The sequence below is a fragment of the Paenibacillus sp. FW126-R14 genome (assembly GCF_058789495.1).
In genome coordinates, this window is record NZ_JBYTBS010000019.1 from 57,672 (window position 1) to 113,347 (window position 55,676).

General features: G+C 48.3%; 27 protein-coding genes (1 of these 27 only partly in view). 8 read left to right on the forward strand and 19 right to left on the reverse strand.

Annotated elements, in window-relative coordinates:
• Positions 1-8,006 carry the 5' portion of an immunoglobulin-like domain-containing protein gene (locus AC3WRW_RS14455; protein WP_492547008.1) on the reverse strand. It extends 658 nt beyond the left edge of the window, so the window shows 8,006 of its 8,664 coding nt (coding positions 1-8,006); the start codon lies at positions 8,004-8,006; its stop codon lies beyond the left edge, outside the window.
• Between the two features lie 760 nt (positions 8,007-8,766).
• On the opposite strand from AC3WRW_RS14455, the gene AC3WRW_RS14460 reads away from it, so the two are divergent.
• Together AC3WRW_RS14460 and AC3WRW_RS14465 are read left to right on the forward strand one after the other, a co-directional pair.
• On the forward strand, positions 8,767-11,934 hold the full coding sequence (locus AC3WRW_RS14460; protein WP_492547009.1) for a S8 family serine peptidase: 3,168 nt from the start codon (positions 8,767-8,769) through the stop codon (positions 11,932-11,934).
• A 125-nt stretch (positions 11,935-12,059) separates the two neighbouring features.
• Positions 12,060-13,844, forward strand: a complete 1,785-nt coding sequence (locus AC3WRW_RS14465) for an S-layer homology domain-containing protein (protein WP_492547010.1) — start codon at positions 12,060-12,062, stop codon at positions 13,842-13,844.
• Between the two features lie 343 nt (positions 13,845-14,187).
• Here the strand turns inward: AC3WRW_RS14465 and AC3WRW_RS14470 are convergent, their stop codons facing one another.
• Positions 14,188-15,927 (reverse strand): methyl-accepting chemotaxis protein, encoded by a 1,740-nt coding sequence (locus AC3WRW_RS14470; protein WP_492547011.1) that lies wholly within the window; start codon positions 15,925-15,927, stop codon positions 14,188-14,190.
• Positions 15,928-16,241: 314 nt separating this feature from the next.
• On the opposite strand from AC3WRW_RS14470, the gene AC3WRW_RS14475 reads away from it, so the two are divergent.
• Complete coding sequence (locus AC3WRW_RS14475) at positions 16,242-18,065, forward strand: ABC transporter substrate-binding protein (protein ID WP_492547012.1); 1,824 nt, start codon at positions 16,242-16,244, stop codon at positions 18,063-18,065.
• A gap of 98 nt (positions 18,066-18,163) precedes the next feature.
• Positions 18,164-19,363 carry an MFS transporter gene (locus AC3WRW_RS14480; RefSeq protein WP_492547013.1) on the forward strand — a complete coding sequence of 400 codons (1,200 nt, stop codon included), beginning with the start codon at positions 18,164-18,166 and terminating at the stop codon, positions 19,361-19,363.
• A gap of 53 nt (positions 19,364-19,416) precedes the next feature.
• Here AC3WRW_RS14480 and AC3WRW_RS14485 read toward each other — a convergent pair whose 3' ends face one another.
• From AC3WRW_RS14485 to AC3WRW_RS14500, 4 genes are all read right to left on the reverse strand, one after another.
• The gene (locus AC3WRW_RS14485) at positions 19,417-20,775 is read right to left on the reverse strand and encodes a polysaccharide deacetylase family protein (protein ID WP_492547014.1); all 1,359 of its coding nucleotides are present in this window, start codon (positions 20,773-20,775) and stop codon (positions 19,417-19,419) included.
• Positions 20,776-20,802: 27 nt separating this feature from the next.
• Entirely contained in the window at positions 20,803-21,978 is a 1,176-nt protein-coding gene (locus tag AC3WRW_RS14490; RefSeq protein ID WP_492547015.1) for an MFS transporter, read from the reverse strand.
• 63 nt (positions 21,979-22,041) lie between these two features.
• Entirely contained in the window at positions 22,042-23,178 is a 1,137-nt protein-coding gene (locus AC3WRW_RS14495; RefSeq protein WP_492547016.1) for an MGDG synthase family glycosyltransferase, read from the reverse strand.
• Positions 23,179-23,515: 337 nt separating this feature from the next.
• Positions 23,516-25,006, reverse strand: a complete 1,491-nt coding sequence (locus AC3WRW_RS14500; protein ID WP_492547017.1) for a DHA2 family efflux MFS transporter permease subunit — start codon at positions 25,004-25,006, stop codon at positions 23,516-23,518.
• A 226-nt stretch (positions 25,007-25,232) separates the two neighbouring features.
• Here AC3WRW_RS14500 and AC3WRW_RS14505 point away from each other — a divergent pair, with 226 nt between their 5' ends.
• Together AC3WRW_RS14505 and AC3WRW_RS14510 are read left to right on the forward strand one after the other, a co-directional pair.
• The gene (locus tag AC3WRW_RS14505) at positions 25,233-25,823 is read left to right on the forward strand and encodes a TetR/AcrR family transcriptional regulator (protein WP_492547018.1); all 591 of its coding nucleotides are present in this window, start codon (positions 25,233-25,235) and stop codon (positions 25,821-25,823) included.
• Between the two features lie 189 nt (positions 25,824-26,012).
• Complete coding sequence (locus AC3WRW_RS14510) at positions 26,013-26,579, forward strand: phospholipase D-like domain-containing protein (RefSeq protein ID WP_492547019.1); 567 nt, start codon at positions 26,013-26,015, stop codon at positions 26,577-26,579.
• Between the two features lie 20 nt (positions 26,580-26,599).
• Here AC3WRW_RS14510 and AC3WRW_RS14515 read toward each other — a convergent pair whose 3' ends face one another.
• The 13 genes from AC3WRW_RS14515 to AC3WRW_RS14575 form a co-directional block, all read right to left on the reverse strand.
• Positions 26,600-27,262 carry a P-loop nucleotide/nucleoside kinase family protein gene (locus AC3WRW_RS14515; protein WP_492547020.1) on the reverse strand — a complete coding sequence of 221 codons (663 nt, stop codon included), beginning with the start codon at positions 27,260-27,262 and terminating at the stop codon, positions 26,600-26,602.
• 3 nt (positions 27,263-27,265) lie between these two features.
• The gene (locus AC3WRW_RS14520) at positions 27,266-28,897 is read right to left on the reverse strand and encodes a hypothetical protein (RefSeq protein WP_492547021.1); all 1,632 of its coding nucleotides are present in this window, start codon (positions 28,895-28,897) and stop codon (positions 27,266-27,268) included.
• Positions 28,894-29,241 carry an MmcQ/YjbR family DNA-binding protein gene (locus AC3WRW_RS14525; protein ID WP_492547022.1) on the reverse strand — a complete coding sequence of 116 codons (348 nt, stop codon included), beginning with the start codon at positions 29,239-29,241 and terminating at the stop codon, positions 28,894-28,896. Before AC3WRW_RS14525 ends, AC3WRW_RS14520 begins: the two co-directional genes overlap by 4 nt.
• Before the next feature lie 103 nt (positions 29,242-29,344).
• Entirely contained in the window at positions 29,345-30,550 is a 1,206-nt protein-coding gene (locus AC3WRW_RS14530) for a multidrug effflux MFS transporter (protein WP_492547023.1), read from the reverse strand.
• A gap of 193 nt (positions 30,551-30,743) precedes the next feature.
• A complete protein-coding gene (locus AC3WRW_RS14535; RefSeq protein ID WP_492547024.1) occupies positions 30,744-36,476 on the reverse strand; it encodes a beta-galactosidase in 5,733 nt (1,910 codons plus the stop codon).
• A 78-nt stretch (positions 36,477-36,554) separates the two neighbouring features.
• Positions 36,555-41,738, reverse strand: coding sequence for an Ig-like domain-containing protein (locus AC3WRW_RS14540; RefSeq protein ID WP_492547025.1), 5,184 nt, complete (start codon positions 41,736-41,738; stop codon positions 36,555-36,557).
• A gap of 492 nt (positions 41,739-42,230) precedes the next feature.
• Entirely contained in the window at positions 42,231-44,459 is a 2,229-nt protein-coding gene (locus AC3WRW_RS14545) for a glycosyl hydrolase family 95 catalytic domain-containing protein (RefSeq protein WP_492547026.1), read from the reverse strand.
• A 13-nt stretch (positions 44,460-44,472) separates the two neighbouring features.
• Positions 44,473-45,351 (reverse strand): carbohydrate ABC transporter permease, encoded by an 879-nt coding sequence (locus AC3WRW_RS14550; protein ID WP_492547027.1) that lies wholly within the window; start codon positions 45,349-45,351, stop codon positions 44,473-44,475.
• A 16-nt stretch (positions 45,352-45,367) separates the two neighbouring features.
• Positions 45,368-46,321 (reverse strand): ABC transporter permease, encoded by a 954-nt coding sequence (locus AC3WRW_RS14555; protein ID WP_492547028.1) that lies wholly within the window; start codon positions 46,319-46,321, stop codon positions 45,368-45,370.
• Positions 46,322-46,442: 121 nt separating this feature from the next.
• Complete coding sequence (locus AC3WRW_RS14560) at positions 46,443-48,086, reverse strand: type 2 periplasmic-binding domain-containing protein (protein WP_492547029.1); 1,644 nt, start codon at positions 48,084-48,086, stop codon at positions 46,443-46,445.
• Between the two features lie 212 nt (positions 48,087-48,298).
• Positions 48,299-50,614, reverse strand: coding sequence for a helix-turn-helix domain-containing protein (locus tag AC3WRW_RS14565; RefSeq protein ID WP_492547030.1), 2,316 nt, complete (start codon positions 50,612-50,614; stop codon positions 48,299-48,301).
• A gap of 86 nt (positions 50,615-50,700) precedes the next feature.
• A complete protein-coding gene (locus AC3WRW_RS14570) occupies positions 50,701-51,828 on the reverse strand; it encodes an alginate lyase family protein (RefSeq protein ID WP_492547031.1) in 1,128 nt (375 codons plus the stop codon).
• A gap of 132 nt (positions 51,829-51,960) precedes the next feature.
• Complete coding sequence (locus AC3WRW_RS14575) at positions 51,961-53,337, reverse strand: aminotransferase-like domain-containing protein (RefSeq protein ID WP_492547032.1); 1,377 nt, start codon at positions 53,335-53,337, stop codon at positions 51,961-51,963.
• 133 nt (positions 53,338-53,470) lie between these two features.
• Here AC3WRW_RS14575 and AC3WRW_RS14580 point away from each other — a divergent pair, with 133 nt between their 5' ends.
• Both AC3WRW_RS14580 and AC3WRW_RS14585 read left to right on the forward strand, forming a co-directional pair.
• A complete protein-coding gene (locus AC3WRW_RS14580; protein ID WP_492547033.1) occupies positions 53,471-54,331 on the forward strand; it encodes a DMT family transporter in 861 nt (286 codons plus the stop codon).
• A 127-nt stretch (positions 54,332-54,458) separates the two neighbouring features.
• Positions 54,459-55,436, forward strand: a complete 978-nt coding sequence (locus tag AC3WRW_RS14585) for a phosphate/phosphite/phosphonate ABC transporter substrate-binding protein (protein ID WP_492547034.1) — start codon at positions 54,459-54,461, stop codon at positions 55,434-55,436.
• The last annotated feature ends 240 nt before the right edge of the window (positions 55,437-55,676 follow it).

Consider the following 55,676-nt stretch of genomic DNA (forward strand, 5'->3'; position numbering starts at 1 on the left):
GTATAAGTGACGGTAACTGTTGTCGTACCGATTGCGTTAAGCTGCGCACCACCCGCAGGCGTAACCGCGTAACCGCTCACGCTGGCTTTTGTTCCATCGCTGTAAGCTGCTTCAATCTCTAAGCCAGTGAGGTCAAGCGTATCGCCAACTGTGTAGTTAGTTTTGGCAGGCATCGTTTTTACCGTAATGCCGGTTAGGCTGACGGTTGTCACGTTGTTCGTAATCGTGTAACGCTGAACCGTTTTTCCGTCTTCTGCTAGCACGGTTAGGACATTATCAATGGAGACATTTGTCGAAATCTCCCTTGCACTATTAAACGATGCCGTGTCCTTCACTGTTGCAGATACAACAGCGTTTGCAACTACTTTCCAAACTGCCTTGCTGTTTTTTAGAAGCGTTGCTTTCAGCGCCTCCTTTGTCGTGCCTGCCGGCACATTGCGTATTGTGAAGTTCGGTGCCTTGCCGCTTACAATGACGCCAGGAATATAGCCGGGACCACTTGTTGCGGCTGTTACAAAAGCATTATTGCTGAGAGTTCCAGCTGCGTTATTCACATACGAACCCAAAATAATAAAGTTTTGCGCATCGGACGGCGAATTTGTTGTTGTTCCGCCAGTTCTGACGTGCATATTTCCAAGATCAGCGGGAACTTCAATATTGTCGATCGCCGTTTCGCCTATGCCTGTTTTCGTTCTAATAACGATACCCTCGCCCCAAGTCGTGTTTTTTGGCGAAGAGAGGGCATCGGTAACGACGAATTCATACGCGGTTTCAGGCAGTAATCCCGTTAATTTCATCGTACTGCCAGCTGTCCCCGGCTCGGCCGATGCAGTAGGAACAATACCTTGCGGCAAGCTTTTAACGCCTCCAGCTCCTACTAAATAATTCTGTGGAAGCGAATTGGCATTACTGCTAGTTTCAACGGACATTAGATGCATGTAAAGCTCTGGGGACGAGACAATATTGTCATATTGGGTTTGGCCATTCCCTGTTGTAATCGATTGCCCTTTATGATCCCACGCATCAGTCGCCGGGTTGTCAGCGTTCGTATTGATAATATACAGATACGTTGTATTCGGCAATAAACCTGTCAGCTTCGTTGTGCCTCCCAGGGTACCTGACATAGCACTGGACTGTGGCGTTGCATTCGCAGGTTTTACTTTTACCAGATCTGCCGTTACATAGATATTTTTTTCAGAGGACGCTTCTTTGATGTCAGTAGCTGAAAATCTGATATGAAGGTATTGACCTGTAAGTACAGGAATATTGTCCTTCATCGTGTCGCCGGAGGCTGTAGTGAACAGTAAAGCGGCATCCCAGTTTACGAGTTCCTGCGCACTTGTATTAACGATATACTCATATGCTGTTCCGGGAAGCAAGCCTGTTAGTTTTGTAGTCAAGTGATTAGAACCCGGCTGAAGCGTAACAGTTGGGGCCGAAGCATCCACTGTTTTGTTGATTTGACTTATATCTATAAGGATATACATGGGATTTGAAGATGACATCGTTGCTGTTTCCGCTGCCCGAATGTACAAATAGCTGCCTTGGGTAACGAACAGATTATCTTTTTCTGTTTCACCTGCGCCTGTCGTAAACTGTACGGAGGAGGATGCCCAAGTCGACGCCGAAGGCATGCCTACAGCAGTTCTAATCACATACTCAAACGTAGTTCCGGCCACTAATCCCGTTAGTTTTGTCGTATTGTACTTTTTACCGGGTACGGCTGCGGCTGATGGCGTTGGTGCAGTTGGTTTTAACGTTATTGTGTATTTATTTAACGTTATACCATCCTCCGCCAAAACGATTAACAAATTGCCGTTCGCCACGTTTTTAGTGGTTTCTACTGCGCTTGCGAATGTATCCGCCGTTACAGTGCTTCCGACCGCACTTGTGACTACTTTCCAGCTTGCAGCCGGAGCAAGGATCAGGCCATTCTTAAACGCATCAACACTGGTTGAAGCCGCTAGTCCCGTGATCGACTTCCCGGCATTATCAACCGCTAATCCCCAAAGGTAGCCCGTCTCTGTGCTTCCTTTTGCCGTAACGGTTGCGATATTGCTTGGGAGCTCCTCCGCACTTTTTTTCAATATCGTAAGGTTAAATATGACCGTGTCGGTGACGGTTCCGCTTGTAATCGTTGCTGTTAACGTTACTCTCATATCGCCAGCCGCAAACAGCGGTCTTTTCACGACTCCGGATGTTGATAAGTATGAATTATTATCGACCTTCCACGTGATTGATGCGCCGTAGCTCGAAGCGGAAGGCAAACTGAGATCTCCAATGATACCATCCTGTGCTGTATTTTGACCCTTAATCCGGTCAAATGTAAGGACAGACTTCTCTGCGTTCACCACGGTTGCGTCATCCATTTTGGCATAATTGATAATGTATCTCTCAACGCCGGTTCCAGTTGGGTTAATGATGAGCAGATGATCTCCGTCTCTAATTTGTTCCCCGGTTTTTCGAATATAGCTCTTTTTAGTGTCCCTTAGACTATCATCATCCGGAGGCCAGTATGTTGACATGGCGTCTGTGAATGCAGCCACAGACTCCGTCTTAGGCGATATATTGGATGGAATAATAAATACCGTGGAACCTACCGGTTTAATATCGAGATACCCTAATAAACCGTATACAAAGGTGGTGTTCCTAATGGTAGCCGTTCTGCTGTAGATGACATTGTCAAAAACAGAAACACTTGTACCAACAGGCGTTACGATGATACCCGTATCTTGCTTGACGGTTAGCAATGCAGCATTTGAGTAGGCAGTTTGAGGGCTGCTGGTTTCGGCGTCAGTTATCTTGGATCTAAATTGAAGCCCATCCATATCTGCCGTTATGGCTCCAGTCGTGTAGGTTGCGGTATTCGCACCAGTGCCGGATGTCACATTATTCCATGTCGCACCGGCGTCCTTTGACATTTGCCACTGATAATTGTAAGGCCTTGTGCCACCTGACATCGTTACCGTGTATGACGCAGTGGAACCTGCTCGTTTGGCTGCGTTTTGAGGCTGTTTGGAGACAGTGAGCGGTCCTCCGCTGATTGCTGCTCCAACATCAATCGCCCAATATTTATTGGAGTTAGTTGTGCCCGTACCCGTACCTGCTCTCGCACCAAACATAGCTACTCGCAGCAATCTTCCGGAAATATCCGCTGGGAAGATAAAGGTTTCATAATCTGACGCAGAATCTCCGTCCGATCCAGGCAAAACTTCCTTCCCCATGATATGCCCGTTACCGAGATTATCCTGCTGCCAGTTATTCGCCATCACCTTGGTCCACGTATACCCATCGTTCGAAACCTGAAACTCAAAGTAATAAGACCTTCTGATTTGCGTGTCTCTGGAATATCCAAGGGATACACTGTTAATAATTGCAGGTTTGTCGCCAAGGTAGAACTGAACCCAAGGAGTGCCTGACGCCGACCACGATGTCGATAAAAGGCCATCAATCAGATTATTGACGTTTGACCCGCCTACGCTTGAAGTGACAGGAACACTCTTGTTAATAATTCCATAATTAACGATATAAACGCTATCCTTTTTACCCGGCATAGTAGCTGTAAGAATTACTGCATTACTGCCTACGGAAGTTGTGACGGTTACACCTGTTCCAGCCGTGTAAGTTATGACCGGCAACACCGTATAGTCTAATGGTACAGGGACCGTATACGAAAGAACTTCATTATTGAAGTTTGCTATCGGCACGCCATCAACGAAGATTCCTGTAAGCGTGGCGAACTGGGACGCAAAATCGCCGGACTGATCAATATAGGCAGGAATCACGCTGTTATTTGTCGCATCTACCGCCCCTTGCCCCATCCTATCCTTCAACTGTTGAATGAATAAGCTGGCAGGTGTCATTTTGCTTCCGTTACTGTACTCGTAAGCACGGAAATTCGGGACATTTCCTGGATCCACTGCATCCATAACAAACGGTAATCGCTCTCCTGTTTGACCGAAGAGGTAATTGGCAGCAATCTGGTTCTGGCTGATGATATAGGGACCTGTATTGTTATAGAGCGTATAGTTCGCTCCGGACCAACCATGCGCCGTTCCGTTGTTCCATCGGTCTTGCAAATAAATTCGACCGTTGATATTGTCATACAATCCGCCAGTGGACCATCGCAAGTGGGGCTCATTGGCGTCAAATTGATAATCCGTCCTATCATTGTAAAACACGTTTTGCCCGACAACATTGCCCATAACGATGAATCCATGACGGGTGTATCGCGAATAGTTACGTTGATTAAGTACTAATGTGCCGCCAGCGTTTGAGAAATTGTATCTGCGCTCTCCGCCTGTGCCGCTGACAGGTTCAAGGCAGTTGACATCTTGGATTGTAATCTTGCTAACACCCGTCGCAATTGCCACCGCACTATCAATGTGGTAGGTGGTTATCGTTCTTGCCCACGCGTTTTGTGCATTTCCGAAACGAATGGCCAGCTCAGCATGAAGCTCGTCATCAAAAGACTGATAGCTCACACCAAATGCAGTATTGATGGCTGTCGACGATGAATCAAACCTGGACATAATCAGCATGTTCTCTATACCGACATTGTTAATTCTGCCAGTAGGGTTATACTTTGTAACCGTTGAAACGCCATACCTCATATCCAACACATCAGCCAAGGGCTCTACAAGCGTAATTTCATTCGTAACAGGGTTGATGGACTGGATCGTGCGCTCCTCGTCCGTCGTAACGTAACTGCTGTCTACTACGCCATTTACCGCCCATTGATTGGCTGAAGGTATGCCAGGCGCATCTGTAATGACATCCATTCTAAGATCCTGCGCCCAAGCAGCGTTAACAGCTTTGCGAATATTTACGGTATCTCCAACGCTAAGCCCGTTAACACTCTCAAGTCTAACCGTATGTCCTCCTGCCGGGACATACTGATCGACAACTTTAATTGCGCTTCCGCTTGTGGACGCTGCTGAGCCGGCAAAATTGAATATCGCGGTATTTTTGTCATATGAACTGGCGATCCATGTTGCAACAACCTTGGTAACGTTAGGTTGCGGTGCCTCAGAATGCGTATAATCCTTCCAGTTGGTCGGGCTAAGAGGCGTACTATGCGTTTCAATGCCTTCGTGATCATCGCCCTCGCCTTTTATGACGATTCCGCTAGTAGCAATTTTAATGCTGGAGCTAACCCTGTACGTCCCTGCCTTTAACAAGATTGAGCCTCTAAATCCACTCGAATCAGGGTCAATACGTCCAAGCATGTTGATAGCGTTTTGAATTCGCTCGGTATCGTCAGAGTTACTGTCCTGTGAGGGCTCAAGAATAATTTTCACGGGGACGTTCGGAATTTCCACTCCACCGCCTTTATAGCCGACATTGGAATAATCCATCACAGTATTGCCGCGATAATCAGGGACATAGACAAGTTTACCGGCGCTAACGTAAAGCGCAGGATACGGCTTGGTATAGCTATATTTAGTAATATCATCATCTACAGCCGTAAAATAGATCTTATCATAGATCGTTTTGCTTCCCGCAATGGTGAATTCAAAGATATACGTTCCAAGCTTAGAAGCTGTTACATTTGGCGTGATCACACTTGTGGCGCCGCTTGCCATATTCTGACTTGAATGCGTATAAACTACGTTGCCATTTGGATCCTTTAACACGCCGGAAACAGCAATGTCTTCTTTCGGCGTGATATGGATTCTCGGAACCGCCGTATCTTTCTTAACAATAGCCGGCCGGCCAATGGCTAGGCTCATGCCTTCATAATCGGGCATGATTCTAGCCAAATCCCCCGTAGGGTACACCGGCTGTGTTGGCACAATACTGCTAACTTCTTTTTGGAAAACATAGAAATTATAAATTTCGATCCAGTTGCTTGCTAACTCGCCTGTCACCATCACATACCGGGCATTTATAGGTGAGGCAAGATTGCTCATAAACACCTTGTTTCCGTTCGCATCCGGCAATTGAGTTACATCCTGCGCATAGGCAACGTCCCAACCGGACGGTTTACTGTAGCCAGTTGCAATGCCGGACGAGCCTGCAACCGTCGCGTTGGACAGTGAAGCCCATTTCGCAGGATCATTGGTATATTCAACACGATATGTCGAATTTACCAACCGCGTTGTTAGATCACCTACCGTCGTGCCCCACGCTACGCTAAACTGGTCAATTTTCTTCATTTGGCCTAAATCTAAAGCAAGCCAAAACGTATTTTTCCCCGTACTAATATTGGCCGCCGTGCTTTGAGAACCGTCAACCTGATATCCGCTTCCTGCGTTGCCTGTGGAAGCCCCGTTAAAAGCATTCTTGGGATCAATGCCATTTCGAAAAGAGCTGACCTTAATGCTGCTTGCACTCGGATTCAGTGCCAAGTTATCCAACGTATAATGAATCACTTCAATCGTATATTGCTTTTTTGTACTCCCGGTTATAACAATAAACTTGTCGCCTGCGACGAGCTCTGTTATTTCATTTTTTGGAATGCCCTTTGTATCCAATACCCTTAATATAGCACTTGTGTCATTAGTCGTTTGTGCATCAAGTTGTTCAAGACTTGTTTTTTCAATGACCTGTACAGTTCTCGCATTCTCATCGATGCTCACAATGTTCGGATGGGCTGGTTTGAGCGTAATAACAGCAGATCCATCTGTAACTGGAGGGTCATCTACGCCTCCGCCCGATGTGTCACCGATGGCTTTGATACGAGAAGCCACGCTGCTCCAAACGGCGTCATTCTGATAGATCGCGACTTTGTCGGCTGGTACGTAAAATATCGCACTTGCTGGGAACAAAGCGGGGCCGCTTTTTGGTATCACGGTGCCGAGCGTAATGGAGACAAGATGCGTTGTGCCCGTAAAAGCAGCTGCATCTGCGACGGTTGTCAAACTGGGAACAACGAGTGTTAACAATTTGCTGCAATTTTGAAATGCCTGCGCATTGATTGTAGTTGCGTTCTGAAGCGTCACAGAGGTTAACTGCGCATTGGCCGCTGTAAAAAAATTTGCTTGAACGACGCCAATATCGCTGCTGTTTGCCGTGCTTTGTGTGTTAGCTGTACCTGTAAGTTGAAAGTCCTGGAGATTGGTTAAAAGCGGAATGATACTACTTGTATCATCAACGCCGACAATACCCGAAGTAATCTTTAAAACTTTAATGTCTGCATATGTTTTTCCAGAAGGCATAACAGCGTCAATTTGAGTCTTTAGCGTGCTCACGGCAAATGCACTCGTCAGCATCAATGTACCTGTGCCAGAGTCAAATGTGCCTGCACTGCCTGGGTCAGTTCCGCCTCCTGATGAGATGGCGCTGATATGGGAGGAAATAGCGCTCCACGTGCTTTGGTATGCTGTGAGACTACCAGCTGGGACATTGATTACAGCACCCGGAGCTAAACTATTATACAGGGTAGTAATATTGCCGGATGTTAGGCTTGGAGGGGTTGTTCCAAAAGTAATAGACGTAATACCAGTGCAGCCCGAGAAAGCATTTGTACTCGTTATAGTCGTTACTTTTGGGAGGAAAAGTGTCGAAATACTACTCATATTTTGGAAAGCTTGTGCATTGATCGTTGTCGCATTTTGGAACGTAGCTGATTTAAGCTGAGGATTTTGAGCCAGGTTAAAAAAATTTTTCGCAATAATGTTATCGCCTGGTGCGGATGATGAGCTTTGTACTGCAGACGTGCCGATTAATTGAAAATCTACAAGATTTGACAGGGACTGAATGATCCCACCTGCGGCTATATCACTACCGCCATCAGCTATTTTTCCAACGCCGACTATGCCCGCTGTCACAATTAAAACTTTAATATCAGCATATGTTTTGCCTAAAGGGGTTATAACGGCATCAATCTGGGCCTTTAACTTACCTGCTGCAAATGAGCTGTTTAGCGTCAAGGTCCCTGTCGCCGTATCAAAAGTGTCAACGCCTGCTGCCTGAACCTTTGAACCGATGGCAAATTGAACTGAGTTTAAAATGATAAGAACCGCTAAAATAATGCTCAGCACGCGATGTACTTTATTATTCACGTTCTCACTCCTTGCATACTAATTAATATTGCTTGTTTCTTATAAATAAGCGAACACACGATTATAGGTAAACGTTTACATAAGCTCCGATAGAAAAATACCACTAGTAAAAGATAGGCAGCATTTCACTCAGTAAGATTCTGGTTGCTCTCGAAAACTTAATAATAATTTGCGCAGGTAAACGTTTACATATTGCTGTTGAAAAGCACAATCTCTTTGCGACTATAAATGATTTCTTATTCAATCACCGCTTAAAAAAACTAGATTACACAATGTTATAATTTTTTTCTGCCCCCTTATGCAAAAATTTTTGACTGAATGCTTTTACGTTTTTGTACGAACCATGAAAACGAGATAGAATCATTAATCCGATACACAAGCGAACTGTAAACGTTTTCACATTATTATTCTACTACGATTATTCATAAAGTCAATATCCGTGTACCTTCATTTTCTAATTCGAAAAGCATCAATGACCCTTTCGTAGGATATAAATCCATTTTATCAATCATCTGTAAAATGCTCATTATGTGCCCTTACATTGGCATTAAGCCCAATAGGAAACAAAAATATTTGACCGCCGTACAATTTTTTCTCAAATCTATATACTTTTATCCTATCTTTATAGTAATATATGGATGAATTTAGTAGGAATTAATTCCAGCTAATAGAAAGGGGTCAACTTTCATTCGTAGTATGGCAATACCGAAAGACTTTTACGCTAGGAATCATTTATTCAGAGTTGATTGGAGGAATTGTATTGAACACTCGCAGAAAATGGTTTAAAACCGCTTTGACTTTATCGATAGGTACAGTACTTTTTGGAGGGGTGACAAATAACGTAGTACTGGGCGCTGGGAATGTTGGAAATGCGACTCTATTAACAGACAGCACCTATGAGAGCGCTTCCAGTAAGCTTGCTCCAAGCATGCTCGATGCAACTAGCGGTATGATCGACATCATCGTGCAGTTAAGCAACGAGCCGGTCGCTCCAGCACGCAGTCAAACGATGTCCATCCAAACCAGCTTCTCAGAGCAAGAAACAGAATCTACCTTGAGTGCTGAACAAGCTAGCTTTAAAAATAGTCTTGATCAAATGAACATCCCTTACACCGTACATCGAACTTTTAATCAAGTTTTTAACGGAATGGCATTGACTGTTGATGCGAGCCGCATCGAAGAATTGGCTAGCATTGGCTCTGTTAAGAAAGTGTTTAAAGATACCGTCTATCACTTATCGCCTGTGGAAATGACGGAGTCAGCCGAAGTAGCGAGCAAATACGACCAACTTCCACTTGACCAAATTCATGTGCCGGAAGTGTGGGCAAAAGGTTACACAGGTAAAGGAATTAAGGTCGGCGTTTTGGACACAGGCGTTGACTACGATCATCCGGATTTGAAAAACGCTTATAAAGGCGGATACGATTTCGTCGATAAAGATAACGACCCTTATGAAACAACGCCTGCTTGGGGGCAGTCAAAAACGGATCATGGCACGCATGTCTCCGGTACGATTTTAGGAAGAGCTGTAGGTAAAGATGTGACTGTACGGGGTATCGTATACGATGCCGACTTGTATTCGTATCGCGTACTTGGACCTGATGGCAGCGGACCTACTTCCGGCATCATTGCAGGAATTGAACAAGCGGTGAAAGATAAGATGGATGTTATCAATCTATCCCTTGGCGAAGATCCCGAGAAAGATCCGAACGGGCCTGATGCCATCGCTGTAAACAACGCCGTATTGGCCGGCGTCACCACGGTTATTGCTAATGGTAATGCTGCGACAAACGTGAAAGGCCGATACTATTATACGGTCGGACAGCCGGCTACAGCTCAATTGCCTATTGCAGTTGGCGCTGCATCCAGTCCGACTGCGTCATACAGTGCAACCGCTACAGCAACTGTGAATTCAAACGTATATGCTAATCTCCCAATCAAAATTATGGCTTGGAAAGCCGGCAGTACTGACTTCGCGTCTATCGTAGGAAGCGGGCCACAGGAAGCCGTTTATGCAAATCTTGGCTCTGAAGATGACTTTAGCAAAGTGAATGTAGCCGGGAAGATCGCTTTCGTCTCCCGTGGAACTGTAGCTTTTGTCGATAAGGCTGCAAATGCTAAGAAGGCTGGCGCTAAGGCGATTGTCATTTTCAACGGGAATGCACTCGTAGATGACGTAACAGGAAAAGTAATCGATTCTACCAAAGCAGATCTACGTGCTACTAGTACTGGCTTAAGCGGCAGGGATGGAGCGATCAACTCGCTTCAAGGTGAACAATTCGGAAATATTGTTCCTGCTTATGATATGGCCGGAGATGTCGGAAGAAAAATTGCCAGTGCAGCTCTTCAATCCGGCAATCCGTCATTTACAATTGATTTCAGCAATTTCAAAGCAGATTTGACCAAAGGCGATTTAATGGCAAGCTTCAGTTCCAGAGGACCAAACTCTGACGGGAACTTCGGCGTACGCCCGGATCTTGTCGCTCCAGGTGTGAGCATCTTGTCCAGTATTGCCGCCTATGGGAAATATTATGCTGAGAAAGGACAAACCGTAAATTACGATACAGCCTACGGTCGTAAGAGCGGTACCAGTATGGCGACTCCTCACGTAACGGGATTGTCCGCACTGCTTAAACAGGCTCATCCGGAATGGGACCCGTTTGATATTCGCGCAGCCTTGGCAAACACAGCGGAAGAAATCAAAAATGAAAGCAATCAATTATATGATATCTATTCACAAGGGTCAGGGCGCGTCAACGTGCTGAAAGCAATAGAAACGCCTGCTTTACTGCAAGCTGTTGAACCGATTACGATTTTGGATCCTAACTATTTGCCGAAAAATGTAATTAACTATGCGGTCAATACGAGCTTTGGATTAATGTCCAAAAATAGCAGCGGATCCAAACAATTACGAGTTAAAAACGTTACCAGCAATGTGACCCTTGATTACACGGCATCCGTTGAAATGCATCCATCCGTAACGGGAGATCTTACCCAACCGGTAGCAACTCCGGATGTTAGCAAAATTCGGGTAACACTTTCTAAAGACAAGATTACTTCAACACCAAACGGAACAGTCCCGTTCGCGCTGCAAGTATCCGTTGCTAATGATGCGGCAGACGGCGTCTATGAAGGCGAGGTCAAACTGACAAGCGCAGGACAACCAGATCTTCACCTTCCTTTCGTTATTCATGTTGGAGACCAGCCTGAGGATAATCGTTTTGGATTCCAGCAAATCCAGTTGTCTGATATTAGCCTTGCTCCGAATCAGACTATAGATCTGAGTGCCAAACTAACTGCGAAGGACGTCAATTATTTGGCGGTAGAAGCTTATGACTACGACTACATTGACGCACGCGGGAAAATGTTCGGAACGATGGTGGAGGAATTCGCCAAAGATGTAAATGGGAAAGCAACGCTCTTTGCACCAGGACCTATTTCCTTCAAACTTGACGGTACATTTATTGGCGACAAGAAGGACGAGAAAGGACAACCAATCGTTGAAAAACTGCTGCCTGGCAAATACAAAATTAAACTCGTAGGCAAAACAGTGAAGGAAGGACAAAATCCTGCAAATGTAGCAGCTACTTACGAAGCATGGAAAGTATTGCTTGTAGGAAGCAATTTCTCTCTCACTGGCACTTCGCTAGATCGAAGCAATGGCATCACAGCTACAGTGCAAGTTGGGCCATATAATTATGCTACATCCCATGCTGGTACGGAAACTGTTGTCTTCCAATTAATGAAAGGCAGTACTCCTGTCAGCATTATAGCTTTAAAGAAAGATATTAAAGAACCCGAAGAACTAACGGCTCAATTCAATGTGACCGGTACTGATTATTCCGTTAATGTATTCCTCTTAGATTCATTTGATTCGTCCAAGACGAATGTCGGAAACAATCTTGCGGATTCGATTACGCTTAATTAGGAATATTGTTTGCCACACAACTTCATGAAAATTCGGGAGTCTGTCCGACTGACAAACTGTATCATTGGCCAGATTCCCGAGCCTCATGATCCGATGTCTATGAAGAAAAGAGGCGTTTCAATTATATGAAAAAAAAGCTGTCTCACATCATGGCCACCATGTTGGTTGCTTTGAGTGTAATGCCGGTATCGGCAATAGCTGCATCTGCGGATACAATTAAAATAAACGATGTTACGGATAAATTTAAAGGCGACAAAGTTACAATTACCGGGGCTTCTACTTTGCAGCAGGTTAGTATTAAAGTACTGAATCCAGATGGCACCGTTTTGTATTTCGATGTTGTCAAGACGGCCAACGGATCGTATTTCAAGGAATTTACTTTGCCAATGAACGCTCAGACTGGCACGTACACAATTGTAGCTGGTACAGGAACAACCGTAGCGACTGATCTCTTTGATATAATCCTGCCTAATCAGGGAGGAGGATCAGATGGCGGTGGCACGGGCGGTGGCGACAACCCTGGCGGTGGCACGGGTGGTGGCGATAACCCCGGCGGTGGCACGGGCGGTGGCGACAACCCCGGCGGTGGCACGGGCGGTGGCGACAACCCTGGCGGTGGCACGGGTGGTGGCGACAACCCCGGCGGTGGCACGGGTGGCGGCGACAACCCTGGCGGTGGCACGGGCGGTGGCGACAACCCTGGCGGTGGCACGGGTGGCGGCGACAACCCTGGCGGTGGCACGGGCGGTGGCGACAACCCTGGCGGTGGCACGGGCGGTGGTAACGGCGGTAGTTCCTCTACTGGAAGTACTACTACACCTTCGAACACAGAGGCTGTTCAAGACATTAAAGACGGCAAATGGCTTGCTCTAAATGACAAAGGCAATCTGAGTTTGCCTGCTGCAGCAGTAGACAAATTGGGCGATGCGAAGCTGAAGGTGCAAAGCGGAGATCTTACGGTCGAAATCCCTGCAGCGAACATCAAATCCTTGATCGCCGGTCTTTCCAGTGACGCGTTGAAAGATGCGACAATTACTGTAAATATCGCAAAAAAACAAACTGCAGACATTGAGTCACTCATTTCTAAAGCGGAGACTGCGGGACAGTTAGTGCTTACATCTGCCGGTGAAATGATAGACATCACCCTTTCCGTATCCACGAAAGATGGGAAAACGAATAAGATAAGCCAGTTAACGGAGCCTGTGACGATCAGCTTTAAACTCAAAGCAGGCGCTAACGCTAAATTGGCCGGGATTTACTACATCAATGATAACGGCGAACTTGAATATGTTGGCGGTACTGTAGCCAATTCTACGATTCAAGCGGAGCTGCAGCACTTTAGCGTCTATGGCGTGTTGGAGTACAATAAATCTTTTAGCGACGTTCCGGCCACACATTGGGCATACGATATTATTAAAGAATTATCGGCTAAACATATTGTGAACGGCACAACGGACGCATTATTCATGCCTGAAAGCCAGGTTACGCGTTCAGAGTTTGTTGCGCTGCTAACCCGTGCATTGCAGTTGAAGTCTACACCAATTTACAACAACACATTTGCTGATGTTTCACCAAACGAATGGTACGCTTCTTCCGTACAATCCGCTGTTCAAGCTGGTCTGGTAACAGGAACTAGCGAAACGACATTCGAACCTAATAAGCCGATCACGCGTGAAGAAATGGTCACACTCATCGTGCGGGCATATGAGAAAAATCATGGTGTCCAAAGCGCTCCAAGCAAAAGCGTCAGCTTTACGGATGCTTCGCAAATCCATGACTGGGCCCAACCGTTTGTTAACAAAGCGGCAAACTTAGGCATTATTGCTACAGATACGGCTCAATTCAACCCGCTTGACCATGCAACACGTGCAGAAAGCAGCAAAGTTGTATCATCCATTCTATCGAAATAAGTATGAAAGATGATGCAGTTGCCTGACAACTGCATATGTCTTCGAATGAAAAGGCTGTCCCAACGATCATCGTAGATGACGGAGGGGCGGCTTTTTGTTTGCGGAAGGGAACTACAGGGCTCTATTTGAGCTGAACTGCCTGTTTTTAGGCTGCAGGCGGAACTACAGGGTCTTAATGCATCTAGAAACTTCCATTTTGGTACAATTTATATAAAATAGCGGATTATAGTATCCACAAATTATAAATAATGGATTTTAAAGTAAAACGAGAGATCGTAGTTCCCCACAAAAAAAGGAGTTAAGCATATAAAGCAGCTTAACTCCTTTGTGTATGTAATTAGCTTTAAAGTTTGAACTTCCCAACAACCGTGTGCAGTTGCTCAGCAATGCCGTTCAGCATACCGGCCGAATCGTTGATATCGTTCAGCGAAGCTAGCTGCTGCTCAGAGGTCTCGGCCACTTGCTGCGCGTAGGTAGACGAGTTTCTCGCGTGAGCGCTCGTTTCTGCAACAGAAGCAGACACTTCTTCCGAGGTGGCGGCCATTTCTTGCGCTGATGCGGCGACCTCTTGTATGCGGACAGCCACTTTCTCGGAAGCCAAGAAAATGCGATGAAATGAAGTTTCCGCAGTATGTACCATTTCTTTCCCCATATCCATTTCCTGCAGGCAATCGTGCATCGTTTGAACGGCAACGCTCGTATTGCTTAATACTTGTCCGATCAACTCCGTAATTTGACTGGCAAATTGGGCGGACTGCTCTGAAAGCTTGCGCACCTCTCCGGCAACGACCGTAAAACCTTTGCCCGCTTCACCGGCACGAGCCGCTTCAATCGCCGCATTCAAAGCGAGCAGATTGGTTTGCTTCGCGATGCTGCCCATCAAGCCAATCATATTTTCGATTTCCTGAGACTGGTTCTCGAGGTTATGAATGACCGTGTTCGCTCTGCTAACGGTCTCACCCATACCGTTCAGGCTCGCAATGAGCGCTTGCAGGTCTTGCTCGCCTTGCTTCGCTTCCCGGAATGCTTCCATCGAAATATCCGATACCTCGGACGAAGCTTCGGCGATTCGCCCTATTCCAATGGACATCTCTGTCATGGCCGAATTTGTATCCTCGTAATTCTGCACTTGAACTTCTGCTCCTGCGGCTACCTTTTGCATGACTTCCGCCACTTGATTGGAAGCTTGCGTCGTTTGCTCCGCATGGGCAAGCAGTTCTTTGGACGAGCCCGCCACCGAGGAAGAGGCTTCGCGAATTTGCAGCAGCATCTCCCGGACATTCGTCTTCATCCGGTTTAACGAACCGACCAGTTCGCCGATTTCATCTTTATTTCTCACTTTCACATCGGGTTCGATCAAGCTGCCCAAAGACACAGCCTGTAGAGCTTGGGAGACAAGTCTCACCGGTTTGGAAATATTGCGGGTAATGAAATAGGCTAGTATCAGACCGACAAGTACGGCGAAGCCAAGCACATACATCATGGTCATATGTCCGGAATGATAAATCACAGAGCTGCTCTCCGAGGCAGCGGTTGCTCCTTCATGTTTGATTCTCACAAGAACCTCGAGATACTTCTGCAAGTTCACAAATACTTTGTTCGAATCTGAGATCAAAGCTTGAACTTCTATTTCTCTTTTGCCGGAGCCCGTTCTTAGATTGACTTCTTTACTAAGTTCTAAGAATTTCTCATGATAGCCTTTATACGAATTCCATTGACTTTGGAACGCTTCGAAGGTTCGCTTCTCCTGCTCGTCCGTCAACCCTTCCCCGAATTGTTTGAGCTGCTCATCCACATTGTTAATCCCGGCCATGGCTTGCGTCTGCGTGCTTTGCAGCTGCGAAGGATCCATTAGAATGAAGAGCTGCAATTCCAGTGCGTGCACATTTTCAGTTAAATAACTAATCGTATTGACGGCTTCGACGCCAGGCATCCACTGCTTGCTGATTTCATCGCTTTTGTTCTGAATCAGCTTCATATTCGTCAGACTCATCCAGCCTACAACAAAAGTAAGCAGCAAAATGATAATAAAACAGAAATACATCTTCTTACCCACAGTAATTTGCGGCAGTCGTACGCGCATGAAATTCCTCTCCTCCAACTATGTACTTCTGTTCAAAGGTCATCCTAATTAAATAGTACAATAGAATCGTAAAATGTATATAAAAATTACTTCATTTTTCGACAAAAAGATATTTTTTGTATAAAATTCCAATAGTCCTGCCACCCCCTCCCTCAAATCCCCCCACGATCCGGTTAAAATGAGATAATGTTCTTTTCCAATGAATTTTTTTTCATTGCGAGCATTAGGTTTCCCAGCTGTATAAGGCTTGTTGACGAAATGAAAGCAGGATCCTATACTTTTGCATACATGAGAGAAATAAGGGAGGAACCTGTGTGCAGCTAGCCTTGCAATACGCGCAATTAAAAGCATCCATCGTAAAGCTGGGGCATCCTTTGAACAAAGATATACCGATTACGGTTGAAGAGATTGCCGGTTACTTATTTTGTACAGACCGCAACGTGAAAATATTGATCCGCAAAATGAGCGATCTGGGCTGGATCGTATGGACGCCGGGCAGAGGACGGGGTCATCGCTCAGCCATTCGTTTGCTGGCATCGACGGAAGAGCTGCTTCTGGCCGAGGCCAAAATATATGTGGAGCAGGGCAATTTGAACAGTGCGATGGGCCTATTTCAAATGGGAGGATTAGATCCCGGGCTGACAGACCGGTTCTTGGCATGGCTCGGGGACTTTTTCGGTTATCGGGGAACGAAGGACGCCGGGGCTGAAGAAACGCTCCGCCTGCCGATGCACAACCGGATACTGACTTTGGATCCTGCGAGAATTGTCTTCTCGTGCGATTTACATTTTGTAAAGCAAGCATTTGACACACTGCTCCGTTACGATCCGGTTCGTGGCTCCCTGGAACCAAGCCTTGCTCATAACTGGGAATACAGCGAAAACGGGCAAGTATGGACATTTTATCTGCGCAAGCAAATTCGCTTCCATCATGGACGTGAACTTTCGGCACAGGATGTCGTATATGCGATGAACCGGCTGCAAACCATCGACGATGCATGCTCATCCAACCGCTGGCTTGTGGAAACAATACGTGATTTTAACATCGTGGATCGTTTAACCGTTCAAGTGAAGCTGGATGCTCCGAATTATATGTTCCCTCATTATGTCAGCTCATACCCGACGGCTATTTTGCCTGAGGATATCTATACGTCCAGAAGCAGTGACGAAGTACGGAAGATGCCAGTGGGCACAGGACCATTTCAAGTGACACGGCACGACGAAGGCGGCATTACGCTGACAGCATTTGAAAATTATTTTGGGGAGAGGGCTCATCTGGATCGAATCGAGCTGCTCTATATGCCTGAACATGTTGATCATCGGAGCTGGCAGCAGTGGGATTTCCATATGGGCAAACGGGATCAATTCAACCAGCCCGCACCTGCGCATTGGCGAAAAAAAGAAATGATGACGCTTGGTTCAAATCTTCTTTCATTTAATATGCGCAAGCCTGGCCCTCATCAGCATATCCAAGTACGGCGTGCGATTGATCTTGTGCTTGATCGAAACGGGTTGATCGCGGCGCATGATTTCATCGGCGCGATCCCGGCCGAGGGCTTTTTTCCGCCGAGCCATCCCCGGGAGCCGTCAGTTGACAATCAGCCTGAGCGGGCCCGTGAGCTTTTGGCGGCAAGCGGCTACAAGGGGCAGACGCTGAAGGTTCTGTTCACTCCCTCTCACCGCTTAGAAGCGGAATGGATTCGGGATCGCTGCGCCGCCGTTGGTATCCCTTTACAGCTTACTGAATATACGTACGAGGAAATGTCGGATATCAGCCTTCTGCAAGAAGGCGACATGCTGTTAGGCGGCGTTGCGGCGGACGACGACGAAGCCCGCTGCCTGATTGAGATGTACAAGATGGGCGGCATGTTGATCCGCGTCTGCGCGGCGGATGAACAGCGCCTCATTTTTAATGAAACAATTAAACGAATCGCGGCACAACCTGACGCTGATCTACGCATGCAGCAAATTCGCGCGATGGAGCGGCTGCTGACGGAGGAACATCACGTCCTGTTTCTCCTGCATACGACGCAGCAGACCGTATTCAGCCCCCATCTGAAAGGGGTTGCCGTTAATACGCTGGGTTGGTTTGATTTCAAGCATATTTGGTTTACAAATTTTCAAAAAGATTTCTCTTGATTATACGCCCAGAAAACTTAATAATATGAAACAGGCCTTATTGACCGGACTGCTCAGCAACGATTTATTATACGCACAAGAAAGGTTGACCTTACATCATGGAGTTATCTCAACGCACTATCAGGGAACACGCGGCCAAAGAACCGTTCCCTATCTCGATCCTCTCTCTTACCGTCGGCGCCTTTGCGATTGGAATGACTGAATTTGTCATCATGGGTCTTCTGCCCAATGTCGCTGCCGATCTGCATGTCAGCATCTCGTCCGCAGGACAGCTCATTACCATGTATGCTCTTGGGGTCGCTATCGGGGCTCCTATATTGACCGTCCTCACCCAAGGAATTCCGCAAAAGAAACTGCTGTGTCTGCTGATGCTTTTATTTATTCTCGGCAACGGAATCTCTGTTATCGCTCCGAGCTATGCGGTTCTGATGGGAGCGCGCGTCATAACTGCATTGACGCACGGGACTTTCTTTGGCGTTGGAGCCGTTATCGCCTCCAATCTTGTCCGGCCGGACAAACGCGCGGGTGCTGTTTCCATTATGATGGCCGGTTTAACGATTGCGAACATTATCGGCGTTCCTCTAGGGACATTTATCGGCCAACACATGGGGTGGCGATCCTCGTTTGGTGCGATTTCGATCATGGGAATCGCCGCTTTGATCGGCATCCTAATTTTCATCCCGCAAATTCGTCATGACAAACCAGCGAGTATCGCGGCGCAGATTACCGCTCTCGCCAAGCCCAAGCTCCTTCTGTATCTGCTGATCGGGGCGCTTGGCAACGCCGGCCTTTTCGCCGTATTTACTTATATTACCCCGCTGCTTGTAGAGGTCACCGGCTTTGCCGAACATAGCGTGTCCTGGATTCTCGTCCTTTTCGGCTGCGGAGTAACCCTTGGCAATATCGTCGGCGGAAAGCTTGCGGACTGGAAGCTGATGCCTTCCATACTGGGACTTTATTTTACGATATGCGTCATCCTTACCCTCTTCACCTTTACCATCTATAACCCGGCAGCTGCCGTAGTGACCATTTTTCTATGGGGAGCCGCTTCCTTTGCTGTATTTCCGGGACTGCAAGTACGCATTATGAGCTTGGCGAAAGCCGCGCCTGCACTTGCCTCTACCTCCAGTCATTCTGCTGGCAATCTGGGTAATGCATCCGGCGCTTTCATTGGAGGATGGGTCATTACTCATCTGTCCCTTACAGCCCTTCCTTGGGTCGGTGCCGTGCTCGTAGGACTGGCTTTGTTATTAGGAATTGCCAGCTATATAACAGAACGCAAATCTACTGCGGCGTAATTCTATATCATACAAACAGCCCTGGCTTCGCTAAGTAGCCGGGGCTTTCATTTTTATTGCGTGGCATGCGTCTCTACTAGATATCCGGCTGGAACGATTGTCCTTTCAATCTCAACGGATAACTGTGATACAGGGTATTTTCTTTTCATTTCATTCGCAGAGATCGCTAACACTAAAGGGATTAAGGCATCGGAGTGCGATTTCAGCCTGTTTTTCCCATCGGAGTGCATGACATACAGAAGTATTTTCAAATACATTCTCGTTATGAAAGCAAACAAGCCGTTTGGCAAAGTCATGAGCGTAAAGCCAAGCTGGCTTGCTCCCCGGTGAATCATGGTGATTCCATAAATAGCTTTAATGTCACTGTACTCAGGCGTGCTCAAAATCTTCTCCGTCACTTTGGGCAAGTTCTCTTTGACCGAGCGTATCATTTGTACCGCAAGATGGACCGGCGACCTGGCCCCGTTTGCCAAGTGAAACAATGCTTCATTATTAAAATGGAGTTCAATGACGCGGTCTCCGCTTACTAATTTTTCGCCGTCCGAAAGGCTAACGGTCATGCCCCGGAATGTCGCCGCCCTATAAAAAAATAGCGGTTTGTTCTCATCCAACGGCTTGACGCTGAACAGCCAATGAAACAGCCGATCCCATTTGAACCATAAAAAGATAAGAGTTCGTTTGAGCAAATTGAATTGGGCGCGTTTGTTTTTTTGCTCGAGCCGCATTTTTTCATCCACTCTCAGAAAGGCATAGTTCTTGGACAATGCTTCGGCTATAAATTCTCGCAGCGCCTCCAGCATGTAGATCGGCGCATCTTTGTCCGCTCCGAACGTTTGACCGCTGTCATGAAGAACGATAACCGCACCGTCCCTCAGCTTGGCCTGCAGCCTCTCCTTGATTTTCCGTTTGCCTCCGCTGCTTCTCCAATCGCCAACCATAATCGACCACAGAATCATACGGAAACGTTTCAACAGCAGAAAGTCAAATACATTGATAATCCCCCATGGGGGTCTATAATAGACAGGACGTTCTCCTATAATCTTTTCAATTACGCTCACGGAATGTTCCAGCTGCAACCTGACTTTTTTCGGAGTCATAAAGGCGTTTGCCCAGTGTACATAATTATGAACGCCGACAAGGTGGCCTTCGTTATGCATACGCTTGATAAGCTCAGGATAGTGCTCCGCTTTGGACCCAAGGACGAAAAAAGTCGCCTTGAGGTTATTTTCCTTCAATAATTCCAGCAAACGAGGCGTATATTCGGGATCCGGCCCATCGTCGAAGGTTAAAGCTATGCCTCTTCCGGCAGTTCCCTTTTTGTAAACGCCAATTCCTAATACACGGATAACGAAGGTTGGAATTATTGTATATACAAATAACCCGGCAATAACGAATACCAATACATGATTCATAGTCCTCCCCCTTAGGCTACTGCGGAATTAGGCTAGTTCTTTTTCCCCTTTAGGCGACACAATCAAGTAATATAAAGCGATCGATCCCAGCAGCCCCGCACTCACCCAAACGGCAGTCCGTTCGTTAAACATATCGGCTATCCACCCTCCCAGTATGGGTCCGACAATCACGCCTACGCCTTCAATGCTTGAAAATAATCCCCAGCCCATTCCTTGCTGGTTCTCGGGAACATGCTGGGCGAGCAAAGCATTCCAAGCAGGAAGTACAGCCGCGTAGGAAAAACCTAAGATGGCTGCAAGCAGAACGGCTTGCCAAAGCACGGAAGCAAACGTTAGGCAATAAAGCGTAATGGCGAAGGCGAAGAAGCCAAGAATGAGGAACCATCTTCTTCCCCAGCGATCGGACAATTTCCCCATTGGAATAAGAAAGATAACGGTAAAGACGCCACCGGCAATCAACACATACGAATATTGCGAAAACTGAAGTCCTAAATATTTTGAAGCAAAATTAGGCAAAATCGGCACGAGAATTCCGGCAGCCGCGGTTTGGATCATCATCCCTGGCAGCAGTTGCTTCATCGAACGCAATCGATCCCAAAGCATGGAAATTTGACGCTTCAAGGGAATCGATATCGGCTCCGATTCTTTCACATTGGAAATGAACAGCGATAATACCCAGCCCAGCGCCCATAAAACAAGCATAATCCGAAAGGACAGGAGATAGCTCTTATCGATTACAAAATTAATGACGACAGGTCCGGCTCCAATTCCGCAAAGCCAGCAAGTATAGAGCACGCCCATACTCGCGGCGCGACGTTCCGGTTTCACCTTGCTTAAACAAACTAGCCATATAGGCGAAATGCCTACGCCAAATAAAGCGGATGCGGCTATAAGCAGCCAAAATTGTTGGCTGTATTGCATCAGCAGCAGACCTCCGAAAGAGACGAGCAGGCCCAATTGAACAATCAAACGCAAAGAAAAATGGTCAAGCAAATATCCTGCGTAACATTTGATAATCGTATCCGTTACATAGTGTACGGAAACGGCCGTACCGACCGTCGCTACGGAAAATCCCAACACATTAACGGCATAGGTAGGTAAATAGGAAACCAAGTAAGCCCCTCGGACGAATTCCACAATGAACATTACAAGGCCATACATGATCATACTCATATCCGCATATGGCCTGATCTTTGCTTCCATTCAGCTCAACCTTCCTTAATTCAAACATTTTCTCATTCGTAGTTTTCACTAAGAATCAAGTTTTTATTGGAGAACCATTTGTGGTTGTTTTATGGAGCTGAGGATATCCTGGGTAATGAAGTCAGCCGCTGCTGCTTTATGTAAAAGTTGCATGTGCCTTTTCATTTCCACGGCATAATTGGGATCTGAAAAAAAATGTTCGATTTGAAACGCCATTTCTTTCATATTTTGAGATACATACGCCGCGCTCTTTTTAGAAAAGAATGCCGCATTCTCTTTTTCTTGGCCCGCAAAAGGCTTATATATAAAAACAGGTACCTGTAAACAAAGAACTTCGGATAACGTCAGTCCGCCGGCTTTCGTTATGATACAAGATGATATCGCCATTAACTGATGGATATTATCGACAAAACCATAAATATGAACGTGGGGTTCCCCCTCATATCTCATCCTCAATTTATGCTCCAGCTTTCGATTGCGACCGCAAACCACCGCCACTTGACTATCTGGAACATTTTTGACGACATCGATGAGTTCATCGTTGCTTCTAAGCACTCCATATGATCCTGCCAAAATCAAAATTGTTTTTCGTTGGTTATTCGTGAGGTTCGCAAAGGGGCTCGAATCCATCCTGCCTGATTCATAAAATGCTTTTCGAATGGGAATCCCGCTTACCTCGATCCGGTCTTCGGAAATTGAGCTGGCCATAAGCTGTTCTTTAAGCTCGTGTGCAGCAACATAATATTTATCAATGTCCGGATGTTTCCAGCGTGCGTGCAAGGCGAAGTCCGTAACTACGGCAAATGTAGGAATTCCCAATTGTCTGCACAACTCCGGTACCGCCCCGAAGGGAAAGGTAGAGATCACGGCACTGGGACGCATCTGTTGAATGGTTTGCCTCAATTTAGTTTGGCCGAGGTTATTCAAATATCGCCCCAATCCGACATGAAATTCGGCGTCTTTTGTGATGTAATAGCTCCAGCCATAATAATCTAAACCGTACTGGGAGATCAGCATGCTGTTGATATAAAGCGTTTTGGTGACTTTATCCAGCAAAGGATGAGCTTCTTTCATCAGGTCCATGATTTGCACTTGCATGATGCCACGCCGCTCAAAAGCCTGTTTCAATGAACGAGCCGCCTGTATATGACCATCCCCGTAACTTGCAGTTAGAATCAATATGCGTTCGTTGCTCTTCATGTTCTCCTCCTTGCGCCCAGCACTCTTTGGTTCGATAGAGTCTAATTCCATCATATGGGAAAAGTTCTATGTAGAGAACCGGTACGACGGGCAGGGTATAATTTCGCGACTAATCAACGTGAGTGTTTCTGATGTAGATCATGAATGAAAGGAGCAATTGCGCGGGCAAATTTGAAAAAAGCACATGATGGGAGGACATTGGAGTAGTACCTATCTATAAAATAGCAAATACTATTAAAAATCGAAACCCCTTTATTCAGATATTAAGAAAGAGCCTCTCCCCAATCATGGAGAAGCCCTCTCTGTCTAACGCCTATCTGTTATTTTTAAGTTATTTTTAAGTTGCATTTACGGGTTTCGGGGCTGCCACGACTGCCGGTTCTTCCTCCGCCTGAGCTACACGTTTAATGAAGAAGGAAAGCAGCAAACCGATAACTCCGATGCCGACAATGACAAGATAAGAATCGTTAATTCCTTGAATGGAAGCCTGTTTAATAAGTTCCTTGGACGGATTCGCAGTTGCGTTTGCCGTCATCAGCTCTACGAGATGAGATTTGGTTCTGGTCGACATCACCGTGACAAGCAAGGCCGTACCTACTCCGCCCGCCACTTGCTTGATCGTATTGGAAATAGCGGTACCATGCGCATTCAGTCTTGCAGGCAATTGATTGAGTCCCGCCGTAGTGATTGGCATTAAGAAAAGCGCCATCCCTAAGCGTCGTCCTGTGGACATTAGTACTAAATAAGTGTAACTTGTTGAATCCGTTAAATTGATGAAACCAAGTGTCGTTACAATGGTAATTGCCATTCCGATAATGGATAGCCATTTCGCTCCGAACTTATCGAACAATTTGCCGGCCACCGGCATCATGAGCCCCATTAGGAGTGCGCCTGGAAGCATAAGAATCCCGGACTCCAACGCCGTATATCCGCGAACATTTTGCAAATACAACGGAAGCAGCATCATATCGGCATACATAACCATCGTAACCGCGACGTTGATTAACGTTGTCAGGGTAAACATGTTGTGTTTGAAAGCTCTAAGATCCAAAAGCGGGTTTTCGATAACCAGCTGCCGCCATGTAAACAATATTAAGGCCACTACGCCTACAACGATAGACAGGACAACTTCCGCACTTGACCATCCCTTGCTGCCTGCGCTGCTAAAGCCGTAAAGTAGGAAACCGAATCCGATGGTTGAGAGAACCGCACCCCATGTATCAATTTTGGGATAGGTACGTTCGGAGACATTTTTCAGATATATAAATGCAACCACAATAACGATGACAGCGAATGGAATGATGCCATAGAAAAGAGTCCGCCATGAATAATGCTGCAAAATATAGCCGGCAATAGCCGGACCGACCGCTGGGGCAAAAATAATCGACAACCCAACCATGCCCATGGCAGCTCCGCGCTTGTCTGGCGGATAGATGGTCAGAATGACATTCATAAGAAGTGGCATTAAAATCCCGGCACCGGCTGCTTGAATCAGACGGCCAGCCAACAACACTTCAAAACCGGGCGCTACGGCAGAAATAATGCTTCCAAGAAGGAAAATAATCATGGATGCCTGGAACAGCTCACGCGTCGTAAATCGCTGCATGAGGAACGCGGTTATCGGAATTAAAACTCCGTTAACCAACATATAACCAGTGGTCAGCCATTGCGCTGTGGAAGCGGCAATATTAAATTCGACCATAAGTTCCGGCAAAGCGACGCTCATAATCGTCTGATTCAGGATGGCAATAAATGCCCCCAGAATCATTACAAATAACAGTGGGCCTTTCTTAATAGAACTGCTATCAAATGCTGCAAGTTTGCTCATGTCACTTATTCCTTTCAAATTCAATTACAAATTGACAATTTGTTGTATAATTAACTCGATGTAAATAGTATTATAGTCATCAATCCTACTGTTCACAAGCAACAGCTTTTGCATAAATGTTGATTAGATGACATTGTCAAGAGAATTGTCGCCTATCTACGACATAATCCACATAACTTGCGAAATTTGTCGTATAGCGCATGAAAGAGAAAGGATGTAAGTGCTCATGTCAACAAAAACACAACGGATAGACCCTCGCGTACTTCGAACGCGCCAACTGATTCGAGATGCCTTTATTGAATTGCTTCATGAACATGAGCTTGAGAAAATAACCGTGAACCGCATCGCGGAGCGAGCGACGATTAACCGCGTCACCTTCTATCTTCATTATCGGGATATTCCGGATATGATCGATAAATTGGCTGACGATATGATTAACGAAATCCATGCCATCTTGAAGGAAGCTCCGTTCGGCCCCGGATATAACATGGAGATCATCGTTAATATGCTTGAGCATATTGCGGAAAATTCGAATTTCTATAAGGTTCTGCTCGCTTCCAAACGCATACCCGTATTTACGGAACGACTCATGAAATTGTTTGCGGATTTCATCACCATTCGTATGAACATGCTCGAGGAATCCACCGCTTTGAACGTACAAAAAGATATCGCGATCTGGTATGGCTCCTCCGCCATCATTGGAACGATTGTTTGCTGGCTTCGCAACGATTTGCCTTATACGCCAAGTTTTTTGGCTGCGCAGCTTGCAGAATTGCTTCGCATCCGTCAATCATTACCTCACGACAAGCAAGGGTGAGTCTACTCACCCCGCATTCATGGCTCCCGGCTGGCGGAGCCTTTTTTACATTTGCATACAAATGCATGTTCGTGTAATACTGTGTATACAACATTTAAGGGAGTCATATGGGATATGCACAATTTTATCAAAATCATTTCATTTGCTAGCGTGCTAGCACTAACTGGGTGTTCCTCAGCAGTAACTACGATGGCAGATACACCAAGCCCTAGTTCTTCTTCAACCACGACGGTCTCATCTAAACAAACTGAAGCACCTGTTGCTGCAGCGAAGCAGCAGCAGAATGACGAATACTACTTCACCCAAGCAAATCAGCATCCTGAGAAAGCCTTGATCGAAGTCATCAACGCTTCAAAATCAACATTGGATATCGCCATCTACAGTTTAACGCATCCTGATATTGTAGCCGCGATCAAAGAGGCGAAAAAGCGCGGCGTGACTGTGCGAATCATCACCGATAAAATTCAAGCCTCAGGCAAAACGCAGGAAGAAGCTTTAAAGCTGCTCGGCAGCGCCGGGATTCCGATGAAAGTCAACAAACACAGTGGGCTCATGCACCTCAAGGTCACCATTGCAGATAAACAGGTTGTTACCACCGGATCTTACAACTATTCGAAAGCAGCCAGCACTACGAATGATGAAGTCCTAATGGTCATACATAATGAAGACGCGGCAAAATCCTTCTCCGAGCAATTTGAAAGCATGTGGGCGGATACGAAAGGCTTCGAGAAGATTGACAAAAAAATTGCTAAATAGTGCGGCTCTCTCGTACACAATTACATATTATATTTACCATTTATCATTGTTATTATTTGCTGAGCCGTATCACTTGGACTTGCATTTGTTGTATCTATTAAGTTTATGACGGGTGAATTTTTATCACTGTTTTCTTTCAGCCATGTGTTGTACGTCATCATTCCATTTATGAATTCGTCAGAGTAACTATTTCTCCATGAAGGTCTATTTTGCAGGCGTTGCTTTAATTGATCGTTGTCACAGACTAAAGCGATATAGATCAATTCTGAAAAGTAACGCCTCTCCAGACATGGCTCTAGCTGGTCGGGCATGGCTGTTCCACATAATACGACCGGCTTTCCGCTTTGCGAAATATTTTTGGCCATCCTTAACCAAAGTTCTCTGTAATCCCGGTAATTCGTCTCCGGCGAATGAAAGCGATGATCCCATAATATATCTGTTTCCATTACAACAAAATCTTTTGTTAAAGAACTTAGTTCAACAGCAACGGTAGATTTCCCAGCGCCGCTTGCTCCAGTAACGATAAACAGGGGAAGCTGCAGGAATTCATGTGCATGATTGCATGCCGGACATATGGCGAATGTTTTCTTTCCCTTTGATTCAACTGCCTTATCGACTCTGTATTCCCCACAGTTTAAACAAACATTAAACATTTCCCTTATCTCCACCTTGGTTTCTGACATTTGTTATAAAGAGGCCGGGGACATAAAATACGAGTACCATAAATTCGTGATGAAACCATCGAGTAATGCAAAATAGAACATCTCCAGACCGACATTGCGATCGTCTAAACCATTCCTCCATATTCTAGTAAATACATACGCAAGAACAGCGAAAGCTATGAGCAGCACTAAATAAGCCCAAACAGGCTGCAAGAAATCCGGCATAACTTGAAGCGCCGCTGCCTTCCGGTAATCACCGATCAATAACGCTTTCACTGCGATGTACATTCCAAGGGAAAGGCCGAAGTGCAGCCGGGGGTGCGCGTCATAATGATACTGCCATAAAGCACTGAGTGCGAGTAGATAAATGCCAGGCAAAACAATCCACTTCAGGCCTAGCAGCGAAGTAAGCAGTCCGATTCCCCACAGCAGCGGCAGGGTTTCGGCCGCCTTTCGCAAGTCATCGGCGCTCAACTTGTTCATCTTCTCCTGATAAGGCAGTTGGTCGCTGGCATAGAAAATTCGGAACGATTCCGTGTTCACGGGATCCAGCCAGATTACCAGGGCATTCCCGTTGTCCGAGACTAGGACCGGATACTCCGCGAATCCTCCGAATTGACTGATCCTTGCGGAAGAAACCATTTTTCCGTCCTTAAAAGCCAGCTTGTAAACCTCTTGACTCGTGAGGCGGCGATTTTTCTCGTAAACCGACGATACCACAAGCGAAACCTCGCCGGAGGTTGAACGGGTAAAAGCAGGATGCAGAATCGTATCGGAATCGATCCCCGCCGATACGGGAATGTTAAGCAGCTCATCCTGCGCCTCTTCCGGATGATTCACTGGGAAGGTTAAGCTATACAATGAACTTTTGCCCGTTTTAGGCGAGCTTGTGGTATATATTGCGATAAGCGTTGCGCCATCTAGACCTAGTGCCACATCGTCCAGCGTACTAGTTACAAGATTCAAATCCTTCAGCTTGCTCCGTACGACGGGCTTCCATGATTCAGGCTCCAGCTTCGCAAAATGAAGGGCCACGTTTCCTTCGCCGCTCATCGCATAGACGAGGGAAAGGCTTCCATTTGAATCCATTACGCCTTGAATCTGTTTGATCCCGCCGATTTCAAGCTTTGACCACCTTATACTTTCCTGCGCGTGATAAGCTCCTACGTACAGCTCCCCCTCATTATAGGCGAGCAGCACTCTTTTGCCGTTTGAACCATTCACCGTTTGAACATCGGTAATGTCGTTTTCGATCAGCAGCTTCTTTGGTGACCATGAACCATTCGTCCACTCACTCGCATACAGCTTCTTGTCTGTTCCGATCCAGACCGCACCATCCTCTTGGATAAGCCTATAAGAATAAATGAGCCCCGGATCCGGCAGAGGCCGCGTTTCTGAGCTGCTCTGTCCCGCTTCATCAATCCTTACATATTGGAGTGCTTGGCCTGATCTGTAGGAAAAAGAACTCTCGCCGACCAGTTGCACCGACTCCCCGCTAGTCGCCAACTGCGGTAATTCTGTAGCTCGACCGAAGGGTTCCGGGTAAGGCTTCGCTTCTTCATTAGCCAGCATAAGTGTATGAATCATACCAATGACTAGTAAAGCCGCTAGAAACGGCGCATATGTATACAGCTTCCACCGCAACTTATTTTTCATATCGTTTCCCGGAGTCGCTTGGGAAGCTTTTTGACGACCAGATCGTAAGAATGGTCAATCATTTGGAAGACATCCGACTCTGGCAAGGAATCATCCAGCGCAATCGAATTCCAATGTTCTTTGTTCATGTGATACCCTGGTCGAACGCTCTCATGCTGCTCTCGCAAATTTTCCGCAATCACCGGGTCACATTTTAAGTTCATATAAGCATCGTTTCCTTCGCTCTCAAAAATAAGCGCGAACATCTTGCCTGCAACCTTGATCACCATCGGATTCGGGCCGAAGGGATAGTCCTTAATCGCTCCTTTTTTGTTCAAACAATATGCGATGATATGATTGTTCATAGCAGCTCATCTCCTTTTCAATAACAATAACCCAGCATGACAAACAAAACCAGCCCGACACTAAGTTACAGTGCCAGACTGGTTTTCCATTCAACATATACGACTAACTTAGGCCTCCGCGCGTGCTTCTTCTTACCAGAAAAAAGTAAGCCAACATCGCTGCGGCGCTCGTCAATAAAATAATGACACCCAGCGGAACGGCAGTCTCTTCACCTGCGATGCCGACTAGCGGAGAGACGACCGCTCCGAGCAAGAAGGGAATGACGCCAAGCAGCGCAGCGGCGCTGCCCGCCATATGAGCTTGGCTCTCCATGGCAAGCGGGAATGCAGCCGTTGACGTGATGCCGATTGCCCCTACGAAGAAAAACAGCGGAATCACCAATGCGAAAAGCGGTCCGTGGACGATAGCCACCACTAAGACTACGATACTTGCCAAACTGGCGAGAGCTAAGCCAAACAATAGAAAAGCGTGTTCGGACACGCGATGCGCCATCCGGCCAACCAGTTGGGAGCCGATAATCAGGCTGATGCCGTTCGATCCGAACAAAAGAGCGAACAAGGTCGGCGAAGCCCCGTAAATATTTTGATAAATAAACGGCGTTCCCGAAACATACGCGAAGACCCCCGCGATCATAATGCCCTGTGCCAGCATGTAGCCGACAAACTGGCGATCTCGCAAAAGCAATCCGTAATTCCGCAGCTGCTCCTTGAAATTGCTGGGCCTGCGGCGATCGGATGGCAGCGTCTCCTGCAGCTTCCATTTTGTCATCGTCAGCAGGTACATGCCCAGCAGCGCCAGCGCGATGAATACGCCGATCCAAGTCGTGAAAGAAAGAATCCCGCTCCCGGTTACCGGTGCCACGAGCGGTCCCAAATTACCGACGAGCAAAAGCAGCGAGAAAAATTTGGTGAGCTCGTGACCGCTGTACAGGTCGCGTGCGATCGCACGGGAAATGACAATGCCTGCCGAAGCGGCAAACCCCTGCACGAACCGGAAGCCGATCAACAGTCCGATATGCGGCGAAAATGCGCAAGCAAGCGAGGCGACGACATAAACGGCCATGGAGATAAGCAGCGGATTGCGTCTGCCGTAGACGTCGCTCAGCGAACCCATGACGACCTGGCCGATACCGAGTCCGAGCAAACAAGCGGTCAAGCTGAGCTGCACAAGCGAAGCTGTCGTATTGAATTGCTTCACAATCTCCGGAAACGCCGGTAAATACATATCGATCGTAAAAGGCCCCAGTGTCGAAAATAAACCGAGCAGCAAAGCTAATCTAATCACTTGCTGATTGTTCCTGTTAGTCATAATAAAAAGAATCTCCTGTTCTTCATTCCATATCGAAGCAGCGTGCCTGTTTTTCATCCTATCATAACTGTACTCATTTCGACAACACTTTAAAATAAACCGTCAGTTTCATCCGGGCAGTCCCGAGGCAGCTCCCCCACAAACCTAAAACAAACCGGAACCCTCTTATACAGAGAGTCCCGGTCTATGAACATTATTGCTCAAAAATCATTTTTGCAACAGCGGCTAGGTCAAGGATGTCAACTACGCCGTCGCCATTAATATCCGCAACTTTGTATTGATCCCAATCCGGATCCGCAGAAGTCTTACCGTAAGCCGCAGCCACGAGCGCCAAATCGCCGATGCTGATTGTGTTGTCTCCGTTTATATCGCCTGGCATACGTTGAACCACCGAAGCTTTGAACGTATTCAACGCCGCAGTCAAGCTGCTTACCGCTTGCGCAACATCAGCTTGCGTCGCTGCCGCGTTAGTTAACACCGCTTGCGCGCTGTTAATAGCGGTTTGCAGTATCGCCTTCGAGCCGGCAACATGCTGTCCGACTGCCGTTCCTTCCACAGCTGCATCGTGCTGGCCTTGGGCATCGGCAATCAATGCGCGAAGCGCCGTCGTGTCTACGACAACAACCGAGTTCGCGAATGTTTGCAGTGCCGCAGACAAGCTGCTTACCGCCTGCGTAACATCAGCTTGCGTAGCTGCTGCATTGGCCAGTACAGCCTTAGCGCTGTCAATCGCGCTTTGAAGCGCTGCTTTCGAGCCAGCAGGGTATTGTCCTGCAGCCATACCTTCCACTGCCGCATCGTGCTGGCTTTGCGCGCTCGTAATCAGTGCGCTGAGCGCCGTCTTGTCGATAGCCGTAATTTGCACGCTATACGATGTGCCGTTCACTGTTGTTTCTGCGCCCGCATCGTCCGCGATAACCACATTTGACACTGTTATCGATGTGGTCGTCGATTGCGTCGATTTGGCACGGAACGTCAGGGTCAGCCAATTTCCATTCGACTGGTGGTCTGTCCCCACACTCGCTGCAATCAGACGAACCTGACCCGGCGTGGCTGCTTTATCGACAATAATAAAATGATTGTTCAACGAATCCGCAGAAACAAAATCCAATTGCTGCGGATCGTAGGTAAACGTAATATCCTGCGCAAACGTATTTTGCGTAACTCCTGCCAGGCCGTAAGTCAGCGTAACCGGCTGTCCGGAGTTTGCTGTTCCGCTGCCTGTTAAAGTCGCTCCCGCCAATACTTGCAGCCCTGTTACAGCCGTCTGTAGAGCGGTTACTGCTGCGTCAACCTGATCTTGTGTCGCATTGGCGTTCTTATTCACGTTGACGGCATTCGTCAAGGCGCTTTGCAGGAGAGTCCACGATGCCGGTGTGTAACTAGCGCTATTCAAGGACTGTGCTGTTGCAATCAGGGCATTTAGCGCCGTTTTATTGACTAACGACAATTTATAGACATTGAAATTGTCGATCCACGTGTTCCATGCCATTGTCGCGCCGGAATTTCGTGTTGCGTATAATTCAAATCCACCAAAATTATTCGTGAAATTGACGCCGGATGCATATGGAACGGTGACCGTCGCCGTTTGCTTCGCATCGGCTGCGTTGGTAATGGTGAAGCTTACTTGTTTAGCTGTCATGTCGAGAACGGCATCTACACGGTATGTCGCATTGGCCGTATTAAACCCGCTAACCGGGAGTTGTGTTGCATTCGATGTCGTAAGAGCATCACCCGCAGCAAGGATAGTAGGATTTGTTGTGTAGACAAGCCTGCTTGTTGCACCTGCCGGGACCCCGATCGCAACATACGTGTTATGGGAACTGTCTTGAATGCGAAGTTGTCCCGTGCCGCCGCTTGGAGCTCCTACATTCCAATCTAGCATAAGCTCTAATTTGTTGTTTGCAATCGGTGTAGCAAATGTTTTGTAAGCACTGCGCGCACCGGTTCCTCCCGCAGTGAAGTTGAGCACCTGACCTGTCACGCCGGAAGCAGGACCGACTGCTGCGGAAATGGCCCCGGCCGTGCTGCCCTTGGTGATATTCCAACTGGAACCTGATAGTTGATTTTCAAAACTTTCGCTTACCGTCGGAACATACACGGCCGTCGTCGTGGTGTATCCGCCATCTGCCGTGGTGGCACTGATGCGGGCTTTGCCTTCTTTAAGCCCTGTTACCACGCCAAATATATCGACTGCTGCGACGGTCGGATTGTCGGATGCCCAAGTGACGCGCGTATCTGTCGCATCATCCGGCCCGATGCTTGCAATCAACTGCGTTTTCGGTGCATTGGCAGACGGGTTCGTTGCTGAGAAATAATCCGAAACAAAATAGTGCAAGGTCTTATTGACAGTTACACCCGTAACGGCCGTTTTACCCGCTTGTACGGTAATGTCGGCTGATTTTGAATATCCGCCGTCCTCTGTTTTTGCGGTTATTACAGCATTTCCAAGGGCAATGCCGGTTACGTTTCCGTTCTGGTCTACAGTTGCAACAGTCGGATCGGATGAACTCCATCTAACCGCTTTGTTATACGCATCCGAAGGCGTAATGACCGCAATCAATGGCATTGTCGTACCCGGAACGAGATGCAAAATTGACTTATCAAGCGTAATGCCGGAAACAGCTGTTGAGGAAATCGATGACGTTCCTATCGGCAGCATTGCACTTGTTTTATCCATTTTTGTATCGGTATATGCCGCGTTTGCGCTCAACTGCACGAGATACCCCGGATAGTAACTTGGAGGTGTGACATTCCACACCACCTTTTGCGATTTCCCCGGTGGAAGGCTTCCGCTCGTGCTGCCGCTCGTTAACGTAACCGTCCAATCGATCGGAACATTCAAATTCACGCCGTTTACTTGAATAGCTCTGGTTCCATTGTTGGTAAGAACTCCTGTGATCGTTTGTGTTTGCCCTCCTGCAATGGTTGTAGAAGGAGAAGACAATGATAAAACTGCGTTGTCGGTAACCGCAGCGGATCCGCCGGGAAATAGAGCAGCGTAGTCCGGACTGCTATTGACTTGTACAGGGACGCCGCCTGCATAATTCCCAAGCCCTTGGAGACTTACTTGCCCGAGTCCTGTCGATGTTCCGTCGAGCGCCCAAACCATAATCGCCACGTCGTTGCTGCCATTTGGATTTAATACGCCTGGCGGCAGGGAAAAGAGATGTTGTGGTCCTAAGTTGTTAATATATTGGCCGACAAGCCATCCGTTGATGTAGATGTATGAACGATAGTTCTTGGTTGCGGAATCGCTAATGTTTAATCCCAGCGGCACATCGCTCATCGCAGGGAAGTTCAAGTTGAAAGATGTCCGATACCAAGCAACGCCTTCTGGAAGTCCGCGCTGCGACCAATTGTCCGGAAGACTTACGTCGCTCCAAGACTGATTTGGGAAACCAGGCAGCGCCCATCCGTTGTTTTCTCCAAATAAGCCGCCTGCGTTGATCACGCCCCGAGTTGGATCGCTAAGCGTTTCCCCGCCTTGATTGCCTTGAATCTTCCAAGCAATGGATGTGGATGAGCCTTGCAATGCAGCTTGAGCAAGACCTCGAGGATTTTTCTGAGAATCGTTGGAGCCTCCGTCTTCGTCATGTCCCATATTTTGCACCATGACCGCTACCACATTGTCGCCGTCTTTGTTCAAAATGTTGGAAGGAAATGAGAAAACCTTGGTACCGCTCAAGGAAGATCCGAGATACGAACCGTTCAACCATACCGCATAGGCACCGTTGTCTCCGCCTTCCCCATCGAGCGTAATTCCCGTTTCATTTCCGCTTGCTGTAAAGTGACCGCGATACCAGACCATACCGTGATGGAATCCGTAATCATCCGCATACAAAACCGTTGGGGTCGCAGGTTTGGTCGGATTGTTCGTTGTAGTGCGGTTCGCACTGATCCAAGCGGAATCATCAAAGTTGGGGTTTGCCTGATGTGTTTCATAGGAAAACTTCCAATTGGAAAGCTGCGGAATCGTAACCGGCGCTGGATCAGACAGAGAAAAGACATAGGATCCGGATTGTGTTGGCGCCGTTTCCATGGCAACGCCGTTCCATGTGATTTGGCCGGTTGCCGCACCGAACACTTCAACCGAACCCGCCTTTTCACTGTCGCCTTGAAGGGCTAGATTGCCATTTGCATCGGTCGATGCGGTGCGCAGCAAATAAGGTCCTTGTACGAGTACGGCCCCGTTCCCCGTATCGCCACGCCAGAACGTTCGCGCTGTTATATCGGTCGTTAGAAGCAGCAGCAGCTCTTTGCCGCCTTGCTCGATGAGTACCTTCGACACGCTTCCGTCATGTGTATAGTTGAGACGCAAATCGCCGCTTGTCGGATCATAGGTCGATGTTGCGTTCCCGGATAAAACAGTGACTGTCGGTTGAGCCCCGTACCGTAAAACCGTTTCGCCATCTGACCCTTGCCCGCCGTAGAACAGAGCGGTATCCCGGTTACCTTGCGTCACATGCGTAAATAAATTCGATGTCGAATAGACCAAATGCTCCGAGCCCAGCGCGTAATTGGCAACGAGGAATTTGGACTCCTGCCCGTTGATCTCAATGGAAGTGCCGCTTTTCTTCGGAATCGTATAGGAACCATCCGCAGTGGTAATGCTGAGGCTCGTTGTATCTTTCGTTGTCGATGCAGCATTGCTATGACGCAGCACGTAAAACTGCGTTCCCGTATCCGGATTTTTCAAGGCGTTCACCGTAAGATTTACATTGCTTGGAACAGCTGTGCTGAGAGAATCGGTTTTTGTGAGTGGCGCAAGCGTTTGATACATCGTGGCAAGAAGCTTCTCCGCGTTGTATTTTGCCCCAATTTGACGGCTTTCGCTAATCGCAGCCGTGTAATCATAAGATGAATACACGCCAGGGAACGGAAGATATCCCCAGTTCGTTCCGCCGTATGTCATATAAATGCTCATCATTGTAGCGCCTTGTGACACTACATGGTTGTAAATAACGTTCTCATAATTGGCGTTGTACGTTTGCGCCAGTGCAGGATACCCTTTTCCCCCCCATGGATCAAACCAACCGCCGCCGAGTTCAGCGACAAACACCGGATTATTCGGAGCGAACGTATGAGAATCTCCATAATAGGTTGGAAGACCGCCAAGGCTTGGATAACTATCAAAAGCATACATATCCGGCGCGCCCACTCCGCTCGCCCAGGTTCCTCTTGGACCGCTCTTGTCGTTGTGGAACAAAGGGACATTGATTCCATCTTTGCGAGCTTTATCCGCCAGCTGCTGCATATAGGTTGCATCTGAACCCGTATACTCGTTCTCCACTTCATACAAAATGACGCTTCCGCCATTTGTAATCTGGTGTTTGGCAATGATCGCATCAATATTGGTCATCCATTCTTGATAGGCCTTCGTGTAATCGGCTGCAGACGAGCGGGCACGGCCGGACTGCGTCATGAGCCAACCTGGGAATCCCCCGCCGTCGGTTTCGGCATTGATGTATGGCCCGGGTCTTGCGATGACATAAATCCCGGCTTGCTGGGCCATGGTAAGAAGTTTATCCACATCACGAACGCCTGTGAAATCATACTGACCAGCTGCCGGGGAATGGTAATTCCAGTTGAAATAAATGGAAACCGCGTTGAATCCGGCGGACTTCATCTTTTGCAGCACATCGAGCCATTCGGATTGGCTTGGAAGACGCCAGTAGTCAAACTCACCGGAATAGATGAACGTTCGCTTGCCGTCGATCATAAGCGAATAATGATCGAAGGAAACGGTATGCGACCCGGTTAACGCTTGCGAAGGAGGCAGGGTAAATGTCCCTTGATTCTGCTCTAGGGCAGCTGGTTGTGTATCGGCATACGATACGGCCGGTGCCGCCACCAACGAGAGCAACAGGCTCATGCTCATAAGGTGAATACTTGCTTTTTTGACATTTTCCTTTAAAATATTCACGTTCTTCCTCCGCTCTAATTTTGAGTTTGAAGAATGAGAGGAAGGCATGAATGCCCTCCCCATCTTTTTACAGAACGATTACGGTTGCGAAATGATGCGTTGGGCCACGAAAGCAAGATCGATAATATCAATTACGCCATCGTTATTCATATCCGCGCTCGCCAGCCAGTTTGGACTGCTCGTTGTTTCTCCGTAGTGACTAGCCACAATAGCCAAGTCCCCGATGCTGAATTTGCCGTCGCCATTCAGATCTCCTGGAATCGCCACATTGATCGATGCAAGGAAGGACTGCAGCGCTGCGTTCAAATCAATCACCGCTTGAGCTGCTTGATCCGGTGTCGCTGCCGAGTTGTTAGCTACGGTTTGCGCAGCAGCGATCGCCGCTTGCAGAGCCGCTTTCGATCCAACTGGATATTGGCCCGGGCTGCTTCCTTCTGCAGCCGCATCGTACTTCGCTTGTACGGTTGCAATCAGCGCGTTCAACGCTGTTTTATCCACAATAGTAATTTGTACGCTGCTGGATGCGCCTTGTATCTTCGTTTCTACGCCATGGCTATCGGAGACAACCACGCCAGACAAGGTTACGGTGCTGGTCGTCGACTGTGCCGAAGGATTCGCCTGGAAGCTCAGCTTCAAGATTGCTGCGCTGTTGTTGCCCGTAATGGCATGAGCGGCCCCTTGACTTGCCGAGATGATTCGAATGTGTCCAGGCGTTCCTGCCTGACTTACAAAAATACCGTCGCTCAGCGGAACTACCGCACTTAGCTGCAATTGAGCCGGATCGTAATTGACCGTCAATTCTTCCGCATAGATGCCTCCGTTTGCGATCGAACCCAGATTGCTTAAGCCATACGTAAGATCAAACGATTGGCCCGGATATACGACACCCGTTTCAGTTAATGTTGCCGCAGGCAATGCGACGACCGTTTTCGCCGGAACAATGACAGGCAGGCTGCCCGTTGCCGCTTTCGTACCATCCGATGTACGGGTCACTTCCAGGACAAGATTCACCGTCGTATCTGCACTTTGCGGGATAACCGTTCCGTCGACTTGAATGACCGACGTGTTATCCGAGCTTTTGATCGTTATCGTAAATCCGTCCGGTACAGCCGGCAGCGTCAGACTTGTCGCATCTTTCACCGGAGCCGCTATCTGGGTTATTCCCGCAGCTATGCCCGCCGCACTTGGCAAAGTTACCGTTACACTCGCCTTGGCTTTGATGGTAGTACCATTCACTGTTCCTTGTACTTCAAAGGTTCCTACTTGTGCATAGGAAGCCGGATTGATGCTATCCCATGTTACAGCTGTCTGTGCAGTCGATTCATCTTCATACACAGCTTGAACGACTGTCGGTAATACAGGTGCTACCCCTGCTTGTGTTGTCACACTAACCGGTTGAATACTCGTGATCTTCAGGTCTTTTGGCTGGTTGCCGTAGACTTCAAGCTCTGTGATCGCCATAGCGCCGGCAGCGGTTGAGTACGGGGTTGCGTTCTCCATACCGATTCGAATTTTTGTCGTGGTGACCATGTCAAAAGTTACTGTACTTGCTTGGTTGGAGGCAGTTGCCCAAACCGTATTTTGGTTCCCTGCAGAAACCCACTGCAAACCATCCCAATACTGAACATCCAGCGTTTTCGGCAGATTGGTTGTTGGTGCAGTGCCACCCGTTGTAAAGTACAGCTTAACGGAACTAAAGGTATTAAATTGCGGCCAATTCACCTGCACAAATTCATACGGACGAGTATTGTTGACTGCCGGCAAGTTTGCCGTTGCAGCTATGCTGTATTTGTTCGTCCACCCTCCGCTCGTCTTAATGCCATCCAACATTAAATTCGGGTATGAGGATCCGTTTGTGAACGTTGCCGTTGCTACGGGACCGGTTGCCGAAACGGTATCTTGGGACCCTGTACCTGCTGCGCTGGCAGCAAGATTAACGTTTGGCGTAAAGCTATTCGAAACATTAATTGTTGCGACTGCTTTTTGAGTTAGACCGGCGATTTGTCCTTCGACCGTTATGACACCGCCGGCCTGAACTTGACTTTGTGTAAGACTAGGCCAAACTACCGGCATGCTTACGCTGAGACCGTTCGTATAATTGACTTTTACATACGCCGGCAAAACCGGGATGTCTCCTTTTGCCACAGAAAGGTTAACGGAAGCATTAGCAAAATCATATACATTCACATTCGCAACGGCTTGGAGACCTTCTGCTTGCGCAGTGGCCGTGAACGCTCCCACTACGTTCGTGGATGGAACATTCGTCCAATTGACAGATGACTGAGAAGTCGTACCGTCCGCATGAACAACTGTCACGATGGGCGGCAGGCTAACCGCACTGCCCTTCATCACGCTAACATTGACCGGTAAAATGCCGGTGTTGCCTGTCGCGTTTGCCGCTTGAGCAAAGACAGTAGCCTGTGCTGGCAACGAGCCGTCAAATGAGGCTTTGACCGTGATCGGACCCGTTTGGCCTTTGTTGGACTGAACAATAACCAGCACCTTGCCATTGTATGCGCTGCGTTCGGAGTGCGAATTGCGCTCAACATTCCCCCACTTGTAGAGCTCGCTGCTCTCCTGCTTGCCATTGTCCACCCCGACGATAGCGCCGCCTGTTACATCAAACTTAACTAAATTGCCGGCATCCGGCACGACATTGCCATCCTTGTCGACAATATCAGCCTCAATGTAGGAAAGGCTTCTGCCGTCAGCCGTAATGACCTTTTTGTCAGGAGTCATACTAACCGTGTAAGGTTGGCCGGCCGTTTTGACAATATCCGTCGCTGTAACTGCATTGCTGGTCGTATCGGCATAAGTCTTAACTTCCAGCGTACCCGGCGTAAACGGTACTTTCCATGTTAAGTGCAGTTTGCCGCTGCTGCCGTTAGGGCTTAGGTAACCGCCTGTGTTTGTGCTGCTTGTGTTAAGCTTGTCATCTTGGGTTGCTTCCGTTGTTTCATAGTATTGTTTCCCGTAATTCGTTGTCTTGATGTCGAAGCTTTTGCGGCCGAGAGAAACACCGTTTAAGAAAAGCTCCGCACTTTGCTGGTTCGTGTTGACCCACACTTCGACCGTCTCTCCGGGACGCCAATTCGTCCAGTTCATCGGAAGAATATGCGCCATAGGCTGCTGATTCCACTGGCTCTTAAAGAGATAGAAGGAATCTTTAGGGAAGCCTGCGGTATCGATAGCGCCGAAAGAAGATACGCCTACCGGATAAATGTTGTATGGCGTAGGTTCACCGATATAGTCAAACCCGGACCAGATGAATTGTCCGATAAATGCCTTGCGGTCACGGTCTTTTTTAAGACCGTACTCGTTCCCCATCGTCCAGGAGGCGAAGTTATTGTCGTAGGACGATGTCCCGCGAGAACCTGGCGTCTGATTCACTCCGGTATTCACCAAGCTCGGATCCTGATAAACCCCGCGCGCGCTCGTTTGAGAGGAAGATTCGGACTCAAAGAAGGACGTGTTCGGGAATCGGGTCATGAGAACGTCGACGGATTGAGCTGTGTTGTAGTTAAGGCCATAACCGTTTAGCGTATTGTTGATAAGCCCCCAAGGACTTGAGGTGGTTGACGGCGGCGTCCGCTCTTGATCGCCACCCATAACAATGGGTCTAGTAGGATCCACGGCTTGAACATCGCGCATCAAACGAATGGATTCACTGTACTCGTTAAATGCACTTACGCCATACATCGTTTGAGTGTTCATCCACGCAGGCTTAGTGCCTACTCCGCGTACCTCGTTGCCTATGGACCACATAATGATGGCTGGCGAGTTTTTATCACGACTAACCATTTCTTGAATAACCCAATCGCTCCACATGTATTGAGCGCCTGAGGTTGCAGAAACCGGAGCAAGGGTTGCCCCTTTCCATCCGTCTGGGACATTCGTCAAGAACCAGTTTCCGAAATCATAAGTCGCTTTGGCGGAACCCCATCCATCGAAAGCCTCTTCCATAACAACGATACCGAGGCGTTCACAGGCTGTGATGACCTGTTTGCTTGGAGGATTGTGGGATGTGCGGTAAGCATTGACACCCATATCCTTCAAGATTTTGAATTTACGCATGGCGGCATCGAGGTTGTCTGCGGCACCCAGCGAACCATCATCATGATGCAGGTCGACGCCTTGAAGTTTGGTATACACGCCATTGAGATAAAAGCCGCCGGAATTAGCAATCGTATCGGCATTGGTGGTATCAACGTGCGCCATCTTAATCCATCGGAAGCCGTAAGATGTATCCAGCGTATCTACAACCCGAGGACCTGTGCCGCCATTGATTTCCGTGATCAGTTCCGTACGAATCGTGTAGAGATACGGATCGTTGGTAGACCACAAGCGGACGTTAGGCACCTGCAAGCTATCGATCAAAGTGAGCTTTGTTGAAGGATTATAATCAACAGGATCGCTTGTGTTAGTCGATACGACATTCCCGTTAGCATCCAGGACAGAGGTCCGAATCTGAGCAACACCGTTGGAAGCTTCAGAATAGAGATCGGCACTCACAACCAAATTGGCGCTGTGATCCGCCTTATAGGCCGATTCCAGATCAGGAGATGTATACGTAATGCCATTTCGTAGAAAACGGGTCTTGTCAGTCACAACCAAGTGTACCGGTCTTGTAATACCGGAACCTGTATACCAGCGTCCTGAAGGGGACATATTCTGTACCTTAACGACGATAACGTTGGGACTATCGTCACCATAGGTGAGATACGGAGTAATGTCATAGGAGAATCCCGTATAGCCGCTTGGGTACTCACCGATCAAAGTGCCGTTAACGTACACGATCGAGTCAGTGTAAACGCCTTCAAAGTCAACGGCAATTTTCTTTTCGCTCATGGTCTCCGGCAAAACAAAGCTTTTACGATACCACCCCAAACCGCCCTGCAGGTAACCCTGAGCGTTGCTGCCTGAGGAAACTTTCTGTCCTTCAATGCTCCAGTCGTGAGGGACATTAACGGTTCTCCATGAACTGGCGTCGAAAGCGGGATTAATAATGTCCGCCGTAGCAGGCGACCCCGCCGGGTCTTGCAATCCGTTTTTCACTCCGCCCGTATTAACGGTTGGGGTACTTGTTGCCAGATAGAACTGCCAATCATTGTTAAAGTCAATGCTGCGGGTTCCGTCGTTTGCTACTGTGGCGGCATTTGCACGGGGAACAAGTGGCGCACCGAATGCGACATTGTTCAAGGACAATGGACTCAACATAACTACGGCCATAAGTAGGCCTATAAATTTCCACGAAAATTTCATTTCTTCCTAATCCTCCCTTTAAACAAGTTGTATCTTTTACGAAGCATAAAATCGTTTCACAAAGAGTGGTAAGCGCTTACAATTTTGGCAAGTTAACGAATTATGATAAGACCACCCGATAGATCATCCCTACATGGCGACTTCATGATACATTTCGCATCTATTTTGGTTTGCTTCTAAAGCAACCGTCTCTGGTTCCGGTACATGGTTGAATGATATATCCGCCTCCTTCTCGAAGAGATACAAAACGTATCATTGTTTCCAACAGTAAATAACTTTGCATACTACATTATATATTATCATTGATTATCATCTTTGTGTACATTTGATATTCTCATTTTTTGTATGAATATTCTCATGTAATCGAATCGCAAACGCCTTTCTCCGGCATGAACGAAAACACCCGCAAGTACGAAAGCCCTCCGCACTTGCAGGTGTTCCCAACTGCTCCATATTTAGACACTCCATTTCCGCCAGCAGCTTTCAGACTGATTAAAAGCCGTAAAGCCGCCAAGGCTTATGGCCCCCAAAATATCGCGCCACCTTCCCCGTTCCTTCGACCGGACGCAAACGCAAATGGGGTGCCTCATCCCCCGGATAGAGAACGGCCTCTTCGCCTGCTTCCAGATCAAGCGATATTTCATCGTCGATGACCGTTTCACCGGACCCTCGCACCGCACCGTTGACATCGATGACGTTCCAACGGACAAGCCCGCTCCAGCCCGTCTTGATCAAACATGGCTCTCCGGCCAAACTTTTCACTCTGATCCACTGCGTGGCGGCTTGCTTGCGAACCGCGCTGACCAGGAAGGCGCCTTCCCCCCGCAAATTATGGTAAGCCAGCTCCGTCCAAGCCTCCGGCACTGCCGGAAACACCCGCAGCTTGCCGCCCCAGCTTTGAAGCAGCATATCATGAATCGATTCCGCACCGGCCAGCGGCGTCTCGATAACCGGTCCCGCTTCCTTGTACATCGTATTCGGCTTGATGATGAGCAGAAGCGATTGCAGCAGCCGCAGCGCCTCATCTCCCCAACCGAGACTCGCTGCGATCGAGGCCGCCCCGGTCATACTGAAGCCGCGCAGGTCCCCTTCTTTGGCCAGCCAATGACGCAGAGAAGTTGCGATTAAGGCCCGCTCCTCCTCTGTTTCGCCCTTAACGAGATGCAGCGGGAAAATCGCCAGCAGATGGCTGAAATGCCGGTGTCCGTAAGCCAGCGGCATATCTCGTCCGACCATAAAGCCCGTCTCGTCGACGGGAAGCGGAGCCAGCCTTGCCCGTATGTCTTCCCACTTCGGACTCAACGGATCGCGGATCGCCAGCCTTTCGCAAATCGCCAGCAGTGTCTCGCATCCCCAGCGGAGCAGGGACAGATCGTAATGACAGTCCGGCACGGTCGTCCGCATGAACGAGCCATACTCCGGGGAAATCGTCGGCGGCAGATGCAGCAATCCGTCATCTCCCTCCTCCAGCAGATGCCGGTAATAGTTCACACTCCGCTTTAAAATCGGGAATAAAACCTCTTTCAGCATGTCATCGTCCATGGCATACCGGTAATGCCGCCATACGTTATGACAGATCCATGTCAAATTTCCAATCTCATCGTCCACTTTGGCCTGCAGATCGAAGCTGCAACTTCGTCCTAATCCAGCCGAATCGTGCCGGCAATCTTCAGGCACATTCAGAATCAGACGATCCTTGTTCGCATGCAGCGAACGAACAAGCGATTCGCCGATTTCCAAACGATTGGCCGTATACACCGGCGAATAACTCATCTGCACGTTCATATTGAACCAGCAGCCGGCCCATGGCGTGGAAGTAAGCCAAGGCCCCTGATTATCGATAAGGGGACTGTCCGCTCTCGCAGCCGATGCCAATTTGTACATCTGAATCCAGTAAAAGCTTTCCAAACGGCCATCCGGCAGCGAAACGAAACTTTGACGGTAATAACGGTGCCACCAGGCCCGGTGAGCTTGCACCCACTCCTCGAAGTTCGCAGCCGATGCCTGCGCCACCGCGTTCACGGCTTCGGCTTTTGCCGATTCGCCATATCCCCGGACAACGGACAGCCAGCAGATCCGGCGATTCGGCGACACTTGCACTTCCTTCCAAGCGGTTGCGCAGCCGTCTTCGCCCGAATACCGCTGCGTACAAACGCGGATGCCGTCCGCTTCTTCCGCATGTTCCACTTCCGTGACAGGAATATATTGATTCAAATTCACCCCGTCCGCGTTTTTCAGGACCGGGTCGACATCCGGATAGGCATACCACGCGCATCCGGCCCCGCTCTCGCCCGCTGTCGTCTCAATCTCTACGGCTATCACCGGATAGAGACTGTGTACCAACGAGCGAAGCTTGACCTCCCCGCTCGTCGTCGTCAGCGTGGCCTGCAGTTCAGCGTTCCACAAGCTGATCCGCTTATGCGTCGGATGATAGATTTTCCCGACCAATTCCAAATCCAGCTCACCGAGCGGAACCCGGGGCGGGAATCCGGATTTGTCCGTCCGGGCTGCCGTCACATCGGTGCGCCCGGTAACCATGCGAAGCACATGCCGCTTGCTGGCATGTTCCTCACCGTAAACCATCGTGCCAAGCAAGCCGTTACCGAGGAAAGCCCCTTCCTCCCAAGAAACGGGCTTGACGACCCACTCCATATCGTGAGCTGCCAAATAACGTTCCCAATCGACATCGAGATGAACTGCGGAACTGCCGCTTTCGTTCATGCCAAGTTTCCTCCTATCCTTTGATCGCTCCGATCAGAGCGCCTTTGACGAAGTATTTTTGCAAAAATGGATACACGAACAAAATCGGAACCGTAGCAACGATAATCGTCGCATACTTCAAGGTGGCGGCAAGCATGGCCGCATCGCCGTCGGACACTCCCGCATTGGCATTGGCTTCCCCTTGCAGCAATATTTCCCGCAGCACCAACTGCAGTGGATAAAGCGAACGTTCCTGCAGGAAAATCATCGCATGGAACCAGGAATTCCAATGACTCACGCCATAATACAGCAGCATGACGGCGATTACGGGCATGGAGAGCGGCAGCACAATCCGGAACAGGATAACGAAATCGTTGGCTCCGTCCATTTTGGCCGACTCCTCCAGCGCATCGGGAATGGCTTCGAACGCTGTCTTCATCAGAATCAGGTTAAACGTATTGATGGCCTGCGGAATAATTAGCGCCCAAAGGGAGTCAACCATGCCCACTCCTTTGACCGTCAAGTAGAGCGGAATCAGTCCGCCGCTAAAGAACATCGTAAAGATGATGAACAGCATCAGCGGCTTGCGGTACTGCAAGCTCTTTCTTGAGAGTGCGTAAGCTCCGAACGAGGTCAGCGTAATATTCAGCGCCAAGCCGGCTAGTACGACAAACAGCGTGTTCCCGTAGCCTTTCAAAATCATCGGATTGCGAAACACATTCGTATAGGCATCAAGCGAAAAACCGATGGGCCGCCATAAAATGCCTTTGTGCCCCATCAAGCTTCCTGCATCGCTGACTGAAGCAAACAACACATAAATAAGCGGATATACGGTAAGGATCATCAGCAGGACCATCAGCACCGTATTGAAATAATCGAAGCATCTCTCTGAGAAACTCGCCTTGTTCAGCATGATCGCTCTCTCCCCTCTACCACAAGCTTGTATCGTTGAATTTGCGGCTCAGCCAGTTCGAAGAAATGAGCAGGACAAAATTGATGACCGAGTTGAACAAACCCACCGCTGAACTGAAACTGTAATTGAAATCCTGCAAACCGACACGATACACATAAGAGGAAATGACGTCAGCCGTTTCATAGGTGCCCGGATTGTACAACAAAATGATTTTCTCGAACCCGACATTCATCATCCGCCCGATATCCAGGATAAGCAGAATCACGATGGTTGGCATAAGCCCCGGCAGCGTGACGTTCGTCATCTGTTTCCAGCGGCCTGCGCCGTCAATTTTGGCTGCCTCATACTGCTCTTGATCGATTCCCGTTAAGGCCGCCAGGAAAATGATCGTTCCCCAACCGATATTTTGCCAAATGCCGGAAGAAACATAGACCGTGCGGAACAAGCTGGGCTCAAGCAGAAAAGTCAACCGCTCCCCGCCGAAGAAAGCGATAATGTCGTTAATTACGCCTTCGCTGGATGTGAAATCTTTCAGAATCCCGCAAATAACAATCAACGAAATAAAGTGCGGCATGTAGGTCACGGTCTGCACCGTTCTTTTAAACAAAGCATGCTTCAATTCATTGAGCAAAAGCGCCAGGAGGATAGGAGCCGGAAATCCGAACAGCAGCTGGTAGCAGCTGATCAGAACCGTATTTTTAATCGTTCGCCAAAAATAAGGGCCTGTAAAAAATTCGCGAAAATGCTCAAATCCGACCCATTCGCTCCCCCATATGCCGAGTCTTGGGGTGAAATCCTTGAATGCGATGACGGCACCGTACATGGGTGCATAGTGGAATACGACATAATACAGCAGAACCGGCAGCAGCATGACGTAAAGCAGTTTATTTTTGCGGATATCCAGCAAAATCCCGAAACGGAATCTCCGGTTTTCTCCAAGGGCTGCAACCGGCTTTGATTTGGCAATCATGGTGTTCATAGCATCACCCTTTCCAGCCACGGGCGGGCTCTGCGGAAGGTCGGAACGAAGCTTCCACTCCGGATCGTTCACTTCAGAACGTTCACACCCCCGCAGATTCGCCGCAGACTAATTATCGCTTATTGTATCGGTCAAGAGCGCCCTGATAAATTTGGGTCACCTTGTCGATCCCCATCTCTTTTATCCTTTTTACATAATCATCGAACTTATCGATCGGCTCTTTGCCCATTACGAATTTAACGAACATTTCCTCTTTATAGCTGGTAATGGCTGTATTTAGTTTGGCCAGTTCTTTGCTTTCTTCGGCTGTCGGCGTCAAGAAGAGCGGCATCACATGCTTGGCGGCATCCGTTTGCTCCCAAATCTTGATGGCCTCATCCTGCTCTTTGAACGTATTGAAGCTTTTCCGGCTATCGCCGAGGAACGGACCGTTTGGCTTCGTATATTGGGTAATCATTTGCTGCAGGTTGTATTTAGGATCTTTGGTGATTTTATCCGTAAACTTAGGCACGCCATTCTCCATGGTATAGCTTTCGCCTTCGATACCGAAGTTGAACAGCAGGCTGCCTTTCTCGCTATACGCATAATCCATCCACTTGACGGCAAGCTCCGCATGCTTGGAATCCCCTGAAACAGCTTTGCTTGCAACCGGATTGTATTTAAAATCGCGTTGTCCGATAAAAGCGCGTTCCCCTTTATTCAAAGTGGGATAGGGAGCGGCTACCAGCTGGAACTTCGGATTTTTCTTCTTGCCCGTATCCATCCATCTGCCCATGCCCCCGCTTAACAAGCCCACTGTCGCCCCCGAGGCATCGCTCATTAATTTCGAATCCAACGATTTGGAATCCGTATTAAGCGCGAAGTCTTTATCAAGCAGCCCTTCGGCATACCATTTGTGCAGCAAGCTCAGCGCATCCTTGAATTGAGGGTCCGTAGGCCCGTATTTCACTTTGCCCTGATCGTCGATATAGAAGCGGTTTGCTGTTTTAAAAGCGCCAATGAACGCATCCTGGATGTTCAATTCATTGCTGTACTGAGCCGTAAATGGCGCGGTTGCTCCTTTTTTCTCCTTAAAAGCCTTCAGAACCGTATACCATTCATCGATCGTCGCAGGCACCTGGAGGTTCAAATCATCCAACCAGTCTTTGCGAATCATCGGTCCCCGGAAAACCAGGCCGTTGTCCGGCCGAATCATCGGAAAAGCGTAGTAGGTGCCATTGTCCGTTTTGATCATTTTGTCCAGTTCTTTATCCTGCTGCAGCAGCTTCTTTAAATTTGGCGCATTTTTATCGATCAGTTCGTTTAGAGGCAGGATGACCTTGTCCGCGATGGCTTTCTCCGGTCCACCCGGATACGCTGCCGCTCCGCCGCCGCCCCAGTTATATTCAATGACATCCGGCAAGTTGTTCGAAGCGATCAGCAGGTTGAATTGATCCTTCGATTGACCGTCGGCCGGGTGCGTATACTTGACCTTAACCCCGGTTTCACTCTCTAAACGCTTGCCGAACGGAGAATCGGCCAAATTGGGAACGAAAGATGCCAGGTTCGTATCGATCTGTTCCCAGGATGTTAACGTTTCTTGCGTGCTAATCGGATATTGACCTGGAGCTGCGGCCGCCGGCGTTGCTGTCGTTTTCGCGGCTCCCGTTGCGCTTGGGCTTCCCGTAATATCTTTGGAACAAGCGACGAACAGGCTGGAAGCTGCCAGCACGCTTAGAGCCAGACTAACGGACTTTCTTGTGGAACGTTTTCTCATGTGAATCCCCCTCATAGGATCTAGTGCATCATGTCTTCGTTGCAGCACCGTGGCTTTAGTATGGCGGAGAAACCGCCCTTTTGCCTATCGTCAAAACGGGAAATCGCTCATTAAAATGCGTAAAAAGCAATCATCAGAATCCCAAACAGCTATGCAAAAAATGAAAAGCCGCGCAAGCAAGCTTGTACGACTTTATCCAACCCGTCAACCATTCATTTAAGCTCTTTGTATTTCCCCGGTGTAATGCCCTCGAATTTCTTAAAAGTCCGGTTGAACGTATTGATATCCGCATATCCGACTTTGCGCGCAATCTCCATAATGGAGAGGGTTTGCTCGCTCAGCAGCTTTTTCGCCTCCTCCAAACGGGTCCGGCTTATAAAATCAAGCAGCGCATCGCCGGTTTGTGCTTTAAATTGCTTGGATAAATAGGAAGGGGTAATGCCGAATTTCTCTCCGATCATCGAAATGTTCAAATTTTCTTCGGTATAATTGGCTTTAACATAAGCGCTGACAAGCTCGCCAAGCGGGCTGTACTCCTGTTTGCGGCCGGCTTGAACGGCCTGGCAGACCTGTTCGAGAATCAACAGTATTTCCCGTCTCATCTCTTTAATCGTTTCGCATCCGGATAGCCGTTCGACAGGGTTAAACTGTTCCATGAAACCAGTTTTATTGGCTTGCGAGCCGATTTCGTTCATGGTTTTCAGCATCGTGCTCGCAAGATCGAACATGAGGCATTTGCCGAGCGGTACCGATAAAACAGCATTGGATACGTTAGTTTCAATAATTTGCTCAATGATCGAGCTCGACTTCTCATAATCGCCAATCTTGACGAAATTAATCAATTGCTGCTCTACATGCAAAGGATAATAATAATTTCCGGCCTGGCGGACAGCCTCGGAACTCGGCAATTCGTCGTAACGAATCACCGCTCCGCCTCCCACGACAAGACGATAAGCCATCGCCGAGAGAGCTTCTTGATAAGCTTCGGCAATTCCGAACAGTTCGGAATGGATACCGCTGATGGATATCGTCAAATGCACATGAAAATGGTCAAGCAGGAATAATTTCACCTGTTCGGCAACCCGCCGCAGCTCCTCCGGGTCCTGACCGGAGCCAAAATTATAAATACATGCCTGCATATCGTCAATCTCCGTCGTGAAGCCCTGATGATCGCTGCCGATCACTTCTTCCACCACATTCATCAGAATGAACTGCATCAATTTCACTTTCTGCGGATCCACGGTAACATCTTCCTGAAATTTGCCGAAATGATCGATATGAAACAATAGTACGGCAAAATGCGGCGAAGCCAACCGTATATCGTGAGCCGAGAGCGATTCATGTACGGGAATGTCCTGCTCCAGATTTCCTTTCAGGAGCCCCTGCAGGAAATGCGAGCGGATGGCGTCCCGGTGCTGGTGCAGGCGGCGATCAACTTGTTCCTTCTCAGCGAATGTATTGTTGAGCGCCTCTTGCAAAAAGCCGTACTCATTCGTCCCCTCGGCAAACGAAATCCCTGCTTTCATCGAGAAGCTCCGAATGAGCAGGTGAATCGGATTGTAATTTTTGCGAAGAAACAGGAACGTAACCACCCCGCCCAGCAGAAGGCTAAGCAAAATGCTGGCATACACCAACCTTTTCATATATTTCATCTTGTCGTCAAAGCGCTCGGCGGGAATCATCGAGATGTATTTCCAACCTGTTCTTGCCGAAGTGGTATACGAGACAGCGACTTGTTTGCCGGTCACTTCTCCGTAAAAAAGGCCGTTTTCGCCAGAAAACTTGTCATAGGTGAGAAAATCAGGGCTTTGCCCGAGCCCGCTTGCGGCGACCAGCCGGTTTTCTTTATCCAGCACTGCAACGGATGTCGCTTCGGACGGCGGAATATTGGCGAGCAGCTTGGAATCTTTCACGACAAACAGGAGCACCGCTCCCGGCTGATCCCGATTCGCCAATGTAACGGATTTGGCAAATAGAACGGCTTTATACGGATTATCATCCTCTGACACCGTAACCGGCGCATAATCCTGGATGTAGCGTTTATCCAAATACGTCTTCCATGCCTCATAGCCTTTAAGATTTTGCCCGTCCAACATCTGAAACAAATGGCGACTGTCTGTCCGGTTGCGCGTTGATATCACAGTATCGCTATTTTTGTAATACAGATAAATTTGTTCAATGAAATCGTTGGCTGTTTGATATACCCGCAAATCATTGGAAATCGTGACTAAATCGTAATAATCGTTATCCGTAAGCGGTAGCGAAGTATTGATAAAAGCGTTCACCGGTTTATTGAGGGAAATTTCCAGACTGAGCCGCTCAATGCCGCCCAGGCTGTTATCGATCGCCATCTCCATCTGCTTCAGCGCGTTGTTGTTGGCACGATTCACTTCCGATTCAACCACATGCCAGGAAGCCGCATATAAAATTCCGCTAATGATGATCGGGACGAGCAGCACCGAGATATAAGAGGTGAGCCAAGTAACCATGACGCTGCGTTTGTTGAACCGGAACCGATTGAACTTCATTAGCACTAACCCCTTGTCGACATGTTGTAACTGCTTTCATTTATTATAGCGAAAAGAGAAGGAACCGTCTCGTCTATCCGTCTCCCTCAGATCCAGAGAAGCGGCTGCCGAATCGCCATATTCCGCCGGACTTCCGCCTCCTGCGGTTTATGGTCGAGCGTACGCCACAGGGCAAGAAGCCTTTCAGAACCATAAGCGAGTCCTGCAAGCAACAAGAACGACATACGGGCAGGCCAATGCGCATCGTATTCTACATCACGTCCATAAGGCCATGTTTGTTTATTTTCCAGGTATGGCAAAAGGAATGCGATTCCCTTCCGTACGCCCCTGCCATCCGAAAGCTGATATTCCCACAAGTTCTCGTTCGGCGTGGAGAGGATATGCGTAAGCGTAATGAGATTATCCAGGGTGAACAGCGAATAGGCATATGGCTTCGTACGGGACAATTCCCGGGGAAAACTGCCGTCTGTTCTCATCTGTTCCTCGAGCAGCCTGCTCTTGTATTGTTCTCTGCACCAATCCAGCATGGCATGATGACCGGTCAACCGTGCGAATGCAGCTCCCTGCACGAACCAGCAAATGCCGTGATTGTTAGGTTCGTTTCTTTCTTCCACCCCTTGCGGATGCTCGTTCATCCATTGCAAATACTCCGCGAACCATGAAGAAATCCCTTGCAGCACTTGCGTTTCCGCCGTGGATCCAGGCTCGCTCTCCAGCACATGCACGGCTGCCGCCACATCGATCAGATGCAGCGTATCGATCACGCCAATCCCCCGTCCGTCACATACTCCGGGTACCGCCTGAGCGTAGAGCAGGTGCGGATTCATTCGCGTGCTCTCGTTCAGGAAAAAAGCGTCCAACAGCTGAACAGCCTTCGCTGCGTACCGCTTTTCTCCCGTTATGCGATAGGCGGCAGCCAGAGCGGCGACCCGGGACCGCATCCGTCTTAGCAGGATTCGATGTTCATGGAAATTAGCCGGATTGCTCTCACCGTCACGGCGAACGTAGGGCCGTCCATCCGGCGTATCGGGATTCGGCCACCAGTAATCTCCGTTTGAATAATAGTCATGCGCGCTCCCGGGACTTTGCGGGGCTCTCGCGTCTGTGATATGTATATTCGGAGCCGTCAGGGAGGCATCTGCCTGTCGGATGATCTCATTCAGATCCAGATATAATCCCCAACTCTCCCGGCTTGTTTGGTACATACTCAGCATGGTGACAAACTCCTTTCATGTGAACGAACAATGACTTCATTATATGAAAACCCTTACAACCATGGTATCGTCAAAACCTAAACTCATCATCAAAATCTCAAATTCTACGGCAATTAAGAGACTTTTTCCTACTCATAACCAAAAAAACGGCTTAGGCGAGCTGCTTGTATATCGGGCACGTTCCAGTTCTTCGGCAATAATCCGGATGCCCTCTTCCATTTCTTGCTCGTCAGTTCGAATGATGCTAAGGCGCAGCAAGTTCTGCTTAGGGAAAGAGGAAAGGAACTGCTTATCGGATGCCAGTACATCAACACCACGATTCTCCAATCGCTTGACTAAATCTTCTCCTTGAATAGAATCCGGAAGGCGTATGGAGGCGAAGAGCCCCCCGCTAGACGGGATCGTATATAAGCACTCTTTGGGCAAAAATCGCTGTGAAATTTCCTTGAGATGTTTAAGGCGGTGATGATACAAAGATTTCATTTGCTTCGCATGATGAGCATACATCCCGGACTTCATATAGATCTCAAGCACGCCTTGAGAAAGTACCGAGGTGCTCAGATCCGCCGTCTGTTTATGCCATTGCAGCAAAGGAATAAACGAATCCGGCACTGCCGCCGCTGCAAGCCTTAATCCCGGCAGCATCACTTTGGAAAAGCTTCTTAGATAAATGACATGCCCCGCTCCATGATAAGCGTGAATGGGATCTGCTTTGCTGTTCGTTTCCAAATCGGCTAGATAATCATCCTCGACGATGTAAACGTCATTCGCTTTGGCGAGCTCAGCCAGCCGCTGCTTGTCTTCCGCCGTGTAAGAAGTGCCTAACGGATTATGGAATCGCGGGATTGTATAAAAAAACTTGATCATATTGCTTTGAAAATGGCGCTCCAACGCTCCCCAATCGATCCCGTCAGGCGTTCTTTCGATGCCGATTACGGTTTGCCTTTGTGTCTTAAGCGCAGCCAGCATTCCCCAGTAGGTGGGCTGCTCAACCAAAATGTTCGTTTTTCCGTTCGGGAACGGCATTCCGGCTAGAAGATGAAGAGCTTGCTGAGCGCCTGAAAATATAAAAACTTGCTGTGCCGAAGGGAAAACCTGCTGCTGCTGAAAGAGCTTCACAATCTCCTGGCGAAGAGAAAGCAATCCCTGCGGATCGGGATAAGTGAAGATGGACGCCTCAAATAATTCCATCGCTTTGTTCAAACATTGACGAAAGTCGCTTTGCGGGATCGACGCGGGATCGGGAGCCGCCGATGCAAAATCGATCCGTTTGGTTTGCAGCAGGGGAAGGAGCGCTTCTTTGGCTACAACGTAATAGCCGCTCTTCGGACGTGAATAAATGAGATATTGATTTTCGAGTTCCTGATAAACACCAATCATGGTGTTGAGACTGCAGCCGAATCTCTGGCTCTGCGCACGGATCGAGGGCAGCTTCTGACCGGGCTTAATAAGACCGCTCGCGATGTCCGAACGGATCATTTGCTGAATGGATTCCTTTTTACTTTTCATAACTATGCCTCCAGCCTGATCAATTGAATGCATTATCTGTACCCATACAGATGGATAAACAGTCAATATACATCGTATTTTGTAACCATTATAATGCTCATATCATACAGATGTATACTTTGAGGTGATTTTGATGAACAAAACAACAAGCGGGTGGATCAATGGCATGCTGGGCGTGCTCATCTTTAGCGGATCGCTGCCCGCAACACGGATGGCTGTGATGGATTTTGATCCGTTATTCCTCACCGTTTGCCGTGCGGCCATTGCCGGGGTGTTAGCGGGAGCGCTTCTCCTCTTCTTCCGGCAGCAGCGGCCTGTCCGAAGCGACATCATTCCGCTATTGTTAGTGGCGGTCTGCGTGGTAGCGGGTTTCCCACTGCTAACAGCTCTGGCGCTTCAGTATGTCTCATCCGCTCATGCCATTATCTACATTGGGCTTCTGCCGCTATCGACGGCAATCTTCGGCGTATTGCGAGGCGGTGAACGCCCGCGATCAACCTTTTGGATCTTATCGGCTCTAGGCAGCTTCCTTGTAGCAGGGTTCGCTCTGACCCAAGGGGCTGCATCTTCGCCCGTCGGCGATGCGTTCATGCTGGCTTCTATCCTCGTGTGCGGTTACGGGTATGCGGAAGGGGCCCGACTCTCACGAAGACTTGGGGGCTGGCAGGTGATCTCTTGGGCGCTCGTACTGTCGCTTCCCGTTATGCTGCCGCTCTCGTTCTATTACATGCCGGTGTCGTGGGCAAGTATCCGTGGCGCCGCACTCTTGAGCCTTGCTTATGTCTCCCTGTTCAGCATGCTCATCGGCTTTGTGTTCTGGTATCGTGGTCTTGCCCAGAGTGGTATTGCAGCGGTCGGGCAGCTGCAGCTCCTTCAGCCTTTCTTCGGGCTGCTGCTTTCGGCTCTCGTTCTGCACGAGTCTATTGGTTGGCCTGTCTTTATCGTAAATGCCGGCGTCGTACTGTGCGTGGCGATCGCACGGCGTTTTGCATGAAAATCGTTTAATTTTCGACTCTTTGCGACTGCATTTTACAAATACTTCACACCGTTTCCAGATCATATGTGTTACTGTAATAAAGCTAACCTAGATAAGTACATTAATTAGACGGAGGGCAAAAGTCTTGAAGAAGAAACTTACTGTAATTAGTTTATCCATGGTGGTAGCTGCGAGCATGTTGGCAGGCTGCGCGAAAAAAGAAGAGACAAAACCGGCAGCATCCACTACACCAGCAGCTTCTGCTGCAGCATCCGCTGCACCGGCAACTACAGGTTTCGTACCAAAAGAACTTAAAGTACAATTCGTTCCATCTCAAAACGCTGAAACACTTGAAGCGAAAGCTAAACCACTTGAAAAACTTCTAGGGGACAAGCTGGGCATTCCAGTTAAAGTATCCGTTTCTACGGATTATAATGTTGTTATCGAAGCTATGGCATCCAAGCAAGTTGACGTTGGCTTCCTGCCTCCAAGCAACTACGTTGTTGCCCATGACAATCGGAAAGCAGCTGATCTGCTTGTGCAAGCTACCCGTTTTGGCGTGAATGACGAAACAGGTCAATCCACTACTGATCTTGTAGATTTCTATAAATCAGAAATTCTCGTTAAAGCTGACTCACCGATTAAATCCGTTGCTGACCTGAAAGGCAAAAAAATCGGCTGGCAAGGCGTTACTTCAGCTGCAGGTTATGTATACCCAGGTTTCGTACTGAAAAAGGCTGGCGTTGATCCAGTGAAAGATGTAACTGGCGTTCAATTCCAAGGTCATGACAAAGCGGTTATCGCTTTGCTGAACGGCCAAGTTGATGCTGTCGGCGTATTCCAAGACATTCGCGCTAACATGACGAAAGACTACCCGGATGTGTTCAAACAAACTCGCATCCTTAGCTTCTCGGATAAAATCCCGAATGACACAATCGCTGTTCGCTCCGACATGGATCCAACTTGGAAAAAGAAACTGACTGATGCTTTCATCGCGATCGGCAATGACCCTGAAGGTCAAAAAGTTATTTTTGATGTATACTCCCACAAAGGTTACGTAGCTACAGACGATTCCAAATTCGACATCGTGCGCAGCGTGAACAAAGAAATGGGCTTGAAATAAGACTCAATAGAATACTTGGAATGAAAAAGAAGCTAAACGGCTTGTATGCGTTTAGCTTCTTTGTTTTTGGCGAATGCTATCACTCATGTGAGGTAGGGATCTACAAGTTACAAAATAGCGGCCCCTAGTTCCCTTTCCCTAGTCCAAAGGGCTGTTTTTAAGAAAATAGTCGAGTAGGCGGGGCCTTTCCGTCTTGGATTGTGCCCCTTGCCCCTCACAGATCCGTACGTGCCCAATTAA

Coding starts and splice junctions, on each gene's coding strand:
- AC3WRW_RS14465 (WP_492547010.1), top strand. CDS start 12,060: ATGAAAAAAAAGCTGTCTCACATCATGGCCACCATGTTGGTTGCTTTG.
- AC3WRW_RS14470 (WP_492547011.1), bottom strand. CDS start 15,927: ATGCGCGTACGACTGCCGCAAATTACTGTGGGTAAGAAGATGTATTTC.
- AC3WRW_RS14480 (WP_492547013.1), top strand. CDS start 18,164: ATGGAGTTATCTCAACGCACTATCAGGGAACACGCGGCCAAAGAACCG.
- AC3WRW_RS14485 (WP_492547014.1), bottom strand. CDS start 20,775: ATGAATCATGTATTGGTATTCGTTATTGCCGGGTTATTTGTATATACA.
- AC3WRW_RS14490 (WP_492547015.1), bottom strand. CDS start 21,978: ATGGAAGCAAAGATCAGGCCATATGCGGATATGAGTATGATCATGTAT.
- AC3WRW_RS14495 (WP_492547016.1), bottom strand. CDS start 23,178: ATGAAGAGCAACGAACGCATATTGATTCTAACTGCAAGTTACGGGGAT.
- AC3WRW_RS14500 (WP_492547017.1), bottom strand. CDS start 25,006: ATGAGCAAACTTGCAGCATTTGATAGCAGTTCTATTAAGAAAGGCCCA.
- AC3WRW_RS14505 (WP_492547018.1), top strand. CDS start 25,233: ATGTCAACAAAAACACAACGGATAGACCCTCGCGTACTTCGAACGCGC.
- AC3WRW_RS14510 (WP_492547019.1), top strand. CDS start 26,013: ATGGCAGATACACCAAGCCCTAGTTCTTCTTCAACCACGACGGTCTCA.
- AC3WRW_RS14515 (WP_492547020.1), bottom strand. CDS start 27,262: ATGTCAGAAACCAAGGTGGAGATAAGGGAAATGTTTAATGTTTGTTTA.
- AC3WRW_RS14520 (WP_492547021.1), bottom strand. CDS start 28,897: ATGAAAAATAAGTTGCGGTGGAAGCTGTATACATATGCGCCGTTTCTA.
- AC3WRW_RS14525 (WP_492547022.1), bottom strand. CDS start 29,241: ATGAACAATCATATCATCGCATATTGTTTGAACAAAAAAGGAGCGATT.
- AC3WRW_RS14530 (WP_492547023.1), bottom strand. CDS start 30,550: ATGACTAACAGGAACAATCAGCAAGTGATTAGATTAGCTTTGCTGCTC.
- AC3WRW_RS14540 (WP_492547025.1), bottom strand. CDS start 41,738: ATGAAATTTTCGTGGAAATTTATAGGCCTACTTATGGCCGTAGTTATG.
- AC3WRW_RS14545 (WP_492547026.1), bottom strand. CDS start 44,459: ATGAACGAAAGCGGCAGTTCCGCAGTTCATCTCGATGTCGATTGGGAA.
- AC3WRW_RS14550 (WP_492547027.1), bottom strand. CDS start 45,351: ATGCTGAACAAGGCGAGTTTCTCAGAGAGATGCTTCGATTATTTCAAT.
- AC3WRW_RS14555 (WP_492547028.1), bottom strand. CDS start 46,321: ATGATTGCCAAATCAAAGCCGGTTGCAGCCCTTGGAGAAAACCGGAGA.
- AC3WRW_RS14560 (WP_492547029.1), bottom strand. CDS start 48,086: ATGAGAAAACGTTCCACAAGAAAGTCCGTTAGTCTGGCTCTAAGCGTG.
- AC3WRW_RS14565 (WP_492547030.1), bottom strand. CDS start 50,614: ATGAAGTTCAATCGGTTCCGGTTCAACAAACGCAGCGTCATGGTTACT.
- AC3WRW_RS14570 (WP_492547031.1), bottom strand. CDS start 51,828: ATGCTGAGTATGTACCAAACAAGCCGGGAGAGTTGGGGATTATATCTG.
- AC3WRW_RS14575 (WP_492547032.1), bottom strand. CDS start 53,337: ATGAAAAGTAAAAAGGAATCCATTCAGCAAATGATCCGTTCGGACATC.
- AC3WRW_RS14580 (WP_492547033.1), top strand. CDS start 53,471: ATGAACAAAACAACAAGCGGGTGGATCAATGGCATGCTGGGCGTGCTC.